Annotated in this window: 56 protein-coding genes and 1 pseudogene (1 of these 57 running past the window's edge); 30 read left to right on the forward strand and 27 right to left on the reverse strand. The window is 65.9% G+C overall.

What is annotated here, in order from left to right; translation table 11 throughout:
- Positions 1-301 precede the first annotated feature (301 nt).
- The 4 genes from BFE01S_RS28690 to BFE01S_RS28705 all read right to left on the reverse strand — a co-directional run bounded on the left by BFE01S_RS28690 (position 302) and on the right by BFE01S_RS28705 (position 4,917).
- Positions 302-1,216, reverse strand: coding sequence for a LysR family transcriptional regulator (locus BFE01S_RS28690; RefSeq protein WP_028228459.1), 915 nt, complete (start codon positions 1,214-1,216; stop codon positions 302-304).
- Between the two features lie 122 nt (positions 1,217-1,338).
- The gene (locus tag BFE01S_RS28695; protein ID WP_042338904.1) at positions 1,339-2,784 is read right to left on the reverse strand and encodes an NAD(P)/FAD-dependent oxidoreductase; all 1,446 of its coding nucleotides are present in this window, start codon (positions 2,782-2,784) and stop codon (positions 1,339-1,341) included.
- Complete coding sequence (locus tag BFE01S_RS28700) at positions 2,777-4,492, reverse strand: amidohydrolase (RefSeq protein ID WP_028228461.1); 1,716 nt, start codon at positions 4,490-4,492, stop codon at positions 2,777-2,779. The genes BFE01S_RS28695 and BFE01S_RS28700 overlap by 8 nt, the downstream gene beginning before the upstream one ends.
- Before the next feature lie 80 nt (positions 4,493-4,572).
- On the reverse strand, positions 4,573-4,917 hold the full coding sequence (locus BFE01S_RS28705; protein WP_028228462.1) for a cupin domain-containing protein: 345 nt from the start codon (positions 4,915-4,917) through the stop codon (positions 4,573-4,575).
- Between the two features lie 243 nt (positions 4,918-5,160).
- On the opposite strand from BFE01S_RS28705, the gene speB reads away from it, so the two are divergent.
- The 3 genes from speB (at position 5,161) to BFE01S_RS28720 (ending at position 8,585) form a co-directional block, all read left to right on the forward strand.
- The gene (speB, locus tag BFE01S_RS28710) at positions 5,161-6,111 is read left to right on the forward strand and encodes an agmatinase (RefSeq protein ID WP_028228463.1); all 951 of its coding nucleotides are present in this window, start codon (positions 5,161-5,163) and stop codon (positions 6,109-6,111) included.
- 9 nt (positions 6,112-6,120) lie between these two features.
- Positions 6,121-7,656, forward strand: a complete 1,536-nt coding sequence (locus BFE01S_RS40570; protein WP_042338906.1) for an aldehyde dehydrogenase family protein — start codon at positions 6,121-6,123, stop codon at positions 7,654-7,656.
- A gap of 80 nt (positions 7,657-7,736) precedes the next feature.
- Positions 7,737-8,585: a response regulator transcription factor gene (locus BFE01S_RS28720; RefSeq protein WP_028228464.1), complete on the forward strand. Its 849-nt coding sequence runs from the start codon at positions 7,737-7,739 to the stop codon at positions 8,583-8,585.
- A gap of 93 nt (positions 8,586-8,678) precedes the next feature.
- Here the strand turns inward: BFE01S_RS28720 and BFE01S_RS28725 are convergent, their stop codons facing one another.
- From BFE01S_RS28725 to BFE01S_RS28750, 6 genes are all read right to left on the reverse strand, one after another.
- A complete protein-coding gene (locus tag BFE01S_RS28725; RefSeq protein ID WP_028228465.1) occupies positions 8,679-9,215 on the reverse strand; it encodes a hypothetical protein in 537 nt (178 codons plus the stop codon).
- Between the two features lie 71 nt (positions 9,216-9,286).
- Positions 9,287-9,976: a DUF2848 domain-containing protein gene (locus tag BFE01S_RS28730; protein ID WP_028228466.1), complete on the reverse strand. Its 690-nt coding sequence runs from the start codon at positions 9,974-9,976 to the stop codon at positions 9,287-9,289.
- A 29-nt stretch (positions 9,977-10,005) separates the two neighbouring features.
- On the reverse strand, positions 10,006-11,364 hold the full coding sequence (locus tag BFE01S_RS28735) for an amidase (protein ID WP_028228467.1): 1,359 nt from the start codon (positions 11,362-11,364) through the stop codon (positions 10,006-10,008).
- Positions 11,365-11,366: 2 nt separating this feature from the next.
- Positions 11,367-11,753 (reverse strand): hypothetical protein, encoded by a 387-nt coding sequence (locus BFE01S_RS28740; RefSeq protein ID WP_028228468.1) that lies wholly within the window; start codon positions 11,751-11,753, stop codon positions 11,367-11,369.
- Between the two features lie 43 nt (positions 11,754-11,796).
- Positions 11,797-13,278 (reverse strand): 4-hydroxyphenylacetate 3-hydroxylase family protein, encoded by a 1,482-nt coding sequence (locus BFE01S_RS28745; protein WP_028228469.1) that lies wholly within the window; start codon positions 13,276-13,278, stop codon positions 11,797-11,799.
- 41 nt (positions 13,279-13,319) lie between these two features.
- Positions 13,320-13,847, reverse strand: coding sequence for a flavin reductase family protein (locus BFE01S_RS28750; protein ID WP_028228470.1), 528 nt, complete (start codon positions 13,845-13,847; stop codon positions 13,320-13,322).
- A gap of 319 nt (positions 13,848-14,166) precedes the next feature.
- Here BFE01S_RS28750 and BFE01S_RS28755 point away from each other — a divergent pair, with 319 nt between their 5' ends.
- Complete coding sequence (locus BFE01S_RS28755) at positions 14,167-15,390, forward strand: IscS subfamily cysteine desulfurase (protein ID WP_028228471.1); 1,224 nt, start codon at positions 14,167-14,169, stop codon at positions 15,388-15,390.
- 34 nt (positions 15,391-15,424) lie between these two features.
- On the opposite strand, the gene BFE01S_RS28760 is transcribed toward BFE01S_RS28755, so the two are convergent.
- Together BFE01S_RS28760 and BFE01S_RS44660 are read right to left on the reverse strand one after the other, a co-directional pair.
- Complete coding sequence (locus tag BFE01S_RS28760; protein WP_028228472.1) at positions 15,425-15,979, reverse strand: MarR family winged helix-turn-helix transcriptional regulator; 555 nt, start codon at positions 15,977-15,979, stop codon at positions 15,425-15,427.
- 5 nt (positions 15,980-15,984) lie between these two features.
- Positions 15,985-16,212, reverse strand: coding sequence for a hypothetical protein (locus BFE01S_RS44660; protein ID WP_156967183.1), 228 nt, complete (start codon positions 16,210-16,212; stop codon positions 15,985-15,987).
- A gap of 529 nt (positions 16,213-16,741) precedes the next feature.
- On the opposite strand from BFE01S_RS44660, the gene BFE01S_RS28770 reads away from it, so the two are divergent.
- Positions 16,742-17,947, forward strand: coding sequence for an NAD(P)/FAD-dependent oxidoreductase (locus BFE01S_RS28770; protein WP_028228473.1), 1,206 nt, complete (start codon positions 16,742-16,744; stop codon positions 17,945-17,947).
- Between the two features lie 123 nt (positions 17,948-18,070).
- On the opposite strand, the gene BFE01S_RS28775 is transcribed toward BFE01S_RS28770, so the two are convergent.
- On the reverse strand, positions 18,071-18,598 hold the full coding sequence (locus BFE01S_RS28775; protein ID WP_028228474.1) for an RrF2 family transcriptional regulator: 528 nt from the start codon (positions 18,596-18,598) through the stop codon (positions 18,071-18,073).
- 382 nt (positions 18,599-18,980) lie between these two features.
- Here BFE01S_RS28775 and BFE01S_RS43510 point away from each other — a divergent pair, with 382 nt between their 5' ends.
- The gene (locus BFE01S_RS43510) at positions 18,981-19,247 is read left to right on the forward strand and encodes a hypothetical protein (protein ID WP_084170215.1); all 267 of its coding nucleotides are present in this window, start codon (positions 18,981-18,983) and stop codon (positions 19,245-19,247) included.
- A 244-nt stretch (positions 19,248-19,491) separates the two neighbouring features.
- Here the strand turns inward: BFE01S_RS43510 and BFE01S_RS40580 are convergent, their stop codons facing one another.
- Positions 19,492-19,749: a hypothetical protein gene (locus tag BFE01S_RS40580; protein ID WP_052421015.1), complete on the reverse strand. Its 258-nt coding sequence runs from the start codon at positions 19,747-19,749 to the stop codon at positions 19,492-19,494.
- A 180-nt stretch (positions 19,750-19,929) separates the two neighbouring features.
- The gene (locus BFE01S_RS40585) at positions 19,930-20,460 is read right to left on the reverse strand and encodes a P-loop NTPase family protein (protein ID WP_028228475.1); all 531 of its coding nucleotides are present in this window, start codon (positions 20,458-20,460) and stop codon (positions 19,930-19,932) included.
- 244 nt (positions 20,461-20,704) lie between these two features.
- Here BFE01S_RS40585 and BFE01S_RS28790 point away from each other — a divergent pair, with 244 nt between their 5' ends.
- The 3 genes from BFE01S_RS28790 to BFE01S_RS28800 all read left to right on the forward strand — a co-directional run bounded on the left by BFE01S_RS28790 (position 20,705) and on the right by BFE01S_RS28800 (position 23,656).
- Positions 20,705-21,658, forward strand: a complete 954-nt coding sequence (locus BFE01S_RS28790) for a LysR family transcriptional regulator (RefSeq protein ID WP_028228476.1) — start codon at positions 20,705-20,707, stop codon at positions 21,656-21,658.
- Between the two features lie 132 nt (positions 21,659-21,790).
- A complete protein-coding gene (dbpA, locus tag BFE01S_RS28795) occupies positions 21,791-23,188 on the forward strand; it encodes an ATP-dependent RNA helicase DbpA (protein ID WP_028228477.1) in 1,398 nt (465 codons plus the stop codon).
- Between the two features lie 156 nt (positions 23,189-23,344).
- Positions 23,345-23,656 (forward strand): high-potential iron-sulfur protein, encoded by a 312-nt coding sequence (locus tag BFE01S_RS28800; protein WP_028228478.1) that lies wholly within the window; start codon positions 23,345-23,347, stop codon positions 23,654-23,656.
- A 111-nt stretch (positions 23,657-23,767) separates the two neighbouring features.
- Here the strand turns inward: BFE01S_RS28800 and BFE01S_RS28805 are convergent, their stop codons facing one another.
- The 4 genes from BFE01S_RS28805 to BFE01S_RS28820 all read right to left on the reverse strand — a co-directional run bounded on the left by BFE01S_RS28805 (position 23,768) and on the right by BFE01S_RS28820 (position 27,146).
- Complete coding sequence (locus BFE01S_RS28805) at positions 23,768-25,297, reverse strand: sulfurtransferase TusA family protein (protein WP_028228479.1); 1,530 nt, start codon at positions 25,295-25,297, stop codon at positions 23,768-23,770.
- Between the two features lie 127 nt (positions 25,298-25,424).
- Complete coding sequence (locus BFE01S_RS28810; protein ID WP_028228480.1) at positions 25,425-25,787, reverse strand: DsrE family protein; 363 nt, start codon at positions 25,785-25,787, stop codon at positions 25,425-25,427.
- 65 nt (positions 25,788-25,852) lie between these two features.
- A complete protein-coding gene (locus BFE01S_RS40590) occupies positions 25,853-26,119 on the reverse strand; it encodes a sulfurtransferase TusA family protein (RefSeq protein WP_042338911.1) in 267 nt (88 codons plus the stop codon).
- A gap of 58 nt (positions 26,120-26,177) precedes the next feature.
- Entirely contained in the window at positions 26,178-27,146 is a 969-nt protein-coding gene (locus BFE01S_RS28820) for a LysR family transcriptional regulator (protein ID WP_028228481.1), read from the reverse strand.
- A 104-nt stretch (positions 27,147-27,250) separates the two neighbouring features.
- Between BFE01S_RS28820 and BFE01S_RS40595 the strand changes: the two genes are divergently transcribed.
- The 3 genes from BFE01S_RS40595 to BFE01S_RS28835 all read left to right on the forward strand — a co-directional run bounded on the left by BFE01S_RS40595 (position 27,251) and on the right by BFE01S_RS28835 (position 30,930).
- Positions 27,251-28,408 (forward strand): aryl-sulfate sulfotransferase, encoded by a 1,158-nt coding sequence (locus tag BFE01S_RS40595; protein WP_042338913.1) that lies wholly within the window; start codon positions 27,251-27,253, stop codon positions 28,406-28,408.
- Positions 28,405-29,733, forward strand: coding sequence for a uracil-xanthine permease family protein (locus BFE01S_RS28830; protein WP_028228482.1), 1,329 nt, complete (start codon positions 28,405-28,407; stop codon positions 29,731-29,733). Before BFE01S_RS40595 ends, BFE01S_RS28830 begins: the two co-directional genes overlap by 4 nt.
- 90 nt (positions 29,734-29,823) lie before the next feature.
- A complete protein-coding gene (locus tag BFE01S_RS28835) occupies positions 29,824-30,930 on the forward strand; it encodes a porin (RefSeq protein WP_042338915.1) in 1,107 nt (368 codons plus the stop codon).
- Between the two features lie 9 nt (positions 30,931-30,939).
- Here BFE01S_RS28835 and BFE01S_RS28840 read toward each other — a convergent pair whose 3' ends face one another.
- Together BFE01S_RS28840 and BFE01S_RS28845 are read right to left on the reverse strand one after the other, a co-directional pair.
- Entirely contained in the window at positions 30,940-31,359 is a 420-nt protein-coding gene (locus tag BFE01S_RS28840) for a PPC domain-containing DNA-binding protein (RefSeq protein ID WP_028228484.1), read from the reverse strand.
- Positions 31,360-31,463: 104 nt separating this feature from the next.
- Positions 31,464-32,324: a LysR family transcriptional regulator gene (locus tag BFE01S_RS28845; RefSeq protein ID WP_028228485.1), complete on the reverse strand. Its 861-nt coding sequence runs from the start codon at positions 32,322-32,324 to the stop codon at positions 31,464-31,466.
- Between the two features lie 179 nt (positions 32,325-32,503).
- Between BFE01S_RS28845 and mdtD the strand changes: the two genes are divergently transcribed.
- From mdtD to BFE01S_RS28865, 4 genes are all read left to right on the forward strand, one after another.
- Positions 32,504-33,901, forward strand: a complete 1,398-nt coding sequence (gene mdtD / locus BFE01S_RS28850; protein ID WP_028228486.1) for a multidrug transporter subunit MdtD — start codon at positions 32,504-32,506, stop codon at positions 33,899-33,901.
- Between the two features lie 318 nt (positions 33,902-34,219).
- Positions 34,220-34,810, forward strand: a complete 591-nt coding sequence (locus BFE01S_RS28855) for a DUF2760 domain-containing protein (RefSeq protein WP_028228487.1) — start codon at positions 34,220-34,222, stop codon at positions 34,808-34,810.
- Entirely contained in the window at positions 34,807-36,657 is a 1,851-nt protein-coding gene (locus tag BFE01S_RS28860) for an Hsp70 family protein (RefSeq protein ID WP_028228488.1), read from the forward strand. Before BFE01S_RS28855 ends, BFE01S_RS28860 begins: the two co-directional genes overlap by 4 nt.
- Before the next feature lie 5 nt (positions 36,658-36,662).
- Complete coding sequence (locus tag BFE01S_RS28865) at positions 36,663-39,464, forward strand: Hsp70 family protein (RefSeq protein WP_028228489.1); 2,802 nt, start codon at positions 36,663-36,665, stop codon at positions 39,462-39,464.
- 17 nt (positions 39,465-39,481) lie between these two features.
- Here the strand turns inward: BFE01S_RS28865 and BFE01S_RS28870 are convergent, their stop codons facing one another.
- Complete coding sequence (locus BFE01S_RS28870) at positions 39,482-39,928, reverse strand: GNAT family N-acetyltransferase (RefSeq protein ID WP_042338937.1); 447 nt, start codon at positions 39,926-39,928, stop codon at positions 39,482-39,484.
- Positions 39,929-39,966: 38 nt separating this feature from the next.
- Positions 39,967-40,692 carry a GNAT family N-acetyltransferase gene (locus BFE01S_RS28875; RefSeq protein ID WP_028228491.1) on the reverse strand — a complete coding sequence of 242 codons (726 nt, stop codon included), beginning with the start codon at positions 40,690-40,692 and terminating at the stop codon, positions 39,967-39,969.
- A 136-nt stretch (positions 40,693-40,828) separates the two neighbouring features.
- Here BFE01S_RS28875 and pdxR point away from each other — a divergent pair, with 136 nt between their 5' ends.
- The 3 genes from pdxR (at position 40,829) to BFE01S_RS28890 (ending at position 43,747) form a co-directional block, all read left to right on the forward strand.
- A complete protein-coding gene (pdxR, locus tag BFE01S_RS40600) occupies positions 40,829-42,352 on the forward strand; it encodes a MocR-like pyridoxine biosynthesis transcription factor PdxR (protein WP_042338918.1) in 1,524 nt (507 codons plus the stop codon).
- A gap of 175 nt (positions 42,353-42,527) precedes the next feature.
- Entirely contained in the window at positions 42,528-42,965 is a 438-nt protein-coding gene (locus BFE01S_RS28885) for a PRC-barrel domain-containing protein (protein ID WP_028228492.1), read from the forward strand.
- 341 nt (positions 42,966-43,306) lie between these two features.
- Positions 43,307-43,747 (forward strand): SET domain-containing protein, encoded by a 441-nt coding sequence (locus tag BFE01S_RS28890; protein ID WP_028228493.1) that lies wholly within the window; start codon positions 43,307-43,309, stop codon positions 43,745-43,747.
- 57 nt (positions 43,748-43,804) lie between these two features.
- Here BFE01S_RS28890 and BFE01S_RS28895 read toward each other — a convergent pair whose 3' ends face one another.
- Positions 43,805-44,626 (reverse strand): AraC family transcriptional regulator, encoded by an 822-nt coding sequence (locus BFE01S_RS28895; RefSeq protein WP_042338919.1) that lies wholly within the window; start codon positions 44,624-44,626, stop codon positions 43,805-43,807.
- A gap of 96 nt (positions 44,627-44,722) precedes the next feature.
- On the opposite strand from BFE01S_RS28895, the gene BFE01S_RS28900 reads away from it, so the two are divergent.
- From BFE01S_RS28900 to BFE01S_RS28920, 5 genes are all read left to right on the forward strand, one after another.
- Positions 44,723-44,974, forward strand: a complete 252-nt coding sequence (locus BFE01S_RS28900) for a hypothetical protein (RefSeq protein WP_028228495.1) — start codon at positions 44,723-44,725, stop codon at positions 44,972-44,974.
- Between the two features lie 32 nt (positions 44,975-45,006).
- Positions 45,007-45,972: a quinone oxidoreductase family protein gene (locus BFE01S_RS28905; RefSeq protein ID WP_028228496.1), complete on the forward strand. Its 966-nt coding sequence runs from the start codon at positions 45,007-45,009 to the stop codon at positions 45,970-45,972.
- A 167-nt stretch (positions 45,973-46,139) separates the two neighbouring features.
- Positions 46,140-47,264: an alanine racemase gene (alr, locus tag BFE01S_RS28910; protein WP_028228497.1), complete on the forward strand. Its 1,125-nt coding sequence runs from the start codon at positions 46,140-46,142 to the stop codon at positions 47,262-47,264.
- 136 nt (positions 47,265-47,400) lie between these two features.
- Positions 47,401-47,733, forward strand: coding sequence for an antibiotic biosynthesis monooxygenase family protein (locus BFE01S_RS28915; protein ID WP_028228498.1), 333 nt, complete (start codon positions 47,401-47,403; stop codon positions 47,731-47,733).
- Between the two features lie 247 nt (positions 47,734-47,980).
- Positions 47,981-48,592, forward strand: a complete 612-nt coding sequence (locus BFE01S_RS28920) for an ATP phosphoribosyltransferase regulatory subunit (protein ID WP_028228499.1) — start codon at positions 47,981-47,983, stop codon at positions 48,590-48,592.
- Positions 48,593-48,639: 47 nt separating this feature from the next.
- Here the strand turns inward: BFE01S_RS28920 and BFE01S_RS44665 are convergent, their stop codons facing one another.
- Complete coding sequence (locus BFE01S_RS44665; protein WP_156967185.1) at positions 48,640-48,795, reverse strand: hypothetical protein; 156 nt, start codon at positions 48,793-48,795, stop codon at positions 48,640-48,642.
- Positions 48,796-48,968: 173 nt separating this feature from the next.
- Positions 48,969-49,871, reverse strand: a complete 903-nt coding sequence (locus tag BFE01S_RS28925) for an AraC family transcriptional regulator (protein WP_028228500.1) — start codon at positions 49,869-49,871, stop codon at positions 48,969-48,971.
- Positions 49,872-49,973: 102 nt separating this feature from the next.
- Between BFE01S_RS28925 and BFE01S_RS28930 the strand changes: the two genes are divergently transcribed.
- The 5 genes and pseudogenes from BFE01S_RS28930 to BFE01S_RS46430 all read left to right on the forward strand — a co-directional run.
- Positions 49,974-50,723 carry an SDR family oxidoreductase gene (locus BFE01S_RS28930; RefSeq protein WP_028228501.1) on the forward strand — a complete coding sequence of 250 codons (750 nt, stop codon included), beginning with the start codon at positions 49,974-49,976 and terminating at the stop codon, positions 50,721-50,723.
- 94 nt (positions 50,724-50,817) lie between these two features.
- Complete coding sequence (locus tag BFE01S_RS28935) at positions 50,818-51,576, forward strand: SDR family oxidoreductase (protein ID WP_028228502.1); 759 nt, start codon at positions 50,818-50,820, stop codon at positions 51,574-51,576.
- Between the two features lie 431 nt (positions 51,577-52,007).
- Positions 52,008-53,618 (forward strand): glucose-6-phosphate dehydrogenase, encoded by a 1,611-nt coding sequence (zwf, locus tag BFE01S_RS28940; RefSeq protein WP_028228503.1) that lies wholly within the window; start codon positions 52,008-52,010, stop codon positions 53,616-53,618.
- 91 nt (positions 53,619-53,709) lie between these two features.
- The gene (locus tag BFE01S_RS28945) at positions 53,710-54,516 is read left to right on the forward strand and encodes an ROK family protein (protein WP_028228504.1); all 807 of its coding nucleotides are present in this window, start codon (positions 53,710-53,712) and stop codon (positions 54,514-54,516) included.
- A gap of 37 nt (positions 54,517-54,553) precedes the next feature.
- Positions 54,554-54,664, forward strand: a pseudogene (locus BFE01S_RS46430) (cupin domain-containing protein); the annotation flags it as partial.
- Here the strand turns inward: BFE01S_RS46430 and BFE01S_RS28950 are convergent.
- Positions 54,661-55,236: a TetR/AcrR family transcriptional regulator gene (locus tag BFE01S_RS28950; RefSeq protein WP_156967186.1), complete on the reverse strand. Its 576-nt coding sequence runs from the start codon at positions 55,234-55,236 to the stop codon at positions 54,661-54,663. The pseudogene BFE01S_RS46430 and the gene BFE01S_RS28950 sit on opposite strands and share 4 nt — an antisense overlap.
- A gap of 180 nt (positions 55,237-55,416) precedes the next feature.
- Between BFE01S_RS28950 and BFE01S_RS28955 the strand changes: the two genes are divergently transcribed.
- On the forward strand, positions 55,417-55,433 hold the beginning of the coding sequence (locus BFE01S_RS28955) for a DinB family protein (protein ID WP_028228506.1). 514 nt of this gene lie beyond the right edge of the window; the window shows 17 of its 531 coding nt (coding positions 1-17); its start codon is at positions 55,417-55,419; the stop codon falls past the right edge of the window.

Genomic DNA, 55,433 nt, shown 5'->3' on the forward strand with positions numbered 1-55,433 from the left:
ACGCTCGATGCGCACGAAGCACGCGTTGTCCGTCCGCGGCGCGGAAACGGCATTGGCTGAAGGCGTTTCTTTCATAAATCGTTCATCCGTTTGCAGATCGCAGGCATGAATCCGCCCTGGCGTGACGCATGAAGCGACTCGCCGGATTCGTGCCGTTAGAAGGGAAACCGTGGTGCTACGGCCGGAGTTTTAACTCCGCCAAATTTGCTTTGAATTACTGATTGACGTCGTTCACATTCGCCCCCGTCGATGCAATTGCGCGCATGCAGTCAGCCCCGATCAACCGCATGCTCCGGCCGCGCTAAAGCCGCCCTGCTTCGACATCGAACGCGCTCGCCAGATCGGCCGAAAATGCCTTCACGATGGGCCGATCCGCGGCGCGGCGCTTCATCAGCAGATGAAACGGCACGTCGAAGCTGAAGGCCTCGCGCCCGATCGCTCTAACGAGCCCCCGCTGCTCGAACGCCTCCGCGTAGTGCGCGGGCAGATACCCCAGGTGGCCACCTGAAAGAATCAGGATCGTCGCGGCTTCGATGCTGTCTGTGTTGGCGGTGACACGGCGGCCGGTAAGCGGAATGTTTTCCTCGGGCACCGGATAGGTGCGCCAGACCCATTCGTAGTCCTGCAATGCCTCGGCGCTGGGCGGGCGTGCCTCATGAAAGAGCGGATGGCCGCGCCCGCAGTAGATCGTCTGCTTCTCACTGAAGAGCGGTGTATAGAGGAGGCCTGGTACGCGATGCCAGAAGTAGCCGAGCGCCAGGTCGAACTGGTTGTTGACCACGCCCTCTTCCAGCTCTTGCGGCGAAGCGACTTTCATCGAGAAGCGCACGGCCTGGTCGCGCTTGCGAAACGTGCCGATCGCCTCGGCAAGGCGCGCGTTCTCGACTAGCGGCGCCTGTCCGATCAGCCCGATCGAGAGTGTGCCGACCAGCTTGCGGTCGATGTCGCGCACGTGTGCCACGAAATCCGAAGTCGCCGCGATCAGCGCCCGGGCAGTGGCGGCAAAGCGTTCGCCCTTCGAAGTGAGCCGGAAGCCCCCGCGCCCGCGTTCGCAGAGCGTGAAGCCCACGCGCGCCTCCAGTGCGGCCAGATGCGTGCTGATAGTGGACTGCCGCACGCCGAGCGAGGACTCGGCCGCGGTAATGCCGCGCGCGTCGACGACGGCGAGGAAGACGCGGATCAGCCTCAGATCGAGATCGGTGGTATTCGAAAACATGCTCGCTCGCCGTGGCGCTCAGTCCCTGTCGTTTTGCTATTCTGCTTTTCCGGCCCGGGCCCGCCTGAGCGGGTCCCGGACTGTCTCCATCCATCGCGCCGCGCGCAACGCCGCGACGTGCGTCACATCGGGAAGCCCATCGCCTTGATGCCGTTGATCCATGCGCGCTTCCAGCCGCCTTCCGCATCCGCCCCGTCGAACGCGTGGAAGGTAATCTTCGCGCCGATCCAGCGGAACGGCTCGGGCGGAATGTAGGTCGGGCTCAGGTTCGCGATATCGAGCTCGCGCTCGGGGCTCTCGCGGTCGAACAGGAGATTCAGCCCCATGAACGCGCCGAAGCGGCTGGCCGCCACGCCGAACCCCGTATAGCCCGCCACGAACACGGCCTTGCCGCCCAGGTAGCGTTTCGCGAATACCGACCCGCGCGAGCAGTAATCGATCGGGCCGCCCCACGCGTGCGAGAAGCGCACGTCGGCGAGTTGCGGGAAGGTCCGGTAGAACGCCTGCGCAAGCCGCGTGTAGGTCTCGCGCTCGCGATCCTGCTGCGGATCGGGGTCGCCGTCGAAGTGATAGCTGACGAGGCCGCCGAAGATGATGTTGTTGTTGCGCGTGAGGCGGAAGTAATTGAGCTGCGTGCGCGTGTCGTAGATGCCCTGGCGGTTCTTCCAGCCGATGCGCGCAAGCTGCTCGCTCGTGAGCGGCTCCGTGGCGAGCACGTGGTCGCGCACCTGCATCACGCGCCGGTTGATGTCCGCCACGCCCACCTTCGCCGTGCCGCTGCCGAGCACCACGCGCGGCGTCCGCACGCTGCCCTTGGGCGTTCTCACGTAGACGGTGGAGCCGTCGTCCGTGACCGTGACGAGCGGCGTGTGCTCGTGGAGGCGCACGCCCAGCGAGAGCGCCGCGCGCTTGAGCCCCCACGCGAGCTTCGCCGGATGCACGATGCCGCTGCGGTCGCGCGACCACAGCGCCCCCTCGAAGAGCGGCGAATCCAGTTGCTCGCGCGTCTCTTCGCGGTTCAGCAGCACGACGTTGTGGCCGTGCTTGCGGTGCAGTTCGTAGTCGGCGCGCAGGGGATCGAGGTGTGCCGCGTCGACCGCGACGGTCATCTCGCCGTTCCATTCGACGTCCGCATCGATGCCGTAGCGTTCCAGCGTGGCCTCGAAGCCGTCGAGGTTGTGCTGGCCGAACTGTTCCAACTGGTCGATGTCGTTCGGGAACACGCGCACCGCGTTCGGCAGGCCGTGCATCACCGAAGTCGAGATGATGCCGCCCGCGCGGCCCGAGGCGCCATGCGCGACGAGATGCGCCTCGATCAGCACGACGTCGAGTTCGGGCATCAATTCCTTCGCCTGCACCGCGGCCCAGAGCCCTGTGAAGCCGCCGCCGACGATCAGCAGGTCGGCCTTCGTGTCGCCAACCAGTTCCGGCTCGGCGCCGGGCGCAGCCGGGTTGTCGAGCCAGTAGGGAAAGAGTTTCGTGCCGGCCAGTGCGGCCTGCGCGTCGGGCGTTGCTACGCGGCCTACCTGCGCCGTGCGCGCGGGCTTGAGAACAGTCGCTTCAGTCATGCGGCACCTCCTTCGCGAAATCGCCTTGCGCATGCGTGATTTCGCCATTCATCATCGTGAGGCCCACGTCGACCTTGCCGATCTCGTACTTGCCCACTTCGAACAGATCGCGTTCGAGCACGATCAGGTCGGCGCGCTTGCCCACCGTCAGCGAGCCGATCTCCTGCTCCATACCGAGCTGGTACGCGCCGTGGATCGTGTAGGCCGCAATCAGTTGCGGCACGCTCAGGCGCTCGTTGACGTCCGGGAACACCGGTGCATCGGGCTCGCCCGCAAGCTGGCGCGTATAGCCCGACTCGATGTGCTCGACGGGGCGATGCTGGCAGCGGCACTGGCATGCCAGGCCGTCCATGCCGATCGACACCGTCACGCCTTCTTCGACGAAGGTGCGGAACTTGTACATGCTGCTCCAGCGCTTTTCGCCGTAGAACGCGCGAATCGCCTTCGTGTATGTGTCGACCACGCCCCACTGAAGCTGCGTGTTCGCGATCACGCCAAGGCGCCTGAAACGCGGAATGTCGTCCGGATGCGTGAGGAACGCGTGCGTGATCACATGGCGGCGGTCGCGCGGCGGATTGAGTTCGATGGCGCGCTCGATCGCGTCCAGCGCGCCGCGCACGGCGGCGTCGCCCACGCAATGCACCATCACGTCCACGCCGTTGCGGTCCGCCTCCAGCACGAAGCGGTTGAAGTCCTCGATCGGCGTGTTCGGCTCGCCGCAATGGTGCGGACGGTCGGTATACGGCTCCAGCAGCCAGGACGTGTGGTTCAGCTCGGTGCCGTCGAGGAAGAGCTTCAGCGTGCGGGCCTTCACGAGCGGCGACTGATAGCGCGCGCGATAGTCGAGGATGGTTTCGACGGGGTCGCGCAGGGCCTCGACGCCGGCATAGCTGCCCACCACGCGCAGCTTGAGCACGCCATCGCGCTCCATGCGCAGCAATGTTTCGTACAACCAGGTCTGGTCGCCGCTCGGGTCGAGGAAGCCCGCATCGAAGACGGTCGTGATGCCGGCCGCCACGAGCTTCTTCTGCCACGCGACGAACGACGTGTAATAGAGCTCGCCCCACGGCGGCAGATAGCCGGCCCCGGAAAGGCGGCACATGAGCAGCGAATAGGCTGCGCCGTCCACCACGAGGCCCGTGGGGTCGCCCGTGAGCGGGTCCTTCTCGAACCAGCTCGCGCCCTCTTCCACGGGCGGCGTGGAGGCGTCGATGCCGCCGATCTCCAGCGCCTTCGTGTTCACCCACATCGTGTGAAAGTCGGTGGAGAGCAGGCACACGGGCCGGTCGGGGCAAATGGCGTCGAGCGTCTCGCGGTTGAGCAGCGCGGCGGGCATGGCCGCCTGCACCCAGCCCATGCCGATGATGCTCTTCTCGTGCGGATGCGCTTCGACGTAGGCACGCAGGCCGGCGAGCACCAGTTGCGGATTCTCGAAATTGAGAAAGGCCTGCGCGGCGAACGCGGTGGTCGAGAAGTGCCAGTGCGACTCGACGAAGCCCGGCAGCATCAGCCGTCCGCCCGCGTCGATGATGCGCGTGTTCGCGCCTACGTAGCGCTGGGCGGCAAGCCCGTCGCCGACGAATACGATCCGGCCGTCGCGCACGGCGACCGCGCTCACCCAGGGGCAATGCGGATCGACGGTATAGACGCGCGCATTCGTGAAGACGAAGTCGGCCTGCGTCTCCTTGTGTTCGTTCTGTTGACTCATGGTCGAATTCAATGCGGACAGGACAATCGCCAGAACCGGCGCGCGCCGTCCTGCCGGGCGCGCGCCCGCTCACCCGATGCTCAGGACTGCTCGAGCAGGACGTAGAACTTCTTTGCGTCCTCGATCGTTTCCCAGCGGCCGGCGAAGCCTGCCGGCAGCAGGTAGCCCTCGCCCGCGCGGAATTCCTTGCGATTGCCCTCGACGTCGGTCAGCGCAACACGCCCTTCGACGAGCCAGACCGCTTCGTCGGCGGTCGTCTCGGGAAACTCCACCGCGCCGACCTTGCCCTCCCACCAGCCGACGATGTAATTGCGGCTGTCGCCCTGCGCCGCGCGCCAGTCGCCCTCGTCCATGCCGAAGTCCAGCTTCGTGTATTCGCCAATGCCGGCGCCCAGCGCAACGATGTCTCGAATGAGTTTGGTCATGTGAATCTCTTGTGCCGTAAGTGGAAAACCGGCGACAAAGTTATCGGTTCGCCCCTTCCCGGTATGCCCCCCTTCGGGGGGGACACGGCACAATCTCACGCGCTTTCGGCCGGCGCGCTTGCATCGATAAAGGCCGATGTAAGGGTCGCGACTTCGAGATTCATCGGCGGGTCTTCTCCTCTACGATCGGTCGCCTGTCTTTCTGCCTGCAGCAGTGACGCAAACGTAAGGAATCCACCGTTCATGACCCAGGAATTCAACCAGCCGCTCGGCGGCAACGACATGCCGCGCTTCGGCGGCATCGCCACGATGATGCGGCTGCCGCACGCCGCCACGAGCGTTGGGCTCGACGTCTGCTTTGTCGGCGTGCCGCTCGATATCGGCACCTCGAACCGCTCGGGCACGCGCTTCGGCCCGCGCCAGATCCGCACGGAATCCGTATTGCTGCGCCCCTACAACATGGCCACGCGCGCGGCGCCGTTCGATTCGCTGCAGGTGGCCGACATCGGCGACGTCGCGACCAACCCCTATGACCTCAAGGACTCGATCGGCCTGATCGAAGCGGCCTACGACCGCATCGTCGCAAACGGCTGCCGCCCCATCACGCTGGGCGGCGACCATACGATCGCCTGGCCGATCCTGCGGGCGCTCCACAAGAAGTACGGCAAGGTGGCCGTCGTGCACGTGGATGCGCACGCGGACGTGAACGACACGATGTCCGGCGAGAAGATCGCCCACGGCACGCCGTTTCGCCGCGCGGTGGAAGACGGCCTGCTGCAATGCGACAAGGTCACGCAGATCGGCCTGCGCGGCACCGGCTACCACGCCGACGACTTCGACTGGTGCCGCGCCCAGGGCTTCACGGTGGTACAGGCCGAGGAATGCTGGAACCGGTCGCTCGCACCGCTCATGGAAAGCGTGCGCGAGCGCGTGGGCGACACGCCTGTCTATCTGAGCTTCGATATCGACGGGCTCGATCCGGCCTTCGCCCCCGGCACCGGCACGCCCGAGGTAGGCGGCCTGACCGTGCAGCAGGGCCTCGAAATCGTGCGCGGCATGAAGGGGCTCAATATCGTCGGCGCGGATCTCGTGGAGGTCTCGCCGCCCTACGACCAGGCGGGCACCACGGCGCTCGTGGGCGCAAATCTCGCCTTCGAAATGCTCTGCGTGATGCCGGGCGTCCACTACCGCTGAGGTCACGTCATGAACCACACCCAATGGCTCGCCGGCGGAGCGGGCGAACTGCCCGTGCTGCCCGCCGCGCGCATCGCCGGACGTGCAGTGCCGGCGCAGGACGGCACCTCTCGCAGCGCGATCTGCAGCGCGGCAACCGGCGCGACGATCGGCTGGCAGGAAAGCGCCGGCACCGCACAGGTCGATGATGCCGTGCGCGCGGCCCGCGCCGCGTTCGGCGCGTGGAGCGCCATGGCGCCCGCGCAGCGCGGCGCGATATTGCGCAGAGTGGCCGAACTCGTCGAGGCCCGAAGCGAGGTGCTCGCGGCGCTGCAAATGCACGTGAGCGGCAAGCCACGCATGGAGGCCGGGATCGACGCGAGCGACGTCGCCGCGACCTTCGCCTGGTACGCCGACCGCTGCGACGAAGCCACGGCGTTCCGCACCGAAGCCATCGCGCTGCCCGACGACACCGTCGCGGCCGAACGCTTCTACGATCCCGTCGGCGTCGCCGCACTCATCGTGCCCTGGAATTTCCCGATGGTCACGACGGCCTGGAAGATCGCGCCCGCGCTCGCCGCCGGCTGCACGGTCGTGCTCAAGCCATCGGAACTCACGTCGCCCACGGAGCACGCGCTCGTGGATCTGCTGGCCGAAGCGGGCGTGCCCGATGGCGTCGTCAACATCGTGAACGGCGGCGCCGAGGTGGGTGCCGCGCTAACCGCGCATCCGCTCGTCGACAAGATCTCGTTTACGGGCAGCACGGCCGCGGGCCGCCACGTCATGCGCGCCGCCGCCGAGGACATGAAGCGCGTAACGCTCGAACTGGGCGGCAAGTCGGCGCTGATCGTGCGCGAGGACGCCGACGTCGATCTCGCCGTCGCGCTCGCCGTGGGCGGCGCGTTCACGAACGCCGGGCAGATGTGCTCGGCCACGGCGCGCATCCTCGTTCACGACAGCCTCTACCGCAAGTTCATGGCCGCCTTCGAAACGGCCGTGCGCGCCCTCGTGGTGGCGCCACCCGCCACGCCCCGCGCGACGATGGGACCGCTCATCTCGCGCGCGCACCGCACGCGCGTGGAGGCGTTGGTCGAGCGCGGCCTCGAAGCCGGCGCGCGTGTCGCATTTTGCGGCCAGGTGGCGGAGGAAAGTGGGGGCGGCTTCTTCATGGCGCCTGTCGTCGTGGCCGAGCCGGCCGCCGACAACGTGCTGTGGACCGACGAAATATTTGGCCCCGTGGCCTGCGTGAAATCGTTCCGCACCGACGAAGACGCCATCGGACTCGCGAACGACACGCGCTACGGCCTCGTCGCCACGGTCGTGACCGCGAACGCGGAGAGGGCACAGCATTATCGGCGGCGGCTGCGGGCAGGGCTCGTGTGGCACAACACGCCGCAACTGATCTTCCCGCACATCAGCTGGGGCGGCTTCGGCCTCTCCGGGATCGGGCGCGAACTCGGGCTCGCAGGGCTGCGCAGTTACCAGGAACTGCGCCATGCCATCGCGGCGGCGGAACGCCAAGCGAGGGGTGGATTCCACCGATTTCTGGCGGCCCCGCCTGTCTGATATGGTTGGGGCCTGCTCGCGCCTGGAATATCGGCTGCGAATCGTAAAGGCAAGTAGACGAACCGAACCGGGGGGACACCATGCTGCTCAACGTCGACCCTTTCAATCACAGTAGCCGGCACCTCAACGTCTCGATCAAGGCGCTGGGCGAAGTCATCGAATCCGTCGGGTTGCCGCATTTCGTGCATCGGCTCACGCGCTTCCTGCACGAGCTGATTCCGCTCGACTCCGCCCACGTCGATCGCACGCGCTTCGACCCTGCCTCGCCGCTGGGCTATCGCTGCGAGTGGATCGGCAGCGGCACCGTCCACGAGGAACAGGCGGTGCTCGACGGCATCATGACGCTCTACTACGACCGCTTCCAGTCCGTCGACCCGCTCTTCGCCGGCATCCGCGATACATCGGGCACCCATCTCGTCGTGCGCGACATGAACAAGCTGCCGGCGGGCGAGTTTCGCGCGCTGATCTTCGAGAGCAGTCATATCGCCCAGGAGTGCGTGCTGACGAAAAGCACCCGCCACACGCAGTATTCGCTTGCGATCGTGCGCCGCGACGACCAGCCGCAATTCTCGCTCGCCGAGCTCAATCATTTCCGGCACCTCGGCGACTTCCTGTTTCCGCTGCTGGAACTGCATGTGTCCACGGCGGCCGTGAAGCGCACCGCCAACGCGATGAGCGAAACCGATCCGCTCGTGCTGTTCGACGCGCGGATTGCCAGTGACGGCATCCGGCTCTCGAAGCGGGAATACGAAAGCTGCCGGCACCTGATCGCAGGCCGCACCGTGCCGGAAACGGCCGAGATACTGGGGGTCCGGCAGACCTCGGCGGAATCCTATGTCCAGCGGGCGTTCGCCAAGCTGGGCGTGCGGACCAAGCGCGAGCTCGCCCTTTGGGCGCGCGGGCAACTCGCGCAGCCGGCTACCGAGTAACTCAACGGGACATAAGCAGTCCTGTCGATATCGGGCTCTCTCCGGCCTGCGGCCGTTATCGCGGCCTAACCTGTGCAGGCTTTCGCGGCAGGTTCAACGCGCTCCGGCGCAGCGGAGTTCGCGAGCCACGCGACGCAACGCCTCCACCTGAGGCATACGCCGCTCAAGTTGGTCAATTGCGCACCATGGGTACGGCAAGCTTCGCGCCCACCCCAGCATCGGCGCCGCGATCTCGCGCCCGAGCACCCGCATCTCGTCGATCGTAATGACAAGACGGCTGATCCGTCCTGCGTTAGCGAGCCATTCGTACCTGCCTGAACCCAGGCGCGCGGCGCCGTCGTCCTTCTGGGTCATGCAGACGAGCCAGTTGGTAGCGTAAGCAAGTGCGTCAGGTGTCGGCGGTGCGCCGATGCAGAACGTGTAGACATTCTCGTAGCGCTGGGCAAACTGGCTCACCATGATCGAAGTGATCGCGTCGCGTCCCGTAAGGTGCGGCGGGAACGCGATGTCGTCGGTTCTGACCCGCGTGACCAGTTCAGCCTGCTCCTCGAAGGCCGCCTCCATCAGGTGAGGCCGGTTACCGTCCTTGGCGTGGATATAAGCTTCGATACAGTGTTTCAGCGAGGGCATGATGGCATTCGCGAAGCGGGTTGAGTCAGCAAGGCACGGCGGCACCCCGGCAGGCGCAGGGCGTCGCGCCATCAGCCGTGGATTGCGAGCGATTCGACCGCGTACGCGTGGCGCAGCGTGCGGCCCAGAACCGGGTCCTCGAGCACGACCTCGAATTGCTGCGCCGGTCGGATACCGCCAATGGCGGCCAGCGTGCCGCACAGCATCGCGGCTCCGTCTTCGAACGTCTCCGAGCGGGAAGCGAAACGCGCCAGCAGATCCTCGGGCGAATGCATGGCCGTCACCGGGCCCTCCTGATACAACACGCGTTCGCCGTCGACGGTGGCATACGAGCGCAGGATCAGGCTGTCCCAGTGGTCCTCGACGTCGGCGAGGCGCCACAGGGTCGAGGAGCACGGCTTTTCGCACATTTGCTTCGAGACCGTGATGCCATAGGTCTCGACTTCGCGGTCCGTATGGTCCGAAGCGATGCCGACAAAGATTTCGCCGCCGTCCTTGACGAGCAGGAACTCCGCCTCGCCGCTGCTCGCACCGCCGCTTACCTGAACGACGGGTTCAGCGCTCAGGCGGCTCGCGGCAACCCGGTAGAACACCGGCGTGTACGGCGGACGCTTGACGCCCAGTTCTTCGAGTTCCCGAATGTGGGCTTCCATCGCCACGGTGTCGCGGCCGGTCCAGCCGGCCACGACGAGTTGCCGGATGGAAATGGCCCGCGGCTTCACGCCTTCCGGACCGTCGATGTGGAACGTGATCGTATTCATGTTTGCAAATTCTCCAGAGTGGCTCGCGCTCACGCGCGGCCAGGCTCAGCGCGTGGGCTCAACAGCCGCTCCACGGCGAGGCCGGTTTCCAGCAACGCCCGATCGGCGAGGTGCCGTCCGAACAGCATCAGGCCAACCGGCGCTTCGCCCGGTTCGTGGCAGGGAACGGAAAGCGAACACAGGTTCAGCATGTTCGCTATCGAGGGGTTGCGCAGCAGAAGTCGGTTGGCATTGAAAAATACTTCGTCATCCTCAAGTTCATCGACACGCGGCGCCGTGATCGGAACGGTGGGCATGACGAGCGCATCGAACGGCGCCATCTCGCCATCCATCGAGCGGCAAAGCTCCGCACGCAGCGTAAGCATCCGCAGGTAATCCACCGGCTGCTGGGCGTCGGCCAGCCGAATGCGCGAGACGACGCGCGGATCGTATTTCTGCGGCTGCTCGCTCAACAGGTTGCGATGCCAGGCACTAGCCTCGGCCGCAACAAGTCCGCCGTTCTGGCCGATCTCGCCCAGCCGCTCCCAACTCGCAAACGCGACCTCTTCCATCACGGCACCGGCTGCGGACAAGGCCGTGAGCGAGCGCGACCACGCGCGCGCGACGGCATCGCTCATGCCGTCAAGCACGACGCGCATCGGCACGGCGAGGCGCAGGCCCCGCACGTTGCGCCTCGCAAGAGGCGCCGGTTCCTCGCCGGCCATCACGGCGTCCAGCGTAGCGCAGCAAGCCACCGAATTCGCGAGCGAGCCTATCGAGTCGTAGCTCGACGAGAGCGGCACTGCACCCTGCAGCGGTATGCGGCTTGCCGTCGGCTTGAAGCCCACGATGCCGCACAACGCTGCCGGGATGCGGCAGGAGCCGCCGGTATCGGACCCAATCGCGGCGATCGCCATGGCGTCCGCGACGGACACCGCCGCGCCCGACGACGAACCTCCGGGAATCCGGCCGGCAACGCGATCATGCGGGTTGAGCGGCGTGCCGTAGTGCGGGTTGATGCCCACGCCCGAATACGCGAACTCGGTCATGTTGGTCCGACCCACGAACACGGCGCCGGCTGAACGCAGCCGCGTAATCGCCGTGGCGTCCCGACGCGCAACGACCTCGGGCATCGCACGCGAGCCGGCACGCGTGACCTCGCCCTGCACGTCGAACAGGTCCTTTACCGACACCGGCACGCCGGCAAGCGGTCCGGCAACGCCAATGCTGCGCAGCATGTCGGCGCTCGCTGCCTGGACGTGCGCGGCCGCGCTCACGCCATAGGGGAACACGCGTGCGCCCTCCCCGCCGGCGCACCCGGCCCTCCCGACACACCCATCCAGCAAAGCCGCTGCGCTTGTCTGGCCGCCCGCGAGTGCCGCCGTTACGGCTTCCACGGTACGCGTCATGATCAGGCCGGGTCGTAGTAGTGGATCTCAAGCAGCACGCAGCCGCCGTTCGACTTGAACGGGCCGTGCCATGCGCCGGGCGGCCGCACTGCGTATGTATAGCCCTTGAACGGCACGCCGCCCTCGCCTTTCTCGTCGTTGCCGACGGTCAGGTCGCCTTGCACGAGAAACACCTCTTCCCAGTAGTCGTGCACGAAAGGCTTCTTCGTAAAGAGGCCGGCAGGCAGACGCAGCAGGCGCGTGCGGCTTCCCTTCTTGTTGACCGTGTCCAGCGCGCCCGAAAGGATCAACTCTTGCGCGCCCGAGTTGGCGTCGTAGCCCTCCGGCAACTGCCAGCCCTGCTCCATGTCCAGCTTGTGAAATTCGTCGTGAATCTTGTTGATCGCCATGCTTTTCTCCTGTTGCGTCTAGCGAATACGTTGAATGCCGCTATCAGGCCGCCCGCGGCAGCGCCGCCAGTTCGTCCCTGAGCGAGTAGCTGCCCAACATCTGGTCGACGAGGCCCGATGCACTGGCCCAGTCGTAAGTGCGGTAGGCGTGGCCCTTCGTCACGAAGGTCGCGCCTGCGTAGAACATCTCGTACTGGTTGTGGCGGGACGCGAACTCGGAACCCACTGCGTCCCACGCCAGCTTGAAGAACTTGACGCGATCCTCTGAACTGCACGCTGGTGACTTCTGGGTCTTCTCGATGATCTGCACGAGCATGGGATTGGCGAAATCCTCGATGCTCGAAGGCAGCATGATCATGCCGCCGCCTGCCAGTTCGCGAAGCGAATTCAGCACCTTCGCGTACAACTGCTGCGTCAACACCTGCGAGCCGTAGAGCATGCTGCGGTCCGGCACATAGTAGCCGTTGACCACGCGCCCCTTTGCTTCCATGCCGCACACGAACGCTTCGACCATGCCGGCTTCGGCGCAAAGCTGGCCGAGCATCTCGCGCACCTGCGGGAAGCCGTTCGTACCGTTGATCTCGGTGATCTTCAGCGCGAGCCCGACGAGGAAGCGCAGCTTCACCATCAGGCGCACCTGGCACTGGTAGTTCTGGTAGACGTGTGCGGGCGTGGCATGAAACTGCCTTGCGCAGAGCCCGATGTCGCCAGCCACGAAAATGCGCTCCCACGGCACCTTGACGTCGTCGAAGTAGAGGACCGCGTCGTTCTCGTCGTAGCGGCTCGCGAGCGGGTTGTCGAACACCGACGTCGCGTTCGCCTCGTACGACTTGCGGGACATCACTTTCAGCCCCCTCGTGTTCATGGGAACCGCGAACGAAAGGGCATACATCTCGTCGCCTTCGCGCAGCGGCTGGATGCAGCTGCAGAACACCTCGTTCGCCATGATGCCACTCGTCGCCAGCATCTTCGCACCGCGCACCGTAATGCCTTCGGCGTCCTGGTCCACGATACCCACGGCGAGGTATTTGTCCTCCTGTTCGTGGGCCGTCTTCGACTGATTCGCCTGCGGATTGACAATCACGTAGGTGAGAAACAGGTCGTTGTCGCGGGCGTATCGGTAGTAGTCGCGCAATGCGCCCGCGCGGGCCGGATCGGCGGCTTCGAATACGTCGATGCCCATGAACATGCCCGAAATGCACGAGGCGACGTGATCGGGCGAGCGGCCCATGAAGCCGTAGTGCAGCTCCGACCACGCCTCCAGCATCTGGCGGCGCTCCACCAGTTCAGCGTAGCTCGTCGGCAGTTGCCAGATGCGGCTCACGCTCCGGTCAACGCCATCGGGCTGAAACGTCATCTTCGCCGCGTTTTCCGGGCGTGCCTGAAAGTCGTAGAGATTCGCGTAACTGCGAATCGAATTGCGAAAGGCGGGATGCGTCGTGACGTCGGTCACGCGCTTGCCGTCGAGGTACACCTCGCGGCCGTCGCGCAGCATCGCAATATGGTCGCTGCCGTTCTTGATCATGTTCTTGCTCCTCGGGGGACGAATGCGGTGAAAGCGATGAATCAGGCGGCAATGAGGCGCTCGTCGAGCGCACGGTACTCGCCACCAAAGAAAATGAGGGGACGCCCATCGTGACGCGCCTGGTGGCGCACCACCCGTCCAACGAAAATCACGTGATCGCCGCCGTCATGCTGGGCATACGCTTCGCATTCGAACGTCGCCAGCGCGCCGGGCAACAACACATGACTGTTGCAATCGCGCGTGCTGAACTCGAAGCCGTCCCACTTGCCCGAGTTCGCCTTCGCGAACCGGTTCGACAGTTCGTGCTGCGCCTCTCCGAGCACGTTCACCGCATAGCGCGGCGACTCGCAAAGGTCGGCGAGACTCAGGCAGCGGCGATCCACCGAAAACAGGATCAGCGGAGGATCGAGCGAAACCGAGTTGAACGACGCCACCGTGATGCCGACCGGCGCGCCCTGACCGCGCGGCGCGGTAATCACTGCCACGCCGGTGGCAAACATCGCAAGCGCGCCCCTGAACCGACGCTGCTCGTCCGGCTTCGTGCCGGCACCGTCTGACGAATGAGACATCTTTGCTCCTTGCCGGGCATTCGCCCATTTTGATTTCTTTGTTACCTTTGTTTCTTAGCTATTATTCAACTCTATTTAAATTTGCAATGCAAGTTAGCGTAAACCCGGTCGCGAGCGCGGCATGCCGTTTGATATCCGCAATTTGTTGATTTCCCTGAAGAATCCGACCACGCCACGGCTCGTCGAACAGAGAAACAACCCTGCCGTCCGTATGGGCCGAGTGCGCATTCGTTTCGCGCGGTGCTAGACTGCGCGTCAGTTTTCGACCGCCGGACAAGCCTTCTCGCTGCCTGCGCACTCCCGACTCAAGAGCCAAACCATGCAGAACGAATCGAAACACCGTCCGATCTATATGGACTACAGCGCGACGACACCGGTCGACCCGCGCGTTGTCCAAACGATGATTCCCTTCCTGCACGAGCAGTTCGGCAACCCCGCCTCGCGCAGTCACAGTTATGGTTGGGAGGCCGAAGCAGCCGTGGAAGCGGCCCGGGCGCATGTCGCGGCACTGCTCAATGCGGATCCTCGCGAGATCATCTGGACGTCTGGTGCGACCGAGGGCAACAATCTCGCCATCAAGGGCGCAGCGAACTTCTATCGCGGCAAGGGCAAGCACATCGTCACGGTGAAAACCGAGCACAAGGCCGTGCTCGATACGTGCCGCGACCTTGAGCGAAGCGGCTTCGAGGTGACTTATCTGGACGTGGACCACGAGGGGATGGTCGATCTCGACGCCCTGCGGGCGTCATTGCGGCCGGACACGACGCTCGTGTCGGTCATGCTCGTCAACAGCGAAACCGGCGTGATCCAGCCGGTGGCAAAGATCGGTGCGCTGTGCCGCGCTCGGGGTATCGTGTTCCATTGCGATGCCGTGCAGGCCGCGGGCAAGGTGCCCATCGACCTGAAGGCGCTGGAGATCGACCTGCTGACGGTGACGGCCCACAAGGTCTATGGACCCAAGGGTATCGGTGCGCTGTACGTGCGCCGCAAGCCGCGCATCCGTATCGAGGCGCAGATTCACGGCGGCGGCCACGAGCGCGGCATGCGCTCGGGAACGCTGCCCACGCACCAGATCGTCGGCATGGGCGAAGCGTTCCGCCTGGCCCGGCTGGAACTGGACGACGAAGCGCGCCGCGTTGGCGCGCTGCGCGACCGGTTGATGGCAGAACTAACGAAGCTCGAAGAGGTTTATGTCAACGGCAGTCTCGAGCACCGCATCCCGCACAACCTCAACGTCAGCTTCAACTTTGTAGAGGGCGAATCCTTGATCATGGGGATCAAGGGCGTGGCTGTCTCGTCAGGATCGGCCTGCACATCGGCGTCGCTCGAACCCTCTTACGTACTGCGCGCGCTGGGTCGCAGCGACGAACTCGCTCATAGCTCGATCCGCTTCACACTGGGGCGCTTCACGACGGAAGATGAAGTCGACGAGGTGGTTCGACAGGTCACGGACAGAGTGACGAAACTGCGCGCGTTGAGCCCATTGTGGGACATGCATCAGGAAGGCATCGACCTCACCACCATCCAGTGGGCGGCGCATTGATACGCTATTGCCGCCAGGCGGCCATACGACGCCACTAACCCGCGGTGCCGCGTGCGGCGGCCGCCCGCTGCTGGCGCGCCTGCAGATGGTCGAGATCGAGCGCGGCCTGATCGCCGTTGGCGACCAGTCGGTCCACCACAGAGCAGAGCATTTTAAATTCGCTGCGCGTCACGCCTTCAAACAGCACGTCGTTGATGCGCTGCTGCGTGGGCAGCAGTTCGTTGAGCAGACGGTTGCCGGCGGCAGTCATGGTCAGGCGCATTTTCCGTCGATCATCCGGATGCGCCTTTTTATCGATCAGCCCGAGTTTTTTCAGTTTGTTGGTCTCGACTGTGACGAAAGCGCCGCTCAGGTGCAGATGCTCGGCGAGCTGATTGACAGTCACCTCGTCGCGTGCCGAAAGATGCGCGATCGACCGGGTCAAGGAGTATTGGACACCCGTCAGCCCGACCATGCTGCCAAAACCGTCCCGAATGGACAGGAGGCGCGCAGCGAACGGCAACAAGCCGTTGACGAGATGACGAAATTCAGCATCCGAGCCATCGATCAGGCAGGACGGATGCGTAACGGTTAGGCCTTTGGTTGCCACACTGCTTACCTTTCAAAGTTGCTACACATAGCTTGCTGGCCAAGCTTTTTACCTGATTCTAACAGCAAGCACTTCGCCTTCGCCTGCTGCGGCGACGGACCTGCAGAACGCCCGGAAAAAGCCAAACGCTGCTGGTGGCGCCAGTCAGTAGATCCGTCCTCGTCAAGACCGGCACGCATGCCGGTCTTTTTTCGTTCGAATAATTCCACTTCGCTCAGCAGGACTCGCGGCATGCTCCCATCACGCCTTTGCTTGCCCGCGCAATATGACGGATCTGTACGCAATTCCCGCCGTATTGAACGGATCGTCGAGAACGAATCGGCGAATCGTCTCTATATCGTCTGACTCATACAAACAGAAGCTCCCGCCGACCACCCCGTTCGGCTCGAACAACGGCCCCGCCACCAGGGCACGCATTGGCGCGGCCGCGAAGTGAGCTTTATGTTCCGTGAATGCAATACATGCCCCTCCCATTCGGTGCGGGTGCGTTTATGCGCGGGGAAACATAATCCCGCCCAATGGGAAACTGGAGAGAGATGGGGGCACAAATGGGTCGAGGTCCGGCTGTTCGTGGAAACCGCGGCCTTCCTTCCTTTGAGTCGAGTTGATACGCAACCTGCCGGAAGCGAAATCTCAGTGGAAGCTCACTTTTGCTTCGGGCCATTTCCCGGCGCGCCAGGAGTGCTTGCGCTTCTTAACTACGACTCGTACAATCCGAGTTATGCGCTGCGTTCGCGCGGCGATGACCCACAGGAGATGGAAATGTCGAAGCGCATTCTTGTTATCGGGGCCGGGTTTGCCGGCATGTGGAGCGCGTTGAGCGCGGCGCGTCTGCTCGACTTGCATGGCAGTACTGACGTTGAGATCACGCTGGTCGCGCCCGACCCCCACCTGCACGTTCGCCCGCGGCTCTATGAAGAAGGGCCGGCCAACTTCCGGGCGCCGCTCACGGCGATATTCGACGCGGCAGGCGTGAAATTCGTGCAAGGCACGGTCGAACGCATTCATGTGGACCGCCGCGCGGTGGACGTGCTCCGCGTAGATCAGCACGCCGTGACGCTGGACTATGACCGCCTGGTCCTCGCGGCGGGCAGCCGGCTCTTCCGCCCCGCCATTCCGGGTCTCGCGGAACACACGTTCAGCGTGGATCAGACCGACGAGGCCGTAGAGCTCGAAACGCATATCCGCAATCTCGCGCGACAGCCGGATACGCCCGCGCGCAACACGGTCGTGGTGGCGGGCGGCGGCTTCACGGGCATCGAAACGGCAGCGGAAATGCCGGCTCGCCTGCGTGCCGCGCTGGGAGAACAGGCCGACGTCAAAGTGATCGTCGTCGAACGCGGCGCGGCCATCGGCCCCGATCTGGGTGCCGGCCCGCGTCCGGTTATCGAAGAAGCGCTGCGAGAACTCGGCGTTACCTGGCAGCTCGGCTCCGGCGTGGCCTCAGTGGATGCCGGCGGCATCACAACGGCCGACGGCCAGCGCATCGAGTCGAGCACGGTGATCTGGACCGCCGGCCTGCGCGCCAGCACGCTCACCGGGCAGATCCCCGGCCAGCGCGACACGACGGGGCGCCTACGCGTCGATCGCAACCTCGCGGTGGAGGGGGTGCCGGGCGTTTATGCCACGGGCGACGTGGCGTGCGCCGCCACCGACGACGCGGGCAACCACACCATGATGTCGTGCCAGCACGCGATGAATCTGGGACGGTCAGCAGGCCATAACGTGGCGGCCGATCTGCTCGGCATCGAGCCGATCCCGTACAGCCAGCCGAAGTACGTCACGTGTCTGGACCTCGGCCCCTGGGGCGCGGTCTACACCGAAGGCTGGGAGCGCGAAGTGAAGCTGAAGGGTGCGGACGCGAAGAAGCTGAAGCACCAGATCAACTCCGAGTGGATCTACCCGCCCCGTGCCGATCGCGAGGCGGCGTTTGCCGCGGCCGATCCGCTGCGTATTGTGGTCGCATAAGGGTGGTCGCTTAAGGATGGTCGCGCAGGAGTCCAGGATTTCGAAGCGCGCGGCGCGGGAACGCACAAGCGTTTCCGCACTTCGTTGCGCCGTCAACATCCGGGAGCGGAGATCGATTCAGCTTCAGGCCTGCCGGTCGCTACGGCGATTGGCAGCGCGGTCGGCAAACCAGTTGACCACGTGATGGCCATAACTGGCCGGCGCCTTCGAATACGCGCGGGCGACGAGATCGGCCAGCGAGTGCTTTTCGAGTTCCTCGCGCATGGCGCGTTCGGCAACCTGCATGACGGCATGAATCGAACACGTGCCGCGCGTGGCCCACGCCGGAGGTTCCTGCTCGAACAACGCACATTGGCTGCGCACTTCGCGGCAGTCGAAGAGCGGCTTTTCGCCGTCGATGGCTACGACTACGGCCCGCACCGTGATTTGTGCCGCCGGCCGCGCGAGTGTGAAGCCGCCGCGAATGCCTTCGGTGGACTGGACGATGCCGGCCTTGGCGAGCCGCGTGAAGAGTTTCGCGGCATAGTCCACCGGCACGCCCTGCATTTCGGCCAGATCGCGCACGCTTGCCTCGCGCACGCCCGCCGACGTGCCGGCCAGATAAAGCAGGCAATGCAAACCGTATTCGACGCCTGTACTGATAAACGACATGATATTACGACGACCAAGATTATCGGAGTTATGAGGGTAGCTTAAACCGGCCGTAAAGTCACGAACTGCATTCGCTGGAATGCGACCCTCGCGATTACGCAAACCGGGTTGAAGTAAACTGTGCTGTGGGCGGGACACACCGGCGGGTGTCGTCGTGACCGCCTTTACCGCTTGAATGCAGGTCCAGAAAATACACCTCGAATATTGGCCTCGTTATTTCAAACTCCTGATCATTTTTCATTGCTCTACTCACTGAGTTCTCCCGGGTTATTTGCTGCATCGCGGTATATCGGAATTACAAATGTCAGGGAATTTACCGAGTTTTCCTGAGATGACAGCCGTGCGACTCTATATCCCAATGCCATTTCCAATGGAGACAGGCATGCACGCTGAAACGCTGAAGTATGCAAGGGTCGCCGCATTTCTGAATCGGTCGGCGCTGTGTCTGCTGCTGTTGCCAGCTGCCTGCCTTTTCTGGGCACTCCACGCCTACCCTCCACAAGATGCCTGCTGGCTGTGCCTCTCGCTGGCCACCTGGCTCTGGCCTTTTGCAGGAGTCCTTTATCTGGTCTCCGCGGGCCTTCATGCCGGCAAACGCAGTCCACGGATCGAAAAGCACACCGGATGGCGCAAGGCCCACGGGCATTGAGCCACTGGCCCTTCAGGCCGGCAGTCCGCTATTGCTAGACGAATAAGAGCCTTCTGGAAACGGGAGGCTCTTGAGTCGGGGCACGTTTATCCTCAGTGGATAAGGGCTAGCGCTCGCGCGAGCGTAGCCGCTGCGCGCACAGGCTCACGATCCGTGATCGCCGCTTCGAACAGATGCCGCTCGAAGCAATCGATTGTGCCCGACGCGTGAGCTACGGTAGCGCGCCCACTGCTGCTTCAGGCGGTCAGTGCGCCGCCCCGCGGCCGAAAAGCGCAAAGTGCCGCTTCATGGCCCCGGTCTGTCCCTCGTCGCCCAGCAACCCGAACTCGGTGGGTATGCGCGTATAGAAGACATGAACCTGCTCCTGCTCGACCGCCTGGAGCATGCGGCTCGCCTCGTCTTTGCTCACGGCCAGGGCAACCTGAACGGGCTGGTCCGCGAGCCTCAGCACGTGCGCCGCGTGATGGGCGCCCGCGTGCCCCGTGTCCCGTGCCTTCCGCACAGTTGATGACGGTGGCGCCGTGTATGTCTAGTCCGCCGTCGAGAGCACCTCGTCCTTCGCCCCGCCGGGGGCGCCTTCTCCCCCTTCCTTGCCGAATATCTGCCGGTACAAATCCTGCCCGAAGCTGGTCTGCAGCGGCCCGGCTTCGATCAGCCGGAACGTGCGTGCGCCATCCTCTCGTCACGGCGCACGCAGAAAGTGAAGCTGGCCGAAGGTGCGTGCAAAGGTCGTTTTCCCGCCGTTGTTCGGGCCGGATACTACGAAAATGCGTTCGGAACCGGTGATGCGAAAATCGTTCAGGACTACCGGACGTCTGTCCACGCAACGCTTGTGAGCCAGCGCGATATCGAACGTGCCGTCACAGCGCACCGATTTGCTCGTTGCCGAGACTTGCGGATAGCAGAACGACAAACCCGCGTCGCAGCATGACTGAATGTAGGCGCGATAGGCCACATAGAACAGGATTTCACGGTCGAACGCCGCGACCGTCGCATCGAGATAGCCAGCGTGATTCGCCTGGAAGCTGGAAAGCAACGCAAAAGGCTCGGGATCGAGTTCGGCCGCACAATCCAGAATCCGTGCTTCCACGTGATTCATCTCCGGCCACTCCTTCAACTCGACATGGTGATCCTTCACCTCGCCTTGCTTGAAGCGGTCGAAGATCTCCACAACATAGGCGCTATAGTCGCTTTCGCCGTCGTAGTTGAACACGGTAACCGTCCTACCGTCGATGTGAACGCAATAACACATCGTATCGAGCGCGGCCCTGGCTTCGTCGGAGTCGCGCCTGAGCGTGCTGAATGCGTCGCTCTCCAGGTAGCCGGCCAGCCACTCGCCGCTCTACTCCCGTGACAACAGCCCTACAAGTCGGGGCCGATACCTTACAATGCGCCGAGGTTCGCGCTCCCACGCCGCCCATCGCCGCCCATCGCCGCCCCACGCGAGGAACCCGCCCATGAAACTGCACCAACTGCGCGTGCTGCTCGCGCTCGCGCAGCACGGCAGCATGCACGAGGCTTCACGCAGCCTGCACATCTCGCAGCCCGCGCTCTCCAAGGCCATGGCGGAACTGGAACGCGAACTGGGCGTCACGCTGATGTCGCGTTCGGTGCGCGGCGTGAGCCTCACCGACTATGGCCGGGCGCTCGCCAAACGGGCGAACGTGGTCGAGCACGAGTTGCGCCACGCGCTCGAAGACATCGAAGCGCTGCGCGGCCGCGCCGAGGCCCAGCTCAATATCGGCTTTACCGCCGTGGCGTCCGCCGGGCCGCTGCCCGAATCGATCGCCGCCTTCCGCATGCGCTTTCCCGGCGTCGCCCTATGCGCCTACGAACTGCGGCCCCAGCAGGTGCTGGAGGGCCTGCGCGAAGGCCACCTCGACCTCGCGCTCATCTCCACGAATAGCGGCCCCGGCACGAACGCGTTCCAGTGGGAGCCGCTGTTCTCGGTCGGCATGGTGCTCGCGGCACGCCCCGGCCATCCGCTTGGCCGCGTCACACGCCTGCGCTCGCTGCTCGACGCCGACTGGCTCACGCTCGATCCGCTCGACGACCCCGGCAGCCCGCTCGCGAGCCTCATGCGGCTGCACCGGCTCGACATGCCCCAGCGTATCGTGCAAAGCGCCTCGAACCTCCTCGGTCTGCAACTGGCCACCTGCACCGACCTCATCAGCATGTGGTCCGACTTCGTGTTCTATGGGTCCGGCGGCCCCCTCGTGCTCAACCGGGAGCGACTTCAGCCCATTCCCATCCGCGACGAGTTGCCCGACTTCAACGTCTACATGGTGTACCGCTCGACCGACCTGATGACCCAGGTCTGCACCGAGTTCAGCAAGGAAGTGCGCCACCGGTCCCGTACCATGGTCTCGCCGCGCGCGGCCTCGCCGGCGGCACGAAACCGCAAAGCCTAGCGCCCGTTCGCTGTTAAAATCGCGGCACGCGCGACGAACCTTCGTGCCCCGATCCACCCCTCCGCATCGACGCAATGCCGCCCGCCGGCCGCGTTGCATCCGGTCCGATGTCGCGTTCTTCGCGAGACCCGTATGACGAACACACCCACCGCCACGCCGTTCAGCGCACTGTCTCTCGCGCCCGCCATGCTCGCCAACCTCGAGCGCCTCGGCTACGTCGAGATGACGCCCATCCAGGCCGCGAGCCTGCCCATCGCGCTTGCGGGCCACGATCTCATCGCACAGTCGAAGACCGGCAGCGGCAAGACGGCGGCCTTCTCGCTCGCGCTGCTCTCGCGGCTCGACGTGCGCCGGCCGGACGTGCAGGCCATGATCCTGTGCCCCACGCGCGAACTGGCCGACCAGGTCGCCACGGAAATCCGCCGCCTCGCGCGCGCGGAGGAAAACGTGAAAGTGCTAACGCTGTGCGGCGGCACGCCCATGAAGCCGCAAACCGCGAGCCTCGAACACGGCGCGCATATCGTCGTGGGCACGCCGGGGCGCATCATGGATCACCTGGAGCGCGGCAGCCTCACGCTCGATTCGCTCAATACGCTGGTGCTCGACGAAGCCGACCGCATGCTCGACATGGGCTTCTTCGACGACATCGCCAAAGTGGCGCGCCAGTGCCCCAAGGAACGCCAGACGCTGCTCTTCTCCGCGACCTACCCCGAAGGCATTGCGAAGCTGAGCCAGCAGTTCCTGCGCCAGCCGAAGGAAGTGAAGTTCGAGGAACAGCACGACAACAGCAAGATCCGCCAGCGTTTCTACGAAGTGACCGAAAACGAGCGCCTGCATGCGGTGGGCCTGCTGCTCAATCACTATCGCCCGGTAAGCACGCTCGCGTTCTGCAACACGAAGCAGCAGTGCCGCGATCTGCTCGACGTGCTGCGCGCGCAGGGCTTTCACGCGCTCGCACTGCACGGCGAGCTCGACCAGCGCGAGCGCGATCAGGTGCTGATCCAGTTCGCCAACCGCAGTTGCTCCGTGCTCGTGGCCACCGACGTGGCCGCGCGCGGCCTCGACATTGCACAGCTCGAAGCGGTAATCAACGTGGACGTCACGCCCGACCCTGAGACCTATGTGCACCGCATCGGCCGCACGGGCCGCGCCGATCAGGACGGCTGGGCGCTGAGCCTCGCGAGCATGGACGAGATGGGCCGCGTGGGCGGCATCGAGCAGGCGCTCAAGCGCGAGGTGGAATGGCACCCGCTCGCCGAACTGAAGCCTGCCAGCAACGAACCGCTGCTGCCGCCCATGGAAACGCTGCAGATTCTGGGCGGCCGCAAGGAGAAGATCCGCCCCGGCGACGTGCTGGGCGCGCTCACGGGCGAAGCGGGCTTCAGCGGCGAGCAGATCGGCAAGATCAACGTGACGGACTTCTCGACCTACGTGGCCGTGGAGCGCAGCATCGCGCGCAATGCGCTGCGCAAGCTCAATAGCGGCAAGATCAAGGGCAAGAAGGTCAAGGCGCGGGCAATGGAGGAGTGAGTTTGCGCCTTGCATAAGTCGTGGGTGCCGCCGCGCTCGCGCAAAATCACCTTGCGCGAGACGCCGGCTCGCCATAGTCTGTGTACAACGGAGTTCGACCTCGACGTCAACCCGCGCGGCCCCACCCCACAGCCGCCCTACACAGGAGACTTGCAAATGCCATGCTCACGCCGGCGTTTTATCGCCATTGCTGCGGCGCTTGCTTCCACCCCGGTTTTCATCGAAGAAGCGCGAGCCGATGCCCCCATGGTGTCGGAAAGCGACCCCACCGCCCAGGCACTCGGCTACAAGGCCAATGCATCGCAAGTGGACAAGGCGAAGTACGCCAAATACCAGGCCGGGCAGTCCTGCTCGACCTGCCAGTTGTGGCAGGGCAAGGCCGGTGCGGCCAGCGGGCCGTGTCCGATGTTTGGCGGCAAGCAGGTGAACAGCGGCGGCTGGTGCAGCGCGTACGTGAAGAAGGCCTGACGCGCTCGTTCCGTAGCATTCAGTCGCAGTGCTTATTAAATCGTTTTGATTCGCATTCCGATGCAATATCGGGCCGGCAGGGTGCCGGCCCGATCCCCCTTTACGGCTTGCCTACACGCGGTGCCGTTCGCGCAGCACGCGTGAGGCCTCGGCCAGCGTGCGCAGCTTCGCCTCGGCAATCTGGCCGCTGTTCACGGGCGCGTCCGCGAAAGTCGCGAAACCGCAGTCGGGATTGAACAGCACGCGTTCCTTGCCGAACAACTGGATAGCCTGCTCGCCCTTCTTCACGACCTCGTCCAGCGGCTCCACGTGCGCGTGCTTCTGGTTGCAGAGTCCCACGCCTATGCGCATCCGCTCGGGCAAGGTGCCGAGCACCTCCATCTCGCCCGCGCGCGGCGTGCAGAGTTCGAGAAACAGCGTGCCGACGTTCAACGCACCCAGCGTGCCCACGAGCGGACGGTAGTCGCCGGTCAGCGCCTTGCTCTCGTCGGCGGTCCAGTTGCCGCGGCACATGTGCAGCGCCACGCGTTCTTGCGGAAAGCCCGCCACGACAGCGTTGATGAGGTCGCGCGCGAATGCCAGTTCCGTCTGCGGATCGCTTTTCGCCGAGAGCGCCCCGCACATGAAGCTGCGCTGGCTGGAGCTTCCCGAGAAAGCCACTTCGGAAAGCACCGGCTCGTCGAACTGCACGAGCGCCGCGCCATCCGCAAGCAGTGCGGCCAACTCCTCGCGCAACACCCGCACGACGTCCGCCGCCAGCGTTTCACGGTCCGCGTATGCGCGGTCGGAAATGCACTCCATCCACATGGTGCGCGTGAGCAGATATGGGCCCGGCAGCGCGATCTTCACGGGCCGGTCCGTGAGCGTGCGCACGAAGGCCAGTTCCCGCCCCGCCAGCGGCCGGCTGCGCCCCAGCGGCCCGAACACCGCCGGATGGCGCACCTCGCCCGCGGGCACATCGAGCGCGCGCAACTCCTTTTCGAAGGCTTCGGGGTCGTCCACGTACGGCAGCAGGTCGGTGAGCGGAATCAACTGGCAATTGTCGAGCAGGCCGCCCACGAAACTCGCGTAGCTGTCGCGGCGCTGCTCGCCGTCCGTCACCACGTCCACGCCCGCGCGCAACTGCGCGGCAACGGCAAGTTGCACGGCGTCGTCGGCACTGGCCGCGAAGCTTGCCTCGTCGAGCCGCCCTTCCATGCGATCGTGCAGCGCCTGCAGCATCCAGCGCGGCCGGGGCCAACTGCCTACGCCCATCACCGAAAGCGGGCGGATGGGCGCGGCAGGCGCGGGGGCCGGCAGCGTGGCCGCGATCGTAACGGGAACGATGCGGATCGCGGCGGCGGGGCGAACGGTCTCCCGCACCGGCTCGGCAGGCCGCTCGGCGAACTTGCCCTTGCAGACGAGAAAGCTGAACTGGCGCCCGGCCTTCGTGTACGAAAGCAGTTCGTTGCCGGTCATGCGGCACCAGGCGGGCAAGTCTGATTCGACGGAAATCTCGGTGGAGAGGATTTCGAGCAACTGCCCGCGGTCGAGCGGATCGATATGCTTGCGGATCAGCAGCAGCAGGCCGTTGCCGCAGTCGAGGTCGCCGCCGTCGAAGCTGACGTCGGGCGAATGGGCGTGATGTGCGGAGGGCAGCATGGCATTACCGTGGGCTTGGGCAACGAGAACCGGCGTGCGTGCGCCGGCCTGCACGGCAGGCCGGCAGCGGTAGCGCAGGGCCGCACCGGGCGCAACTACGCCGCACGCAGCCCCGCCGGACGCGACTTCAGTAGCTGAGGCTCGGGCAGGCTTCGCCCATGAACTCCACCAGCATCGCGCCACCCACAATACGCGCGCCGGGAATCAGGTTGTTTTCGTCGAGACCGCGCTTCTTGAAGCACGGCGAGCACACGTAGATCTGGCCGCCGGCCTCGACGAAGCTCGCGATGAGCTCCTTGAGCGGCGCAAAGCCCGCCTCGTGGATATCGTTCGCGTAGCCGGCCTGCGAGAGGCGCGTGCCTTCGATGTTGAGGAACACCACAACCTCTTTCTCGCTGGCCACGGCGGCATTGGCCACGACGAAGGCCACCGTCGCACGGTCGGTATCGTCCTTTGCCCGAGTCAAACTGACCACGAATTTTCCTGCCACGATGCTCTCCTGACGCTGTGATGAGTGAAGAAAACGCAAGCCGCGTGCAGCCGGCGCAGGCCGTGTCAGCCCTTGGCCTTGATCCAGAAAACGCCGGCGGCCGTATCGGCGCGCAACAACTGATGCCCGGTAATACGGCAGTACGACGGAATATCTTCGGCGGCGCCCAGGTCGCGCGCCGTGAGCCGGATGATCTGCCCGGGCATCTGCCGCAGCCGCACGCGCAGCTTGAGCAGCAACTCGCCGCAGCCCATCTCGCCCGCGTCCCATTCGAAGTCGAATGCGCTGCCGGCATCCTTCGCCGGCGAATCGCCCGTTGCCGTTGCTGTCATGATGGCTTGACACTGGTCCGCAGTAATCGTCCTGGCCGAGTATCGCACAAGCGCGCGGCTAGCTCTCCGACTTCGGCCGGCGGCGACCCGGCGCCGCACGTTTGCGCGGCGCTGCATGAAACTGCCCGTCCAGCGTTTCGATCGCCTCGGCGAGAAATTCGAGGAACATGCTCATCGCCACCGTGGTCGAGGTTTCCGCACGCTGGTAGAGGCAACTGAACGATTTCGCGCCCGCATCGGCAAGCGGTGTCCAGGCGAGCGCGCCGCGCCCCACGTCTTCCGCAACGTTCTCCGCAATCAGGAAGCCCACCCCCACGCCGTCCGCCGCGAGGCGCCGCACCATCGAAACGGAACTCGTCTCCACGAGCGGGCGGGCCCTGCGTTGTTGCCGCGGATCGATCTGATCCACCAGCGCACGCAGTTCGGTGTCGGGCGTCATGAGGATCAGCGGGTAGTCGAGGCAATCGCGCAGCCGCACCTTCTTGCCGGGCGCCGCGAGCGGATGGCCCGGCGCCGTCACCACGCCCAGTTGCTGCGCGAACGCGCGCACTTCCACCACGCCCGGGGGCGGGCGGCGCCGCAGCGCGTAGCCGATATCGGCCTCGCCGGTCTCGATCCAGCGCAGGATGCTTTCGCCGTTGCCCGAACGCACGGTATAGGTCACGCCCGGATAGCGCTGCATGGCCGCGTAAATCGCACCGGGCACGAGCTGCTCGGCCGAGGAAGGCGACACCGCAATGTTCACGTGGCCGCGCCGCAGCGCCCGCAAGTCCTCTACCTGCGTGAGCGAGTTGTCGAAATCGCGCTGGCTGCGCCGCACCGCCGCAATGACGATCTCGCCGGCCGTGGTGAGCTGCATGCCGCGCGGCAAGCGGTCGAAGAGCGGTGCGCCCACCTGCTCCTCCAGATTGCGGATCTGCTGGTGCACCGCGGCCGCGGTGAGGTGCAGCGATTCGGCCGCTTTGCGGATGGAGCCGCGCCGCGCGACTTCGTCGAAACACCGGAATGTCTGCGATATCGTACGCATGTTTGTACCGTTAGATTTTTCCGAACGCCCCGTATAGAACAATCCGGTTTTCCTGACTTTATGGATCGCCTAGATTTCACTGCATCATCATAACGGAGCGTGCCATGACGACCACCGTCGACCAGATCACCCAGCGGCGCCGCGGCGTCGGCCTCATTGCCCACGACGCCGATCTGTGCGCCGGCGGCTATACGCTCATCGCGCCGCAAACGGGCGGCGGCAAGGTCTATCTCGTCGATATGGCGGGCGAAGTCGTTCACCAGTGGCAGATGCCGGTACGCCCGGGCCGCCATGCCGTGATCCTCGCAAACGGCAACCTGGGCTACAACGGCAATCATGCACGCTCCGAATCGCGCTACGCGCCGTGGTCGATGTGGCACGGCGGCGACTTCTACGAGGCCACGCCCTCGGGCGAAATCGTCTGGCATTACGAAGATCCCGCGCATCACCACGACGCGCAGTGGCTGCCCAACGGCAACCTGCTCTACGCGGCCTGCGAGCCGGTGCCCGAGTCGTTCGCGCGCCGCGTGCCGGGCGGCACGGCGCACGGCGAACACGAACCGATGTATGCAGACGTGATCCGCGAAGTGAACCGCAAGGGCGAGATCGTGTGGGCCTGGCATGCGCGCGAGCACCTAAACCCCGAGGACTTTCCGATCGCGCCGGGCTTCGGCCGCTACCACTGGCCGCTCGTCAATGGCCTCGGCGTGGACACGCAGGGCCGCGTGCTGATGAGCCTGCGCACCACGTCGGGCATCATCGGCGTCGATCGCGCCAGCGGCAATGTGAGCCTGCATATCGGCGCGGACGTGGTCTCGCATCAGCACGCCCCGGTGCCGCTGCCCAACGGCCACATTCTCGCGTTCGACAACGGCAATTTCCGCAAGGGCGCGCACGTGGTGTTCTCGCGCGTGGTGGAGATCGACCCGGCGAGCCGGCAGGTGGTCTGGTCCTATACCGACGACGTCGTGAACCTCTTCTACAGCCCCTTCATGGGCAATGCGCAGCGGCTTCCGAACGGCAATACGCACGTCACGGAATCGGCCACGGGCCGGCTCTTCGAAGTCACGCGCGAGGGCGAGGTGGTGTGGGAATACATCATTCCGTGGTTCGCCGAGTACCCCGACGAAGCCGCGCGCGCGACCGGCCCCGGCATGCTCAACAGCGTGTTCCAGACCTTCCGCTACACCCGCGAGCAACTGCCCTGGCTGCGCGCATCACACGCTGCTCCCTCAACCTTGCTGACTCCGGATACGCCGTGACATCCGATTCGACCCGACACCCTGTCGATACGCGCCTGCCCGCCTGGCAACTCGCGCTGTTCGGCCTGCAGCACGTGCTTTCGATGGCGGCTTCGCCGATCACGGCCGTATTTCTGCTCGCGAGGCTGCTCGAACTTCCGCCCGCGCTGACCGTGCAACTGATCGGCGCGACCTTCTTCGCCTGCGGCATCGGCACGCTGCTGCAGTCGCTGGGCGCGGGCCCCGTGGGCGCGCGACTGCCCTTCGTGATGGTGCCCGGCGGCGCACCCGTGATGCTCTTCGCCGGCATCGCCACCCAGTCGGGACTGCCCACGGCGGCGGGCGCCGTCATTATCACGAGCCTCTTCTACTGGCTCGCGCTGCCCGTGTTCGCGCGCTGCCTGCGCTTTTTTCCGCGCATCGTGGTGGGCATCATGCTGCTGCTCGTTTCGGTCAACCTCATCAAGCTCTATGCGGGCATCGTCGTGGGTCAGCCCGGCACGCCCGGCTTCGCGCGGCCGCAGGCACTCGGTCTCGCCTTTGTCACCGTCGCGGCGACCATCCTGATCGCGCGCCTCTTTCGCGGCACGCCGGGCCGGCTCGCGGTGCTGCTGGGCCTCGTGACCGGCGCCGTGCTGGGGTGCTTCATGGGGGCGATGCCGCTCGCGGGCATCTGGCAGGGGCCGGTCTTCACGCACCCCGTGTGGCTGCCGTTCGGCATGCCGCGCTTCGATCTCGTCGCGGCACTCCCGCTTCTCGTGTTCTGCGCCGTTTCGATGGCCGAAGCCACCGCGCAGACCGTGGCCGTGGGCGAAACCTGCGGCAAGCCCATCGAGGCGCGCCGCGACGTGCCGCGTACGATTCGCGCCGACGCGCTCGCTTCGCTCATCGGCGGATGCCTCGGCACCTCGCTCATCGTCACGAGCGCCGAGAACATCGGCGTCGTGCAGACGACCGGCGTGCGTTCGCGCTATGTGACGGCAACGGCCGGCGCGCTGCTGATCGTCATTGCGCTCTTCGTGCCGCTGGCACGGCTCGCGAATGCCATTCCCGCGCCCGTGGTGGGCGGCACCGCGCTGATCGTGTTCGCGATGATCGGCGTGATGGGCCTGCGCCTGCTCGCCCAGGTGGACCTCGACGCGCGCGGCAACCAGTACACGCTCGCGGCCGCGCTCGTGGTGGGCCTCGTGCCGATACTCGTGCCGAACCTGTACCGCGCGTTTCCCCTGCCGCTGCAGATCGTGCTGGGCAACGGCATGGCGGCCGGCACGCTCACGGCCATCGCCGTCAATGCAGCCTTCGCCGCGCGCCGCGTGGCGGCAGCGGAGCGCGCCAGCACGGCCTGAGATCCCGGAGCGGCCTAAGTAGGCTGAGGGGCCGCTGCCCTTTCATCGCTTTACCATTTTTCTTCGCAGTCCTACTTTCCAATTTAACTCATGAAAAACGTTACCGCCTTGTGCGCGACGTCGGTCGCGTGCGCCCTGCTTCCGGGCCTTTCCTCCCCGGCCCATGCCCAAAGCAGCGTCACACTGTACGGCAGCCTCGACGCCGGTGTGGGCTACGTCAGCAACCTGCACGGCGCGAGCGCCTTCATCGCCGAGCAGGGCACGCTGCAGGCCGACCGCTTCGGCTTTCTCGGCACCGAAGACCTCGGCGCCGGACGCACGGCCCTGTTCCGGCTCGAAAGCGGCTTCGTCACGACAACGGGCGCTTCCGCCAGCAGCACCTCGTTTTTCAACCGCCAGGCGTATGTGGGCCTCTCCGATCCACTTGCGGGCACGCTCACGCTGGGCAGGCAGACCGACTGGAACTTCGACTGGCTCGGCACCGTCTCCACCGGCCAGTTGCTCGGCAATTTTTCGGCCTTCCACCCCGGCAATCTGGACGGACTCGGCAGCACGTTGCCCGTGCAACTTTCGAGCACCATCAAATGGAAGAGCGCCAGTTTCTACGGGCTCACACTGGGCGCCCTCTACGGCTTTCCCGGCGCCGCGGCCAGCAACACCTCGGGGCGCACGATCAGCTTCGGCGGCAACTATACGAGCGGGCCGCTCAAGCTCGTGGCCGTCTGGTCGGAGTACAACGACCGCCTGCTGCCGTTGGCAGGTGGCCTGGGCCTCGCCTCGTTCGAGGGCCAGACGCTGCCCGGCGGATCGAGCTTCGCCGCGCCGCGCGTGCGCGACGGCGGCATCGGCGGTTCGTATCGTTTCGGCAGTGTCACGATCCATGCGCTCGCAACCGACGTGCGCATTGCGTCGGCGGGCGGCGCAAGCCATTTCCGCACCGTCGATGGCGGCCTGAACGTGCACATCACGCCAGCCGAGGAAGTGGCCGCCGGCGCGTGGTCCGCCTGGCTCGACGGCAAGCGCTGGACCCAGGCGACGATCGCGAGCGTGTATTCGCTCTCGAAATCGACCCAGCTCTATGCCGACGTGATGTTCGAGACGGCCGGCGGCGGCGCGGTGGCCGACACGCTCGGCATCGGCGCTTCGTCGAACGGCAACCAGGTGGTCGTGCTTTCGGGCATTCACCACCTGTTCTGAGCCTGCGTGCTACCGGCCTGGATTTGAGCCGTTCTCGTTGTCTTCGATCTGCAGTTCCAGAAAGCCCGTCTGCGGGTCGAGGCTGCGCGAAAACCGGTGGCCGGGCAGCAGCGCGAGCAGCAGTTCGGCCGTGGTCCTCACGCGGCAGCCGCTTGCGACATGGCCGCCGAACACCTGCCCGTGCGCGTCGGCCACGCTCATGTGCAGATGCGCGCCATCGGGCGAGATCGAGCCCGCCAGCGTGAGTATTTCGAGGTCGCCGCGCAGTTCGGCGGGCGCGTCGATGCCCGCAAAGCGCAACTGGGCAACGCTCAGGCTGCCTATGCCCTGCACGACGAAGGCCGCCTGCCAGCCGCGCTGCCGCAGCAGGCGCTCTAGCGCATCGCGCAGATCGTCACCGGGAGAAAGGCGTACGGGCCAGGCTTGCATGGCGGTTCACCATGAGGAAAGTAAAGGTCGAAGACCGATTATGAGCCCACACTGGGCCTGCATTGCGCCGCATCCGCATTGCACCTGCAAGGAAGACCGCACGGCTACTCGCCGATCCACGCCCCGCGCAGATCGCTGTCGTGCAGCAATTGCAGCAGCGTGCCCGCCGGACGGCTCAAGCGCTTCGCCGCGAGCACGATGAACTCCACATCGGGCAATGCGGGCAGGCTCGCCGCGTTCACGGGCGGCACGAGTCCGCGCGCCGAAAGATACTGCGGCCGCACCGTAATCCCCAGGCCGCCGCGCGCGGCCGCAATGCAGCCCGCGTGGCTGCTGCTCGTGCACACCACCTGCCAGCGGAAGTCGGTCTGGGCGAGCGCATCGAGCACCACTGCGCGCGTCACGCTCGGCTCGGCCACGAGGATCAGCGGCAAGGGCTGCGTCAGGTCCACCAGCGTCCCGGTGCGCGCGAGCCACTCCAGCCGCCCGGTGAAGAGCGGCACGCCCCGCTTGTCGCCCAGCCGCCGCTTGCCGACCATCAGATCGATCGACCCCGCATCCAGCAGGTCGTACAGCTTGCCGGTCATGCCGATGGTGATTTCCAGCTCCACATCGGGATGCGCGTTGCGAAACGCCGCCAGCACGGTGGGCAACGGACCCAGCGCCACATCGTCCGACGACCCCAGGCGCACGCGCCCCTTGAGCCGCGGCGCGCGGAACTGCGCCTCGGCGCGGTTGATGGCCTGCAAAATCGCGCTCGCGTGCGCGAGCATGGCTTCGCCGTCGGGCGTCATGGCGAGCGAATGGGTGTCGCGCACGAACAGGCGCCGGCCGACGGCCTCTTCGAGGCGCCGCACATGATCGCTCACGCTTGACTGCGTGAGACCAAGCTGACGCCCCGCCTCGGTGAAGCTGTGGCACGCGGCAACGGTTGCAAACGTCTTGAGCCAGATGGGATTGAGCATGCTGCATTGTTATCGGCAACGCCGATGACAGTCAACGACCCCAGTGGGGTTCCCGATTGGTGGGAATGCTCCTAAGATGATCGCGTCCCCGAAGGTTGCGCCAATGTCCGCATCTTGCGCGCGCAACATGCGCCGCAAACCCCTCTATTTGCGAAGCGGCGGCGCCCCCACATAGTCAGATGAGCAAGGATTCCAGCCAGACCGCATTGCTGTGGATCGTCGCCGCAGGTTTTTTCATGCAGGCGCTCGACACCACGATCGTCAACACCGCACTGCCCTCCATCGCCCACAGCCTGGGCGTCAAACCCCTCGTCATGCAGCCGGTAATCGTGGCCTACACGCTCACGATGGCCATGCTCACGCCCGCCTCCGGCTGGCTCGCGGACCGCTTCGGCACGCGCCGCGTCTATTTCGCCGCGATCCTGATCTTCGTGCTCGGCTCGCTCTGCTGCGCGAGCGCGCATACGCTGGGGCAACTGGTGCTCGCACGCGTGCTGCAAGGCGTGGGCGGGTCGATGCTGCTGCCCATCGGGCGGCTTGCCGTGCTGCGCAGCGTGAGCGGCGAACAATACGTTTCGGCGCTCGCGATGATTTCGGTGGCCGGGCAAGTCGGCCCGATCGTCGGCCCCACGCTGGGCGGCTGGTTCGTCGAGGCCATTTCCTGGCACTGGATCTTCCTCGTCAACGTGCCGATCGGCGCCGTGGGGATGTTAGCGGTGCAGCGCTATTTGCCGCGCACCACGAAGAGCGCCGCCCCGCCGTTCGACGTAGCCGGCTGCGCCCTGCTTTCGCTGTGCATGATTGCGTTCTCGCTCGCGGTGGATGTGCCGATGCAGACGCATCGCGCCGCGTGGTCCAGCGCGCTCTTCGTGCTCGGCGTTGCCACTGCGCTGACTTATGTGCCCTATGCGCGACGCCGCCGGAACCCGCTCTTCAAGCTCGCGCTCTTCAGCGAGCCGAATTTCAGCGTGGGCCTGATCGGCAATCTCGTGTGCCGGATCGGGTCGAGCGCGGTGCCCTTTCTCGTGCCGCTCCTGATGCAGCTCGAACTCGGCTATACGCCGCTGCGTTCGGGGCTGATGATGCTGCCCGCCGCACTCGCGGGCACGCTCGCCAAGCGCTGGATCGCGCCGCTCATCCGCCGTTACGGCTACGACACGTTCCTGCTCGTCAACACGCTGATCGTCGGCGGCTCGATCGTTGCGTTCGCACTGATTTCGCGCGGCACGCCGCTGGCCGTGCAGATCGCCGTGCTGGCCATCTTCGGCGCGGCCAACTCGATGCAGTTCGCCGCCATGAACAGCATCACGCTCAAGGACCTCTCGCACGAAGACGCCGGCAGCGGCAACAGCCTCTTTTCGATGGTGCAGATGCTCGCGATGGGCCTCGGCGTGTCGATCGGCGGCGCGCTGGTCACGCTGTTCGCCAATCAATGGGGAACGGTTGCGCTCGGTTTTCGCGCGAGCTTCGCCTGCGTGGGCGTCATTACGCTGTTCTCCGCCCTGATTTTCCGGCGCATCGACGAGGCGCCCGCCGCCAGAGCCGCAGTGAAGACGGTGGCGTCGAACGGCCGGTAGCGATTCCCCGCACGGCTTCAGGTGCGCCATCGAGGCGATTTTCGACGATGGAGCCGCACAGCCCGGCAGCAGCAGTTTTAGCCGGAGTCCGGTCGGATCGCTGCGCTCCCGGCACCGTTTAAAGGCCGCCGAGGCACCCGAGAAACGCCCGAAACCCGTCCCCCGAACCGCAATTTGCCCGGCTCGCCGCCACAACAAGGCAAAATAGCGGTTTTCGCGCCCAACCTGGGCGCGCCCCTTCCATGCCGGCGCCGCATCGTCCACGGAGCCGGCCCAGGCCCGCTCGCCGTACACGCGAGCCTCGAGGAGCAGTTTTTCATGACCGAACCGAATCTGTCTTTCGCCGGCCGGCTTGCCGTTGCCGTCGGATCCTTCTTTGCCATTCTCGGCGACGGCAAGCTCGCCGCGAACGTGCAGCGCCTGCGTAACGGCGAAGCCGCACCCGTCGCCGCGGCGGCCCAGCCCGTCCCCGCCGCCGCGCCGGTTGCCCCCGCCGTCACGCCGCAGCCGGCGCCCGCCATCGAAGCCGCCAGCCCGGACTCCGCCCTGCAACTGCTGGGCCTCCTCCAGCGCAATGCGCGCTTCGTCGATTTCGTCGAAGAGGACATCGCCGGCTATTCGGACGCCGACATCGGCGCCGCCGCGCGCCTCGTCCACGAAGGCTGCCGCACGACGCTGCGCGAGCACTTCACGATCCGCCCCGTGCGCGACGAATCCGAAGGCAGCCGCGTCACGCTGCCCGAAGGCTTCGACGCCACGGCCGTGCGCCTTACCGGCAACGTGGTGGGTACGGCGCCCTTCTCGGGCAGCATCGCCCATCGCGGCTGGCGCGTCACCGACGTGAAGCTGCCGAAGCGCGTCAAGACCCACGATGCCACCGTGATCGCCCCGGCCGAGGTGGAGCTATGAGCGAGCCGCGTTTTTCCATCGGCATCGACCTCGGCACGACGCACTCGGCGCTCTCCTACGTCGATCTCGCCGCGAGCGACGGCGAAAAAACCCACCAGGGCGTGCTGCCCATCGCGCAGCTCACGGCGCCGGGCACGCTGGAAACGCCGAATCTGCTGCCGTCGTTCCTTTACCTGCCGCACCCGGGCGAACTTACGCCCGGCGACCTCACGCTGCCGTGGACGGCAAGCCGCGACTACGCCGTGGGCGAACTCGCGCGCAGCCGCGGCGCGGGCACGCCCATCCGCCTCGTTTCGAGCGCGAAAAGCTGGCTCTGCCACCCGGGCGTGGATCGCCGCGCCGGCATCCTGCCGAACGACGCGCCGCCCGAAGTCGTGCGCGTCTCGCCGCTCGAAAGCTCGGTGCGCTATCTCACGCATCTGCGCGAGGCCTGGGACCACGCACATCCGCAAGCGCCCTTCGCCGACCAGGATGTCACCGTCACGATTCCGGCCTCGTTCGATCCGGCCGCGCGCGAGCTGACGGCCGAAGCCGCCCAGGCGGCGGGCTACACCCGCATGACCCTGCTGGAAGAGCCGCAGGCCGCGCTCTATAGCTGGATCCAGAAAAGCGGCGGCGCCTGGCGCAAGGACGTGAAGGTCGGCGACATCATTCTCGTCGTGGACGTGGGCGGCGGCACGACCGACCTCTCGCTGATCGCCGTGATCGAACGCGAAGGCAATCTCGAACTGCATCGCGTGGCCGTGGGCGACCACATCCTGCTCGGCGGCGACAACATGGACCTCGCGCTCGCCCACGTGGTCGCCCGCAAGCTGGCCGCGCAGGGTACGCAAGCCGATCCGTGGCAACTGCGCGCGCTCACCTACGCGTGCCGCGCCGCCAAGGAAACGCTGCTGAACGACCCGGCGGCCGATGCGGTGCCGCTCGTCGTGCCGAGCCGCGGTTCGAAGCTGATCGGCGGCTCGATCCGCACGGAACTCACGCGCGCCGAACTCACGCAGACGATACTCGAAGGCTTCTTCCCGCTCGTGGACGCGGCGGCGCGGCCCGTGAGCCGGGCGCGCGCGGGTCTCACGCAACTGGGCCTGCCGTATGCGCAGGACGCGGGCATCACGCGCCACCTGGCCGCGTTCCTCGGCAAGCAGCTTGGCGCGCTCGCGGATCTGGAAGGCCTGCCCGCTTCGGTGGCCGCGGCCACGGCGGGGGCGAGCTTCCTGCATCCCACCGCCGTGCTCTTCAACGGCGGCGTGTTCAAGTCCGAACTGCTCGCGAACCGCGTGCTCGACGTGCTCAACGGCTGGCTCGCGGCAGACGGCGCGGCGCCCGCGCGGCTTCTCGGCGGTGCCGATCTCGACCTGGCCGTTGCACGCGGCGCGGCCTATTACGGCTACGTGAAGCGCGGCCGGGGCGTGCGCATTCGCGGCGGTACGGCACGCGCCTATTACGTGGCGATCGAATCGGCCATGCCGGCCGTGCCGGGGCTCGAACCGCCCGTTTCCGCGCTGTGCGTCGCGCCCTTCGGCATGGAGGAAGGCACCGACGCGGCGCTGCCCCCGCAGGAGTTCGGCCTCGTGGTGGGCGAGCCCGTGCATTTCCGCTTCTTCGGTTCGTCGGTGCGCCGCCAGGACCAGGTGGGCACGATGCTCGACTACTGGTCGCCCGACGAATTGCAGGAACTCGAGGAAATCCAGGCCACGCTGCCCAGCGCGGGCCGCACGCCCGGCGACGTCGTTGCCGTGCGCCTGCACGCGCGCGTGACCGAAGCGGGCACGCTGGAACTCGAAGCGATCCCGACCGGCAGCGACGAGCGCTGGAAAGTCGAATTCGACGTGCGCGGCAACGCCTGACGCCGATGAAGCAGTACGTCGTCGGCATCGACCTCGGGACAAGCAACACGGTCGTGGCCTACGTCGAGGCAGGCGGCAACGCGATCCGTGTCTTCGACGTCGATCAGCTCACGGGGCCCGGCGAGGTGGGCGCGGCACCGCTCCTGCCTTCCGCCCGCTATCACCCGGCAGCGGGCGAACTCGCGCCCGCAAGCGTGAAATTGCCATGGAGTCCTGAAGAATCCCCCGGCGCACCGGTTCCCGTGATCGGGCGCCTTGCGCGCGTGCTGGGCGCGCAGGTGCCCGGCAGACTCGTGAGCAGTGCGAAGAGCTGGCTCTCGCACACCGCCGTGGATCGCCTCGCGCCTATCCTGCCCTGGGGCGCGGCGGACGACGTCGCCCGGGTCTCGCCCGTGGCGGCGAGCGCGAGCTATCTCGCACACGTGCGGGCCGCATGGAATACGCGCTTCGCGCAGGCCCCGCTCGAAGCCCAGGACGTGGTGCTCACCGTGCCCGCCTCCTTCGACGACGGCGCCCGCGCGCTCACGCTGGAAGCCGCGCGGCTGGCCGGCCTGCCCGCGCTGCGCCTGCTCGAAGAGCCGCAGGCCGCGCTCTACGACTGGCTGTACCACCATCGCGCGACGCTCGATGCCGAACTGGCCGGCACGCGCCTCGTGCTCGTGTGCGACGTGGGCGGCGGCACGACCGACCTCACGCTCGTCAAGGTGGAGACGGAGCATGGCGAGCCGCGGCTCACGCGCATCGGCGTGGGCAACCACCTGATGCTGGGCGGCGACAACATGGATCTGGCGCTCGCGCATCTCGCCGAAGCGCGGCTGGGCGGCGCGGCCGGCGAAACCCGGCTTTCGGCCGCAAGCCTCTCGCAGCTCGTGGAGCGCTGCCGGGCCGCCAAGGAGCAACTGCTCGACGAAGCCGCGCCCGCGAGCGTGCCGGTCACGCTGCTCGGCGCAGGTTCGCGCCTCATTGGCGGCACGCGGACCACGCAGCTCACCCGCGAGGAAGTCGAACAGGTGGTGGTGAACGGCTTCTTCCCGCAGGGCGAGGCGAGCGACATGCCGCGCCGCGCACGGGCGGCACTCGTCGAATTCGGCCTGCCCTATGCGGCCGATCCGGCCGTTACGCGCCACGTGGCGGCCTTTCTCGCCCGCTTCGCGGCGCAGTCGCGCGAAGCGCTGAACGAAGCGCACGACAAAGCACCGGAAAATACACAAGCGCTGCCCGTGCCGGACACGCTGCTGCTGAACGGCGGCGTGTTCCGCGCCCGCGCGCTTTCCTCGCGGCTGGCGCAAACGCTGGGGGCCTGGCGCGGGCAGCCGCTCAAGGTGCTCAACAACGACCAGCCCGATATTGCCGTCGCACGCGGCGCGGTGGCCTACGCGCTGGCGCGCGCGGGCGAGGCGCCGCGCATCGGCGGGGGTTCGCCGCGCAGCTATTTCCTCATGCTCGACCCAGCGGCGGACGAAGCCCGGCGCGGCGTATGCCTCTTGCCGCGCGGCACCGAAGAAGCGCATGAAGTCCATCTGGACGAGCGCGTGTTCGCGCTGCGCCTCGGCGCGCCGGTACAGTTCCACCTGGTCTCCACGGTGGCCGACACGGCATGGCGCCCGGGCGAGTTGGCCGACGTGTCCTCCGCCGATTTCGTGCGCCTGCCGCCCCTCGCGACTGTCGTGCCGCAGGATCGCGCGGACGGTGCGCGCGAGCGCGAAGTCCGGCTCATGACCTCGCTCTCGGAACTCGGCACGCTGGAAGTGCACTGCATCGCCACGGACGATCCCTCGCAACGCTGGCTGCTGGAATTCCAGCTCCGGCGAGACGATACCCAGGGCACGGTAAGCGCAGCAGGCGAGGCGACCCCACACCCTGCGTTCGACACGGCGGTCGCTCTGATCGACCGCGTGTTCGGTCCGCCTTCGGCCAAGGGCGACGCGAAGGACGTGAAGCGCCTGCGCGCGCAACTCGAACAGTGCCTGGGCCCGCGCGAAAGCTGGGACGGCGCGCTGCTGCGCGCGCTCTTCGGCGCACTCTGGGAGCGGGCGGGACGGCGCCGGCGCTCGGCCGACCACGAACGCCTGTGGCTCAATCTCGCGGGCTGGTGCGTGCGGCCGGGGTTCGGCTATCCGCTCGACGAATGGCGCGTGGAGCAGCTCTGGACGCTCTTCGACGACGGCATCCAGCACGTCAACGACAGCCAGGTCTGGTCGGAATGGTGGACGCTCTGGCGCCGCACGGCCGGCGGCCTTTCCGAAGCGGAGCAGCAGCAGGTGCTGGCCGCGATGGACTGGCTCGAAGCCGCGGCGGGATCGAAGCGCAACAAGCTGCCGTTCGATCCTGCCAAGCTCGGCCACGCCGACATGACCCGGCTCTATGCCTCGCTCGAACATATCGCCGTCGATCGCAAGATCGAGATCGCGGAGAGGCTCATCAAGCGGCTCGAAGCGTCAGCGGAAAATGCGCAGAGCTGGTGGGCCGTGGGGCGCATGGGCGCGCGCCTGCCGTTCTATGGCAGCGCGCACGGCGTGGTGCCGCCCGACGTGGCGACGCGCTGGCTCGATGGGCTCCTCGCGCAGAACTGGCGCAAGGTCGAACCCGCGATGTTCGCCGCCGTGCAGATCGCCCGCATGACCGGCGACCGTTCGCGCGACCTGCCGGACGCGGCGCGTGAAGCCGTCCTGCGCAAGCTCGCGGCCGCCGGTGCGCCGGCCGCGTGGCTTGTCATGGTGCGCGAAGTGGTGGCGCTGAATAGCGCCGACACCGGACGCATTTTCGGCGAATCGCTGCCCGCGGGGTTGACGCTGATCGGCGGTTGAAAAACCGCCGCGACGGCTCAAAACGAAAGACGGTAACGCACGAAGTCGTCGGCTTTGGCAAATTCATCGTAGAGTTTGCGCGCCGGATTGCCGGCGCGCGTATGCCAGTAGAGCCGCGACCAGCCGCACGATTTCGCGAGGCCGGCCAGGTCTTCGATCAAGGCGCGTCCGACGCCCTGCCCGCGGCAATCCGGATCGACGAACAAATCTTCCAGATAGCAGACGGGCGAGATCACCCAGGTCCCCTCGTGCAGCACGCTCACGCTGAAACCCACGCATTGGCCCGCACGCACAGCCACGCGTCCAATCAGCGGCGAAGCGGGGTCCACGATGCGCCGCCACGTGTGGTCCGTCACCTCCGGCGCCACCGTCTCTTGGTAGAACGCGTTATAGCCTGCCCAGAGGCGGCGCCAGCCGGCCTCGTCGGCAGGCGCCGCTTCGCGGATCTCGATGGCATCGCTCATCTTTGTGCCCGTCTTTGTCGCCGACCCTTGTTGCATCGCTACACCGCGGCCTTTTCGCGCGCCCGCAGATCGGCAAGCGAAACCCGCTGCTGCCCCTGCTCGTCGAAGTTCGAGTCCGCGAGCCACGCGGCGAAAGCGCGGCGGTTGAGCGGCCATTCGCCGTCGAGGATCGAGAACCATGCGGTATCGCGGTTACGCCCCCTGTAGACAATCGCCTGGCGGAAAATCCCTTCAAAGGTAAAGCCAAGCCGCACGGCAGTCGTGCGCGACGGCCCGTTCAGGCTGTCGCATTTCCATTCGTAGCGCCGGTAGCCGAGCGTATCGAAAACATAGGCCATCAGCAGAAACTGCGCCTCGGTCGAAAGACGCGTCTGCTTGAGCCGCGGCGAAAACACCACGTGGCCCACTTCGATCACGCCGTTGGCCGGATCCTGACGCATCAGCGAAAGCGAGCCGACGGCCCGGCCCGACTTCAGGTCGATCACCGCGTAGTGGCGCGGATCGGTGCTTTGCGCGGCGGCCGCCGTATAGGCGCGAAAGTCCTCCACGCGCTCGAACGGCCCCACGCTCAGGTAGGTCCAGCCACGCTGGTCGGGCCCGCTGCGCCAGGCGTCGAAGAGATCGTCGGCATGGCGCGCGGCATCGAGCGGTTCCAGACGGCACCACTTGCCGGTGAGCGTGACGGGCTCCGGCTTCGTGCGCGGCGTCCAGCCGGGAACCGGCTCGCCGATGGGTTGCCCGAATTCGTTGAAGTGCTGAGTCAAGGCTTGCTCCCGCAAATGTGATGAGATCGTGTGCTAGATTACGTGCTCCGTGGCTCTCATGGAGGGTCCACGTTTCCCCATTTCGATGGTGCCACGCCTCCTCCACCCGCCGCCCCGCCAGACTCGACCCGCCCTCATGCCCCCAACCGACGACGCCACCGACCCGCTGGTCGATTTCCTGCTCGAAGCGCCGCTCGTGCGGGACCGCGAAGGCGAATCGCTGCAGCGGCAACTGCTTCAGCGCATCCGCAGCGGCATTCTTGAGGGACGGCTGCCCTCGGGCTGCCGCCTGCCCGGCTCGCGCACCCTGGCGGCAGCCATCGGCGTCTCGCGCAACAGCGTGACGGCGGCCTACGACCTGCTGAGCGCCGAGGGTTATATCGAACTGAGCCGGCAAGGCACGCGCGTCGCCGCGATGGCGCGGGCGAAGCATGGCCGCCACACGAGCCGCAGCGCCCCGGCGCCGGTAATCGCGGCGCGCGGCGCGAGCATCCGCCAAAACTGGCAGAACGGCGCGGACACACTCGCCTTCCGACCCGGCGTGCCCGCGCTCGGGCGGTTTCCGCTGGGCGTCTGGAAACGGTGCCTCGACCGCGCCATCACTTCAGGCGGCGCGGGCGCCATGGGCTACGGCGTGCCGCAGGGAGAAGAGGCGTTGCGCGCGGCCATCCTGCACCACCTGGCCGTCGCACGCGGCGTGCGCGCGGAACCGGAACAGGTCGTCATCACCGAAGGCGCGCAGGAAGCGCTGGCCTTGTGCGTGCGGCTCCTCACCAACCCCGGCGATACGGCATGGGTCGAAGACCCCGGCTATCGCGGCGCGCAAACGGCGTTTCTCTGCGGCGACCTGAACGTGATCCCGGTGCGCGTGGACGCCGACGGGCTGCAGGCAAGCCCCGACGCCTGGGCCAGGGAAACGCCGCGCCTCATCTACACCACGCCCTCGCACCAGTACCCCACGGGCGCCGTGCTGCCGGCGCCGCGCCGGCTCGACCTCATCGACAAGGCGCGTGCGCACGGCGCCTGGATCATCGAAGACGACTACGACAGCGAATTCCGCCGCTCGGGCGAACTCGTCGGTGCGATGCAGGGCCTCGTGCCGCATGCCCCGGTGCTCTATATCGGCACCTTCAGCAAGACGCTGTTTCCCGCCCTGCGCATCGGCTTCCTCGTGCTGCCCGAAGCGCTCGCGCCGCGGGCCATGCCGCTCCTCGACGAACTCCTGCGCGGCGGCCACCGCCACGAACAGCTCGCGCTGGCCGAGTTCATTCTGAGCGGACAGTTCGGCCGGCACCTGGGGCGCATGCGCCGGCTTTATCGCAGCCGGCGCGATCTGCTTCAGGCCGCGCTCGCGCGGCACCTGGACGTGCCGCATACGGTGGCGGGCGGCGACAGCGGCATGCACCTCACCGTGCGGCTGCCCGCCGCGTTCGACGACCAGCGCATTGCCCGGGCCGTGCGCCAGTACGACATGGCGCCGGCGCCGCTATCGCGCTTTGCGCTGCAGCCGCGGCCCGAAGACAACGGCCTCGTGCTGGGGTACGGCAACACCTCGGAATCGCTGTTCGAGCCGCTCGTGCAGAGACTCGCGAAAGTGGTGCGGGCGAATGGTAAGGAATCCGATCAGGCTGCCATGCCGCGATCTGGCCGCGCAATCTGATCGTGCACTTTGAACGCAGCCTTTCCTGGAACCCGCTAAGATGACGGATCGCTTTATGGACCCTGCTTTACGGACCCTATGCGAGTCACTCCATGCGAGTCCGCACCGCGCACGATCCCGGTGCATCGAGCAGCTGGCTCGCAGCTATCGCCTTTTCTCACAGGAGCACAACAGAATGGACTTCCGCAAGACGATGTTGGCAGCAGCAGTGATGGCCGCCGCGATCGGCAGCAGCAGCGCCTACGCGCAGGTTGCCGGTTCGCAGCCGCTCAGCGTGACGGTCGAGCAGTCGCAGGCCCTGCTCGAAGGCTGGAGCGTGAAGAAGAGCGTGCTCGGCAAGCCCGTGTACAACGACGACAACGTCAAGGTGGGCGTGGTCCGCGACCTGATCATCGCGCCGGACGGTTCGGTGTCGGCAGCCATCGTTTCGGCGGGCGGTTTCCTCGGCGTCGGCATGCATGACGTGGCCGTGCCCATCGCTTCGCTCGACGTGCGCAAGGGCAATCTCTATCTGCCGGGCGCCACCAAGGAAGCGCTGAAGGCGACGCCTGCGTTCCAGTACGCGAAGGTGCAATCGCCGCCGAAGCCGAAGCAGGAAGACATCAAGCACTAAGCCGCGTTCGCTGCACCCAGGGTGTTTGCGCGGCGTCCCGGTCCAGGACCGGGGCGCCGCGTGTCATTTCTGGCGTGGAATCATGAATTATTGCCGCAGCCAGGTTCCGCCTCAATAATCAGTTATCCGAATTAACTGATCCGCTCCAGGCGGCTACCCTGCGGGACTGGCTGAGGCGCTGATGCTCACCATCCGCTGCTCCCGCATGCACCATCCACGTGCATCGCGGCGCCATCGCGGGACGCAACGGCAATCGTCTGAAACAACTGCCTCGCGTGTGTCACACTCACGCGAATATTGCCCGCTTATACTGCGTGCAACCGACATGCGCGCGCCCCACCATGAGACGAGTCACCGTACACCGCTCCCCCATCCACGGCCGGGGTGTGTTTGCCTTGCGCGCGCTGCGCGCCGGCGAGCGCATTTTCGAGTACCGCGGCAAGCTCACCACCTGGCGCGAAGCGGCGCGCCACTGGCAAGCGCGCGGCGACTGCGCGCACACCTTCCTCTTCGGCCTCTCGGACGGCCGCGTGATCGACGGCGGCCGCGGCGGCAACGGTGCCCGCTGGCTCAATCACGCCTGCGCCGCGAACTGCGAGACCATCGAGGTCGATGGCCGCATCTTCATCGACGCAATCTGCGACATCGGTGCGGGCGAAGAGCTGTTCATCGACTACGCGCTGGAACTGGAGCCCGGCACGCCGGACGAAACCCGGCGGCTGTATGTCTGCCGCTGCGGCTCGGGCGGCTGCCGCGGCACGATGCTGGGCGCCGGCGCGTAACGCCCCTGGGCGCCGCGCCGCAGCGAAGCAGCCCACTCGCTGCGCACCAGGCCCGCGCTAACCCATATCGGCCAGATAACGCCCCGGCGTCGTGCCGGTGGCGCGGCGGAACATTTCGATGAAAGCGCTCACGTTCTCGTAACCGAGCTCCAGCGCAATGGTCGTCACCGGTACGCCGTCCGCCACGCGTTCGAGCGCGCGCATGATCCTCGCCTGCTGCCGCCACTGCGCAAACGAGAGCCCCGTTTCGGCCACGAAGCGGCGGCTGAGCGTACGCGGCGATACCCCGCCCCATTGCGCCCATTCTTCCAGCCGGCGGTTGTCGGCAAGGTCGCTCGCCAGCGCATTGGCAATGCGCACGAGGCGCGCGTCAGCCGGGCGCGGCAGGCCGAGCGATTCCGCGCGGGAGGCGCGTAGTTCGTCGAGGATCAGCTCGGCCACGCGGGTTTGCGCGGCGTCGAGTTCCGCGCCGGGCCAGGTGGCCGCGCGCCGCACGGCTTCGCGCAGCAGCGGCGTGGTGCGGATCGCGCGGGGTTCGCCCGGCAGCGTCGCGCAGCGCGCCTCGGCAACGAACACGCTCCAGCCCGAAAACGGGCCGTACGAGCGCAACGAATGCACGCAATGCGGCGGAATCCAGATCGCGTGAATGGCCGGCACCACCCAGTGCTGCGCCTCCACGCCCACCGAACACAGTCCGCTCAGCGCGCCCATCAACTGGCCGCGCGCATGACTGTGCGGCGCGGTCTCCCGCTCTTCCCTCTGCGTCAGTTCGGCGGCGGCCAGAAACGGGCCATCCTGCGAAATCACGAGGTCGGCACGGAGGAGCGGCGGGTTGGGTGGAGCACGGCCGCTGAGCGGGCCGCCAGGTGGAAAAGTCATGGCGAAATCTCCGTATCGAATGGCTGTTATACCGGAGACTGGCCGCGGGCGCACGCCTAAACTCGGTTCGTCGCCTCACTCCAGGAGTGCCACGCCATGCGGGCCGAACAGATTCTCCCCGATCACCTCAGCCAGGTCGAACGCAACGGCACGACCATCCGCAAAGGCACGGTTGCGGCCTTCCTCGCCAACGCCCGCGTCCTCATCGATCCGACCCAGGAGCCGGGTGCACGCGACGAAGCCGAAGCCGACCTGATCGCCATGCTGCCCGCGCTGCGCGCCACCGGTCTTTTCGAGGTGCTCGAAATTCGCGACCCGGCGCTGCGCGCGTGGGTCCAGGCGCATTGAAACTGCGCGCATCCCAATCACAAGGAATCCTTATGAAAGCCGCCGTCGTTACTGCCGCGGGCCAGTTGCCCGCTTTCGCCGACTTCGAAAACCCCGCCCCGCTCGAAGGCCATTGCATCGTTAACGTCAGCGCTTCCGCGCTGAGCATCGTTGCGCGCGGGCGTGCTGCGGGCAATCACTATTCTTCAACGGGAGCGTATCCGTTCGCGGCCGGCATCGACGGAGCGGGCCGACTCGACAATGGGCAGCGCGTCTATTTCTTCGGCCCCCGCGCACCGTTTGGCGCCATGGCCGAGCAGGCGCTCGTGCCCGCGTCGCACTGCGTACCGCTGCCCGATACGCTCGACGACGTGACGGCTGCCGCCATCGCCATTCCGGGCCTCTCTTCCTGGGCCGCGCTCAACGTCCGCGCGCAGTTCAAGGCCGGCGAGACGGTGCTGGTCAACGGCGCCACCGGCACCTCGGGCAAGCTCGCGGTACAGATCGCAAAGCACCTGGGCGCGAGGCGTGTGATCGCAACGGGACGCAATCCGGCCGTGCTCGATGCGTTGAAAGCGCCAGGCGCCGATCTCACGATCCCCCTGCACGAAGACGAGAACAGCCTGATTCGCACCTTCGAACCGGTCTTCGCGGAGGGCGTGGACGTGGTGCTCGACTACCTGTGGGGTGCGAGCGCGCGCGCCCTGTTGATTGCGGCCGCCAAGGCCACGACCGAAACGCAGGCGCTGCGCTTCGTCCAGATCGGCTCGATCAGCGGCGCGGAGATCGCACTGCCCAGCGCCGTTCTGCGCGCCGCGCCCATCACCCTGCTCGGCAGCGGCATCGGCAGCGTGACGGTTGCTGGCCTGCTCGACGCGGCGCAGGGTGTCTTCAAGGCCGCGGCACCGGCGGGACTGCGGATCGAAACGCAAGCCGTGCCCCTTTCGGCCCTCGCGGAACACTGGTCGAACCAACGCAGCGACGTGCGCGTCGTGTTCACAACCGGAAACGGCCACTGAGCCCGGACGTTCTCGCATCAGTCGATTCATCCAAAAATTGTAAAAAATACATTAAAAATAACTGGACGAAGATCAATATGATTGCGAAAACCACTACCAAAAGCTGACTGCGCCGCCGGTAACGCTCGGGGCGCACGGCACACGATCGATCCGCATCAGGAACCGCCATGCCGCGTCCCATTACCGCCCGCATCCATCCCGAAGCCATTCGCCACAACCTCGGTCTCGTCCGGCAGATGGCGCCCGACTCGCGCGTCTGGTCCGTCGTCAAGGCCAACGCTTACGGCCACGGCATCGAGCGCATCTATCCCGCGCTCGCGCAAAGCGACGGTATCGCCCTGCTCGATCTCGACGAGGCCGTGCGCGTGCGCGAACTGGGCTGGACGAAGCCCATCCTGCTGCTCGAAGGCATTTTCGAGCCTGCCGACCTCGAACTCGCGGACAGCCATCGCCTCACCGTCTCCGTGCACTGCGAAGAGCAACTGGACCTGCTCGCCGCCGCGAAGCTGCAGCAACCGCTGGACATCATGCTCAAGATGAACTCCGGCATGAACCGGCTGGGCTTTCGCCCGTACGCCTACCAGAAGGCGTGGGAGCGTGCGCGCTCGCTCGCGGCGGTGCGCTCGGTGGGCCTCATGAGCCACTTCGCCAATGCCGACGATGGCGCCATCGACTGGCAACTCGACCAGTTCGATGCCGTTACGCAAGACATGCCCGGCGAGCAATCGCTGTCGAATTCGGCCGGCGTGCTGTGGCATCCGCGCGCACACCGCGACTGGGTGCGGCCGGGCACGATCCTCTACGGCGCGTCGCCCACGGGCGTGGCGCACCACATCGCGGGCTTCGGGCTGCGCGCCGCCATGACGCTCACGAGCCGCATCATCGGCATTCAGACCATTGCGCCTCAGGAAACCATCGGCTATGGCCGCACGTTCCAGGCCGATCAGCCGCTGCGCATCGGCGTCGTGGCCTGCGGCTATGCGGACGGCTATCCGCGCCATGCGCCCACCGGCACGCCGGTCGCCGTGGGTGGCGTGCGCACGCGCCTCGTCGGCCGCGTTTCGATGGACATGCTCACGGTCGATCTCACGCCCTGCCCCTCGGCAGGCGTCGGCACGCCGGTCGAACTCTGGGGCGACCAGGTGAAGGTGGACGAAGTGGCCGAACCTTCGGGCACCATCGGCTACGAGCTCATGTGTGCGCTCGCGCGCCGCGTGCCGGTGGAAGTCGCGGCCTCCGCGGACACGGCCGACGAGGCCATCGCGCAGTCCGCCGAGTCCGTGGCCGGTTGAGCGACGCGCCCGCCTGTGCGTCTGACGCATGCGGCGGCCACGGCGCGACACCGCGCCCTCTGCCTATAATCGAAGTTCGCTCGACGCGGCAACGATAAGCGCGTCGGGTCTCTTCGAAACAGCAAAGGAACACGGCATGTATATCGCCATGAATCGCTTCAAGGTTGCGCTGGGCTCGGAAAGCGCGTTCGAGGACGTCTGGCTCAATCGCGACACGCATCTCCAGGAAGTGCCCGGCTTCGTCGAATTTCATCTGCTCAAAGGCCCGCAGCGCGACGACCACGTGCTCTATGCGAGCCACACCATCTGGGCAAATCACGCGGCGTTCGAAGCCTGGACCCGCTCGGACGCATTTCGCGCCGCACATCGCAACGCCGGCAATGCCGGCAACGCGGGCGGCGCGAACCGGCCGCTCTATCTGGGCCACCCCGAATTCGAGGGCTTCGAGATCGTGCAGACCGTGAAATGAAGTGCGTGGCCCACGCGCGATTATTGTGTGTTAATGTCGAACGCATGGAACCCCGTAACGTCCCGAACCGGCTTCATCCTCATCACGGTCGCTCTCCGCTGCGCCGTGGTTCGTTACGTCCATAGCTGAGCGTCCGGGAATTCGCTTCCCCGCTCATGTAAAACGACCAAGGCGCCCCAGGCGCCTTTTTTATTTTCTCAACGCAAGAGGACACACATGAGCATGATTCGTGGAACCCGTTTTATCGTTGGCAAGGAAGCCGCTCAGGTACGCGCGCTGGAAAACCGCTTCCGGGACTATCTTCATTGACGCAGGCGCCGAAGAAGCGATCGTTCCCGCGCTGTGGTCGCAGGACACCTTCATCCAGAAGGCCGGCGGCAGCGAGATCATTGGCCAGATGTGGGCCTTCGCCGACAAGAAGGGCCGGCCCTGCTGCCTGATCCCGGAAGCGACGGCGCTCTTCCAGGAGCGCTGCGGCGAGTTGCTGGGCCAGCAACGGGAGCGCAGCTTGTTTTACGTAGCACGCTGCTATCGATACGAACGGCCGCAGGCCGGCCGGTATCGCGAGTTTTCGCAGCTTGGCTTCGAATATTTGTGCCCCACGCCGGAGCAGGCCTCGCAACGAAGCCTCGCGATCGCCACCGGCTTTTTCGATTCGCTCGGACTGAAGTATGAAGTCAACGACGCGGCGCGCAGAGGGCTCAGCTATTACCTGAATGGTCAGGGGTTCGAAATACGTTGCACCGAGCTGGGGGCGCAGCAGCAGGTGGTAGGCGGCGGGGCTTATCGGGAAGGCGCAGGCTTCGGCATTGGCGCGGAACGGCTCCTGCTGGCGATGACGGCGCAAGGTCTCTTATAACCGCAGGTCGCCTGGGATGAGGCTTGCCGTTGCCAAGCGGCTCAGCCTCATTCCTGCGTTGCCTTTTGTCCGGATGCTTCGATTGCCTTTCCGGGTTTCACCAGATAACGCCGGGCACTCGCATAGTCTCCCCGCAAGACCCATTTCAGGCAGCTTAAAAGCTCCCAGGCCAGGTAACGGTCGCCGGAGTGAAAAGCCGTCATGTCCCGCTCATTCGACGCCAGCCGCGACGCGGTTCGAGACGCCAGGCAGTCCTCCCGATTTATGATCTCCACAAAAGGATGTTCCAGCGTGAATTCGGGAGAAGGAAGTCTTCGAAACGCATAGACGATAACCTTCGACGCTCGCCGCCAAGCGTGTTGCAATTGTCACGCGCTCATCCCAACGCTTCGCGTGCGTACTGCGCGGGCGGCCGCCCCACGTGCCGCGCAAAGGCCACGCTAAAGGTGCTGGCAGAGCTGTAGCCCACGCGCTCTGCAATCTCCGCGATCCGTCCTGCGTTGCGGCGAAGCAGGTCTTTCGCAAGCGCCATGCGCCAGGCAAGCAGATACTCCATCGGCGCGATGCCGACCGCGCGGTTGAAACGCTCGAAAAACGTCGAGCGCGAAAGCGCCGCTTCTTTCGCGAGTTCGGCAATCGTCCATGCATGCGCCGGACGCTCATGCATGCCGCGGATCGCGGCGGCAAGACGTCCATCGGCCAGGCCGCGCACGAGTCCCGGCGAAGCGCTGGTCCCGGCCGCGGACCGCAATGCCTCGATGAGCAGCACCTCCAGCAAACGCGAAAGCACCACCTCGCGCGCGGGCCGCTGCTCGCGCGACTCTTCCCGCACGAGTTGCACCAGCGTGGCGAGGCGCTGTTCGCCACGCACATGCACGATATGCGGCAGCAGCGACACCAGCAGGGAAGCATCGGGCGAACCGAAGTTGCAATGCCCGGCCATCATCCGCGTGTCGATCGGCCGGTCCGCGGGCCCAATTCTGAATTCGCCATTGCCGAGCGCAACAGGCGCCGCCGTTTCCACGCCCGGCGGCGGCGGTTTCAGGCTGGACATCGCCACGCCGTAGGCCGCGGGAATCAGCACGAAGTCGCCCGACAAAAGCTCGATTGGCTCGTGCTCGTCGATCGCGATCCGGCAGCCGCCCTCGAGAATCACGCCGTAGAACGGCTCGCCGGCGTCCGAGCGACTGATACGCCAGGGGCTGGCGCCCATCACCAGTTTGGAGAAGCGCGCGCTCGGCTGCAGCAGCATGACCACCTCGGCCATCGGATCGATCATCGCCGGACTCCTGCAAATGAAATTCGGATGTTCGATTGTAGCGAGTACGGCTTCGGCGATCTATCGTAGAAGCCCTGTTCCCCCTGTCCAAGGAGTGCTTCAATGAAAACCGTGCTGATCACGGGCTGTTCGTCAGGCTTCGGCCTGGAAATCGCGCGCTACTTTCTCGCCCGCGACTGGCGTGTCGTCGCCACCATGCGCACGCCGCGTGCGGACCTGCTGCCGCCCTCGGACGCGCTCCGCGTGCTGGCCCTCGACGTCACGAATCCGGAAAGCATACGCGACGCCGTCGAAGCGGCAGGCCCCATCGACGTGCTCGTGAACAACGCGGGCTTCGGCATGGCCGCCCCGGCCGAGCTTGCGCCCATCGAGGCCGTGCGCGCGGTGCTGGAAACCAACACCATTGGCACGATTTCCGTGACGCAGGCCGTGCTGCCCCAGTTCCGCGAGCGCAAGGCCGGCGTGGTCGTGAACGTCACGTCGAGCGTCACGCTCAAAGCGCTGCCCCTTCTCTCCGCTTACCGCGCGAGCAAGGCAGCGGTGAATGCCTTCACCGAATCGATGGCGCTGGAGCTCGCGCAATTCGGTGTGCGAGTGCGTCTCGTACTACCGGGCCGCGCACCGGATACCCGTTTCGGCGAGAATGCGCGCGCCCATATGTATGGGCTCGAGCATGAGGCCTATGCGGACATCTTCAAGCAGATATTCGCCCAGTTGACCGACGAAACGGCGCCGATTACCCATGCCCAGGATGTTGCCGAAGCGGTGTGGCGCGCGGCGACCGATCCGTCGTCGCCCATGCATATCCCCGCGGGGGTGGACGCCGAGGCGTGGGCCGCCGAAGCACGCTGACAAGCTGGCGCGGATTCGCAATAAATATAAGCAATCCTTATCTAAAGTTCGCAAAGCCTCGCAACATTGCGAGGCTTTGCCACCAGGAGCTTGCATGCAGGACCCACCCATCGCCCTCGTTACCGGGGCCAATCAAGGCATTGGCTACGAGATCGCCAGGGATCTCGTGCGCCACGGCTATACCGTGCTGGTCGGATCGCGCAATGCCGAACGCGGCGAGACCGCGGCCCGGGAGATCGGCCCAAGCGCCCACGCGCTTCAGCTCGACGTGACCGATCACGCTTCGATCTCCGCTGCGGCGCAGCGCATCGCCCACGCATTCGGCCGCCTGGATGTGCTCGTCCAGAACGCCGCCATCTCGAACACGCGGAGACTACCCGGCCAGTCCGTGGAGGACTATGCGAAAACCACGCGGCCGAGCAACGTATCAATCGACGAAATGCGCGCGGTGTGGAACACGAACGTATTCGGCGTCCTCGCCGTGTATCAGGCCATGCTGCCGCTGCTGCGCAAGTCCGGGGCGGCGCGCATCGTCAACGTGTCGAGCGGCGTGGGATCGCTGGCGGCGAACTCGGACCCGGCCTTCGCCTGGCGCGGCATCTTCGGCCCGGTCTACCCCGCCTCCAAGACGGCGCTCAATGCGTTGACCGTAGCCATGGCAATCGAGCTCGAACCCGAGGGGATCAAGGTCAACGCCGTTTCTCCCGGCTTCACGAGGACGAACCTCAACGGCTACACGGGCACGGACCCGGTCGAGGCCGGTGCGCGCGAGGCGGTACGCGTGGCGTTGCTCGGCGCAGACGGCCCGACCGGAACGTTCACATGCTGGGAAAACGAAACGATTCCCTGGTGAGGTCGCCCACACGGCAAACACGCTCCCGTTCGCGTTGCAAACCGCTTTTCCCGGCGATGCTATTGTGACCGTGCGCCCTGGCTGCAAAGACAGCATTGCGCGTCATTCATCGAATGGAAAAACGGAATGCAAGACCGCCAACGGGGGCGTGATGAGAGTCGTTGTCCTGGGAGGATAGGGAAATTTTGCCGCGCGTATCTGCCGCGCGCTGGCTCACGACGCAGAAATCGAAGGGGTGGTTGCCGCGCGGGACGAGCGGCGCGCAGCGGCGCAATCCGTTACGAATAACGGTGAACGCGAGCGTTCATGGGGAATCGCCTGCCGTGCGCCCGGAAAGCGGCTCAAGGTCGGGAAGCTTACAATATCAAGCGATCATTCAAGGTATAGCGATTGCTACCAGCGGATCATCCCCGGTCAACTGAAGCGAAATCATGCCGCCCAACCTGCCCAATCCGTCCACCCCCTCCGCCTCGGCCGCCAGCGCCAAAGTGGCTTCGCATCCGCACGGCACCCCAGCCTCGCCTGCCGGCAAGCATCCGGCGCCACCCTGTACGCTGGTGATCTTCGGTGCCGGCGGCGACCTGACCCAGCGCCTGCTGATGCCCGCGCTCTACAATCTGTCCGTCGATGGCCTGCTCGACGAGGCCATGAAGATTGTCGGCGTAAACCATGGCGAGCGCGAGACGAAGGCATGGGCCGACGAACTGCATGACGCGCTCCAGAAGTTCGCCGCCGACAAGGCCAGTACCTTTCACGCCGGTAAGCTGGACGACAACGCCTGGAACTGGGTCGCGCAGCGCCTGGACTATATCGCCGGCGACTTCGAGGACGACGGCCTGTATCGACGTCTCGCCCAGCAACTCGACGGCACGACGCGCGGCAACGTCGTGTTCTATCTCGCGGTAGGCGCGCGCTTCTTCAAACCGATCGTCGAACGCCTGGGCCGCGCCGGCCTGTTGAAAGAGGACCGCAAGGACGGCGGTCCGTTCCGCCGCATCGTGATCGAAAAGCCTTTCGGCACCGACCTTGCTTCGGCACGCGATCTGAACCGGCATCTGCTGAGTTTCGCAAAGGAAACGCAGATCTACCGCATCGACCATTTTCTCGGCAAGGACACCGTACAGAGCATTCTGGCCGTGCGCTTCGCCAATGCGTGGTTCGAACCGGTCTGGCGCCGCGAGTATATCGACAGCGTGCAGATCACGGCGTCGGAAGTGATCGGGGTGGAGGAGCGCGGCAACTTCTACGAACAAACGGGCGCCTTCCGCGACATGGTGCCGAACCACCTCTTCCAGTTGCTCGGCATGATTGCGATGGAGTCGCCCAACTCGTTCGACGCCGAAGCCATACGCAACAAGAAGGCCGAAATCTTCGAGGCCATCCAGCCGCTCACGCCGGGCGACGTGATCTTCGGCCAATATGGGCAAGGACCGGCGGGCGTAGCTTATCGCAGCGAGCCCAACGTCGCGAAAGACAGCCCTATCGAGACCTACGCCGCTGCAAGGGTGCAGATCGACAACCGGCGTTGGGCCGGTGTCCCGTTCTATCTGCGCACCGGCAAGCGTCTCGCGGCGCGGCGCACCGAAATTTCGGTGCAACTGAAGAGCGTGCCGCTGCGCGTGTTCCGCGGGATGCCCATCGGTGTACCCACGCCCAACGTCCTCACGCTGCGCATCGATCCTTCGCATGGCACGAGCTTCGATTTCAACGTCAAGACCCCGGGGCCCGTCATGCAGATCGGCGCGGTGCAGTCCTCGTTCGATTACGATGCGTTCTTCACCCAGGCCGCCAATGTCGGCTACGAAACGCTGCTCTACGACTGCATGCTCGGCGACGAAACGCTCTTTCAACGTGCCGATAGCATCGAAGCGACGTGGGCCGCGGTGAACGGCGTACTGCATCCAGAGAGCGGCAGCGCGATTCCGGTGCACGGCTACGCCGCGGGCAGCGATGGACCAGCGCAAGCCGACGCCCTGCTCGCGCACGACGGCCGCGCATGGCGCGCACTGACTCAAACGAGACCGGGCAAGACGTCACAATAGGCGCTTCACAGCGCACCCTTTACCGAAGGAGGAAAGCGTGGCAAGCACGACCCGCAAAACCAGCACCGCGACAAAGCGCACAGGGCGCACGCTGCGCGCAACGCCAGCCAGGCAGGGAAAAAGTAAGGACATCGAAAATATCCTCGCCATCGATATCGGCGGAACGGGCCTGAAAGCGGCCATCATCGACGCCCAAGGGAACATGCGCACCGAACGCGTGCGCGTGCCGACGCCGCATCCCTGCCCGCCGGACCTGCTCGTCGAAACGCTCTGCAAGCTGGTCGAACCGCTCGTCAAAGCGCATCCGCCCACTCACGTCTCGATCGGCTTTCCCGGTTTCGTGCGCGACAATCGCGTGTTGACCGCGCCGAATCTCGGCCCGCAAGGCTGGAACGACGTGCCGCTCGCGCAAATGCTGGGCGAGCGCCTTGGCAATCCGTCCGTGCGCATCATCAACGACGCGGAAATGCAGGGCTTCGCCGCCATCGAAGGACAGGGGCTCGAATTCGTATTGACGCTAGGCACAGGCGCCGGCACGGCCCTGTTCCGCGACGGCGAACTGATGCCGCATCTCGAACTCGCGCATCATCCGGTCAGCAAGAACCGCACATACGACGAATACATCGGCGATGCCGCCCGCCGCAAGGCCGGCAACAAACGCTGGAACAAGCGTGTCGAGAAGATAATTAGCATTCTCGAATCGCTCGTGCATTACGACAAGCTCTGGATTGGCGGCGGTAATGCCGCGCGTCTCACGTTCGATTTACCGCCGAATGCGGCTACCGTACCGAACGAAAGAGGCATTGAGGGCGGAGCGCGTTTGTGGCATCCGCTTTCGGTCCGGGAAACGCGGCAATTGCCGGAGGCCACGCAGCGCACGGGTATTTTTAGTCGATGACCATGCTGCGCCATTTGGAGAACTGCTGCTGCAAGCAGGATCGGAAACAGTCTCCGTCGAGAGCGGGCAGATGTATCTTGCGCTGGCGGGGACCGCCCACGCCGTCCTGCCCGGCAGCCACGGCACGCTCGTCATCATCGACGTCTAAAGTTCACTTCCCGCTTCGCTCTTCCGGTTGCGCAAGTAGCCGAGCACCAGCCCGGTCAGTTCGGCTTTCAGGAGCGGCGCGTCGAGTTGCCCGTTGCGTGCAGCGGCATGCACTGCCCCCTCCACTGCGCCAGCCAGCACCCACGCCGCCACTTCGTCACCCGCGTCGCCTTCGCGCCCGGATGCGAATTCGATCACGGCCCGATAGGCACGCCGGTACGCTTCTTCGAAGTCGCCGTAGTTCGTGCGCGCCAACAGCGGCACGCCGTCGATCAGCACACGATGCAGCGCCTGATTTTCGCTATGCAGGGCAATGATGCCCGTCACCAGATGCGTCACGCGTTGCGCTAACGACATGGCCTGCGGCCCTTTCGCCGGCGGCGCCAGCGCATCGAGCACCGCGTCGAGGTGGCGTTGCCGGATCACCTCGGCCAGCGCGAGCTTGTCGGGGAAGTACTGATACAGCGAACCCACGCTGACGCCGGCCACCTCGGCCACCTCGTTCGTCGTAAAGTCGGCCCAGCCTCGCGCCGCCAGAACGCGAATAGCCGCATCGACGATCGCATCGACCATGGCCCGCGACCGCTGCTGCCGCGGCGGCCTCCGCAAGACGACAGGTTGCCGTAAAACGCGAGTAGCCAAAGCCGTTTCCTCCAAGCCAGAATATGAGTATCAATTCGCATGATACATGGACAAGAAACGGCCTTCTATCAGGCGTAATAAGACTTTAATCAGGTTTATGAGGGAACCCCCATGAGTGCCAAAATGCT

The sequence above is a fragment of the Paraburkholderia ferrariae NBRC 106233 genome (genome assembly GCF_000685035.1).
GTDB lineage: Bacteria > Pseudomonadota > Gammaproteobacteria > Burkholderiales > Burkholderiaceae > Paraburkholderia > Paraburkholderia ferrariae.

Excerpts from the sequence above, each read along its gene's own strand:
- alr (WP_028228497.1), top strand. The coding sequence starts at position 46,140 with ATGCCGCGTCCCATTACCGCCCGCATCCATCCCGAAGCCATTCGCCAC.
- BFE01S_RS28820 (WP_028228481.1), bottom strand. The coding sequence starts at position 27,146 with ATGCGTACGATATCGCAGACATTCCGGTGTTTCGACGAAGTCGCGCGG.
- BFE01S_RS40570 (WP_042338906.1), top strand. The coding sequence starts at position 6,121 with ATGAACCACACCCAATGGCTCGCCGGCGGAGCGGGCGAACTGCCCGTG.
- BFE01S_RS28720 (WP_028228464.1), top strand. The coding sequence starts at position 7,737 with ATGCTGCTCAACGTCGACCCTTTCAATCACAGTAGCCGGCACCTCAAC.
- BFE01S_RS28905 (WP_028228496.1), top strand. The coding sequence starts at position 45,007 with ATGAAAGCCGCCGTCGTTACTGCCGCGGGCCAGTTGCCCGCTTTCGCC.
- BFE01S_RS28895 (WP_042338919.1), bottom strand. The coding sequence starts at position 44,626 with ATGACTTTTCCACCTGGCGGCCCGCTCAGCGGCCGTGCTCCACCCAAC.
- BFE01S_RS28735 (WP_028228467.1), bottom strand. The coding sequence starts at position 11,364 with ATGACGCGTACCGTGGAAGCCGTAACGGCGGCACTCGCGGGCGGCCAG.
- BFE01S_RS40590 (WP_042338911.1), bottom strand. The coding sequence starts at position 26,119 with ATGACAGCAACGGCAACGGGCGATTCGCCGGCGAAGGATGCCGGCAGC.
- BFE01S_RS28845 (WP_028228485.1), bottom strand. The coding sequence starts at position 32,324 with ATGCTCAATCCCATCTGGCTCAAGACGTTTGCAACCGTTGCCGCGTGC.
- BFE01S_RS28695 (WP_042338904.1), bottom strand. The coding sequence starts at position 2,784 with ATGACTGAAGCGACTGTTCTCAAGCCCGCGCGCACGGCGCAGGTAGGC.
- BFE01S_RS28740 (WP_028228468.1), bottom strand. The coding sequence starts at position 11,753 with ATGGCGATCAACAAGATTCACGACGAATTTCACAAGCTGGACATGGAG.
- BFE01S_RS28800 (WP_028228478.1), top strand. The coding sequence starts at position 23,345 with ATGCCATGCTCACGCCGGCGTTTTATCGCCATTGCTGCGGCGCTTGCT.
- pdxR (WP_042338918.1), top strand. The coding sequence starts at position 40,829 with ATGCCCCCAACCGACGACGCCACCGACCCGCTGGTCGATTTCCTGCTC.
- BFE01S_RS28900 (WP_028228495.1), top strand. The coding sequence starts at position 44,723 with ATGCGGGCCGAACAGATTCTCCCCGATCACCTCAGCCAGGTCGAACGC.
- BFE01S_RS28775 (WP_028228474.1), bottom strand. The coding sequence starts at position 18,598 with ATGTCGTTTATCAGTACAGGCGTCGAATACGGTTTGCATTGCCTGCTT.
- BFE01S_RS28865 (WP_028228489.1), top strand. The coding sequence starts at position 36,663 with ATGAAGCAGTACGTCGTCGGCATCGACCTCGGGACAAGCAACACGGTC.
- BFE01S_RS28755 (WP_028228471.1), top strand. The coding sequence starts at position 14,167 with ATGCAGAACGAATCGAAACACCGTCCGATCTATATGGACTACAGCGCG.
- BFE01S_RS43510 (WP_084170215.1), top strand. The coding sequence starts at position 18,981 with ATGCACGCTGAAACGCTGAAGTATGCAAGGGTCGCCGCATTTCTGAAT.
- BFE01S_RS28840 (WP_028228484.1), bottom strand. The coding sequence starts at position 31,359 with ATGCAAGCCTGGCCCGTACGCCTTTCTCCCGGTGACGATCTGCGCGAT.
- BFE01S_RS28745 (WP_028228469.1), bottom strand. The coding sequence starts at position 13,278 with ATGATCAAGAACGGCAGCGACCATATTGCGATGCTGCGCGACGGCCGC.
- BFE01S_RS28950 (WP_156967186.1), bottom strand. The coding sequence starts at position 55,236 with ATGGTCGATGCGATCGTCGATGCGGCTATTCGCGTTCTGGCGGCGCGA.
- BFE01S_RS28930 (WP_028228501.1), top strand. The coding sequence starts at position 49,974 with ATGAAAACCGTGCTGATCACGGGCTGTTCGTCAGGCTTCGGCCTGGAA.
- dbpA (WP_028228477.1), top strand. The coding sequence starts at position 21,791 with ATGACGAACACACCCACCGCCACGCCGTTCAGCGCACTGTCTCTCGCG.
- BFE01S_RS28770 (WP_028228473.1), top strand. The coding sequence starts at position 16,742 with ATGTCGAAGCGCATTCTTGTTATCGGGGCCGGGTTTGCCGGCATGTGG.
- BFE01S_RS28860 (WP_028228488.1), top strand. The coding sequence starts at position 34,807 with ATGAGCGAGCCGCGTTTTTCCATCGGCATCGACCTCGGCACGACGCAC.
- BFE01S_RS28790 (WP_028228476.1), top strand. The coding sequence starts at position 20,705 with ATGAAACTGCACCAACTGCGCGTGCTGCTCGCGCTCGCGCAGCACGGC.
- BFE01S_RS44660 (WP_156967183.1), bottom strand. The coding sequence starts at position 16,212 with ATGCCGCGAGTCCTGCTGAGCGAAGTGGAATTATTCGAACGAAAAAAG.
- BFE01S_RS28835 (WP_042338915.1), top strand. The coding sequence starts at position 29,824 with ATGAAAAACGTTACCGCCTTGTGCGCGACGTCGGTCGCGTGCGCCCTG.
- BFE01S_RS28690 (WP_028228459.1), bottom strand. The coding sequence starts at position 1,216 with ATGTTTTCGAATACCACCGATCTCGATCTGAGGCTGATCCGCGTCTTC.
- BFE01S_RS44665 (WP_156967185.1), bottom strand. The coding sequence starts at position 48,795 with ATGACGGCTTTTCACTCCGGCGACCGTTACCTGGCCTGGGAGCTTTTA.
- BFE01S_RS28750 (WP_028228470.1), bottom strand. The coding sequence starts at position 13,847 with ATGTCTCATTCGTCAGACGGTGCCGGCACGAAGCCGGACGAGCAGCGT.
- BFE01S_RS40595 (WP_042338913.1), top strand. The coding sequence starts at position 27,251 with ATGACGACCACCGTCGACCAGATCACCCAGCGGCGCCGCGGCGTCGGC.
- mdtD (WP_028228486.1), top strand. The coding sequence starts at position 32,504 with ATGAGCAAGGATTCCAGCCAGACCGCATTGCTGTGGATCGTCGCCGCA.
- BFE01S_RS28885 (WP_028228492.1), top strand. The coding sequence starts at position 42,528 with ATGGACTTCCGCAAGACGATGTTGGCAGCAGCAGTGATGGCCGCCGCG.
- BFE01S_RS28805 (WP_028228479.1), bottom strand. The coding sequence starts at position 25,297 with ATGCTGCCCTCCGCACATCACGCCCATTCGCCCGACGTCAGCTTCGAC.
- BFE01S_RS28870 (WP_042338937.1), bottom strand. The coding sequence starts at position 39,928 with ATGAGCGATGCCATCGAGATCCGCGAAGCGGCGCCTGCCGACGAGGCC.
- BFE01S_RS28915 (WP_028228498.1), top strand. The coding sequence starts at position 47,401 with ATGTATATCGCCATGAATCGCTTCAAGGTTGCGCTGGGCTCGGAAAGC.
- BFE01S_RS28725 (WP_028228465.1), bottom strand. The coding sequence starts at position 9,215 with ATGCCCTCGCTGAAACACTGTATCGAAGCTTATATCCACGCCAAGGAC.
- zwf (WP_028228503.1), top strand. The coding sequence starts at position 52,008 with ATGCCGCCCAACCTGCCCAATCCGTCCACCCCCTCCGCCTCGGCCGCC.
- BFE01S_RS28925 (WP_028228500.1), bottom strand. The coding sequence starts at position 49,871 with ATGATCGATCCGATGGCCGAGGTGGTCATGCTGCTGCAGCCGAGCGCG.
- speB (WP_028228463.1), top strand. The coding sequence starts at position 5,161 with ATGACCCAGGAATTCAACCAGCCGCTCGGCGGCAACGACATGCCGCGC.
- BFE01S_RS28700 (WP_028228461.1), bottom strand. The coding sequence starts at position 4,492 with ATGAGTCAACAGAACGAACACAAGGAGACGCAGGCCGACTTCGTCTTC.
- BFE01S_RS28935 (WP_028228502.1), top strand. The coding sequence starts at position 50,818 with ATGCAGGACCCACCCATCGCCCTCGTTACCGGGGCCAATCAAGGCATT.
- BFE01S_RS28705 (WP_028228462.1), bottom strand. The coding sequence starts at position 4,917 with ATGACCAAACTCATTCGAGACATCGTTGCGCTGGGCGCCGGCATTGGC.
- BFE01S_RS28855 (WP_028228487.1), top strand. The coding sequence starts at position 34,220 with ATGACCGAACCGAATCTGTCTTTCGCCGGCCGGCTTGCCGTTGCCGTC.
- BFE01S_RS28890 (WP_028228493.1), top strand. The coding sequence starts at position 43,307 with ATGAGACGAGTCACCGTACACCGCTCCCCCATCCACGGCCGGGGTGTG.
- BFE01S_RS28730 (WP_028228466.1), bottom strand. The coding sequence starts at position 9,976 with ATGAATACGATCACGTTCCACATCGACGGTCCGGAAGGCGTGAAGCCG.